We start from the raw sequence: 57671 nt of genomic DNA on the forward strand, positions 1-57671 counted from the left end.
CACCCTCTTTTAATAGATGAAAGGCTTCCCGCATCAAGGCAGTCTGGAGGCGATTGGCAATGAAACCTGCTATTTCTTTTTTCAAGAGAATCGGAGACTTGCCGATTTTGCGCATCAAAGCAAGCGTTGTCTCGACGATTTCCAGCCTTGTTTCGTCATGCTGAACAATTTCAACCAATGGAACCAAGTGCCCGGGATTGAAGAAATGCGTGATGACCATCCTGTCCGCGAACGAAGCCTTCGCCATCAATTGGGATATCGGAAAAGTCGATGTATTGGAAGCTACAATTGCATCCGGTTTGATGATTTTCTCCATTTGCTCATATAGACTCAACTTCAACTCGATGACTTCCGGAATCGCCTCAATGATAAAGTCGGCATCCCTTAAGGCTGCTTCCAAATCTACACTATAGGAAATATTCGCCAAGGCTCCTTGCTTTTCCTGATCTGTCAGTACCTCTTCCTCAATCAGCAATGATAGATTCTCGGAAATTCGTTTTTCGGCAAGTATTAAGAGCTCCTCCTCGATATCGTTGATCGTGACAGCATACCCGCTTGATGCAAATGACTGAGCGATTCCACTCCCCATGACGCCTGACCCGATGATCGCTATTTTGTTAATCATCTCAATTCCCCTTTCCGTTTTATGTCCTCCCCTTTTATACATGCAATATCCGTGCCACCGTTAAAGGTAGAATAAAATTCTTTTGTTATGTTGAAAACCATGATAGACTCTTACTCATTAACCTAACCCATATTTTTATACCTTCCCTTTTTATTCCCACCATCACTTGCACTTTTTACGATATAAAACGACAAAACTGGACCATTACATTTTTATTGGAGGAATGTAAGATGGTTAAAGATAAAGTGGCGATCATTACCGGATCTGCTAGAGGAATTGGCTTTGAGATTGGAAAGATTTTTGCGGAAAATGGCGCGAAGGTCGTGTTGTCCGATCTTGATCGAAACACAGTCGAAAAAGCTGCCTTAGATTTACGGAACAAAGGCTTGGACGTCATCGGCTTGAAGGCGGATGTGACAAGTGAAGGTGATATCATCCAACTGATCAAGCAAGCTAAAGAGAAATATGGACGAATCGATATTTTCATCAATAACGCCGGCCTTCAGCATGTTGCGCCGATCGAAGAGTTTCCAACCGAAAAATTCGAACTGATGATCAAAATCATGCTGACCGCTCCATTCATTGCGATCAAAAACGTTCTGCCCATCATGAAAGAACAAGGCTTCGGCCGAATCATCAACATCTCGTCCATCAATGGCCTGATTGGCTTTGCCAACAAAGCCGCCTACAATAGCGCCAAACATGGGGTCATCGGATTAACGAAGGTCGCTGCCCTGGAAAGCGCCACTTTCGGCATAACCGTCAATGCCCTATGCCCAGGGTATGTCGACACACCGCTCGTACGGGGACAAATGGCAGACCTGGCGAAAACACGCAATGTCCCGCTTGAGGATGTATTGGCAGAAGTCCTTCTTCCGTTAGTGCCTCAAAAACGTCTCTTGGACGTAAGTGAAATTGCCGACTATGCCATCTTCCTCGCAAGCGACAAAGCACGCGGCGTCACAGGCCAGGCAGTTGTATTGGATGGCGGATATACTGCTCAATAAAAAATTCATACGTAAAATGCCCGACTGAACGACACCAAAAAGGTGCTCTTCATTCGGGCTTTTTTGTATTGAAGGGATCGTTAGACAGGCGTTTTTAGCAGAAATGACCTGGAAGAAAATGGTGGAATAAAGAATTCCCTCATGTTACAGTAATATAGGGATACCACCCTTAAAAGGAGGCTTCGTCATGATTATCAAGTGGGTTAGACTGCGATAAATAAAAGGGCATGCTCCGGAAAGAATGTATTGATTTACGCAATAGAATCTTTAATACGGAGGTTAAAATATGAGTGAACAAATTCTGAAAATAAATAGTGTCGATATATGTACGGAAAGTTTCGGAAACGCCAAAGACCCTGCTGTGCTTTTGATCATGGGGGCGATGTCTTCTTTAGATTGGTGGGATGAGGACTTTTGCATTCGCCTCGCCGACCAGGGGAGGTTTGTCATTCGGTACGATCATCGGGATTTGGGACGATCGACCGTTTATGAACCCGGTACTTCCAACTATACGATAACCGACATGGCTGACGATGCCGCAGGTGTCCTTGACGCTTATTCCATCGAGCAAGCTCATATCGTCGGCATGTCCTTAGGCGGACTAATCGGCCAAATCCTTGCTTTAAGATATCCGGAGCGCGTCACTACGCTTACGCTGATTGCATCAAGCGTGTTCGGGACTGTCATGGAAGAACTGCCGCCAATGGACCAACGCATATTGGATCACCACGCGAAAAGCGCTTCCGTAGATTGGGCAAACAAGGAGTCTGTCATCGCCTTTCTTGCGGATGGCTGGAAAACGCTGGCCGGGTCCAAACCTTATGAGCAGGAAAGAATGTATAAACTGGCTAAAAGAGAAGCGGAGCGCGCCAAACAGCTGCCGAGCAGATTCAATCATGCCATGCTTGCTGGCGGAGACGAATATTACGATAGAATGTGTGAGATCTCCGTACCTGTCCTCATCATCCATGGCACGGAAGATCCAGCCTTGCCATACGAGCATGGGCTTGCTCTTAGGAAAGCCATCCCTCAAGCTACATTGGTGACCCTTGATGGATCAGGGCATGAAATTCACCGTGAAGACTGGGATGAAATCATCGATTCCGTTAGAAGGCTTACATCACGATAGAGGTAAAACATAAAAGGAGCCGACCAGTAAAAGGTCGGCTTTTCTTAATACTTTTTAGCAGTAACCGCCATATCCCTGAACGTTGCCATAGCCGCCACCGTTATCTCCACCGCCGCCGAAGCAAGCCGCTCCGACAATGATTAGAAGGATGAACAATACGACTATAAAAGCGAAACCTCCACCAAAACCTCCAACACCGTTATCACAACCGCAATTTGATTCATGACCACAATTAGACAATAGAAACATCTCCTTATTTGTTTTAGAACTGGAATAACTAAATGGGTTAATTCACTTTATGTTCCAATTAGGATAATGACACAATAATAAGTTGAAACTTTTTGGGAACCGCACTACATACGAAAGACTTCGCGTTTGCCATTCCCTTTTTACTGGCGGAAACAGCCAGCTTCAGCTTATGTACCATGACCGAGTATATACTTCGTCATGCCAGCCCAATTTGCAGTGTGTCAAAATGAAAAGGACAAATTTATAAAGTAATTACCCATAACTCTAAATCTTCTAGGACGATATCATAACGGTCCTTAATATCCATCCAGCGAATGGTTCGTTTTTTGGAAATGGCAGAATCCTCTTTTCCACTCAAACAGGTAAAATATTCGATTACACCACTAGCAATAAGAGCTTCATTTAAATAATGATATAGGATTGTTAAGCATTTACCTTCTTCCGCTGTTCCTGTAAATCCAAAACCTAGAGGGATGTGATTTGAGAAGACTGCTACTTGGTAATCGAATGAGAAGTGCGGGCTATATGAAAACTTTCGTTTCAATCTGCTATCATAATTATTTTCAAAATATAAATCCGTGAAATCCAATTCATTTAGAAAGACATTTGGCTGTTCCAAAGACAACGGTTTCGATCCGAATGAACCATTTGGCAATCTCATTGATGAAGCTATATACATGCACTGCGTCATAGTCCTCCTCCTTTTAACTCCGATGCGCCCGTCAGGCGTAATTAGACTTCTTCTAGGATTGGCATATGGTATAAAGTAAACATAAAATGTAATAATTTTCAACTAATTACTGGAACATTCGTTCTATTTGTGTTATTCTAATATCAAACAATAAAAGATCGGATCGCTGCCTAACGATTTGATCGTAACGATACACGATACGTACAGGTCGGTTGTATCCGCGGGCCTAAAACAAGGTTGTACCGCTGAGCCGAGCCACTTGCCAACAACAAGGGTGCTGGTTAAAAAACAGCTTCGATCTTCAGCTAACGCACCTGTTTGTTCTTTAGGAAGTACTTCCATTATCATTTTGAAGAGTATCATTGCATTGCAAAGATGCTCTATAAGCATTCTTGAGATTCCTACGTTTTCGCTTTACCGAAACGGGTAATGTATGATAGAAGCATGAGTTTGATAAACGTCTCTCTATAGGAGGAATGTTCATGAATCCGGTGATTTTGTTTGATGGGGAATGCAACTTTTGTGATTCGAGCGTGCAGTTCATCATAAAGCGGGATCCGAAGGGCCTTTTTCATTATGCTTCGCTCCAAAGCGAGGCAGGGCAGGAGCTCTTGAAAAAATACGATGTTCCTGCAGACTTGGATAGCATGGTGCTGATCGAGAAGGACCAAGCCCATTATAAATCGTCTGCAGCCTTGAGGATTGCCCGCAGGTTACAAGGGGCATGGAAACTGTGTTACGGCTTCATCATCGTCCCAAGCTTCATCAGGAATTCGGTTTATGACTTCATTGCCAAGAACCGGTACAAATGGTTCGGGAAGAAGGAAGAAAGCTGTATGCTGCCATCGCCTAGTGTTCGGAAGCGCTTTTTATAAAAAAAGGACGATGAGCCATCAGCCGCTCGTCGTCCTTTTCATTGTGTAAAAGTGGAGAATCTCCATAAATGATTGGCCGTTGGGCGGGCCATCATTTCAAGGCCTTTGCTTTTCGCTTGATGCAGGGGCTGCCACTCTGTGTCATCTGCCTCCTTTAAATAAACTTCGTGATGGGGTGCCTGGTCATGATAGCCGGCAATATTGATTTCGCCATTTCGGTAAAAGGTCCCGATCACTTTATAATCCACGGCAGGAGAAAGGATGATTGGATTGCCGACAGAGTGTGTCAGTTGAATCGTCGTTTTCTCTTTATTGGATAATATATGTTTCACCACAATGTCTTCGTCGGATGCCACACCTTCTTCAAGAAAAACGCCAGCCTTGTCGTAGGCCTCACTTTTTCCGACCGCTTTAGAAAAATCTATTTCTGCATCCTTCTCCGTTTCCCGAATCATCATATCGACCCTGGTCCTATAGCGGGAAGATTCAGGATCGAACCCTCGGCCGTCGCCTTTAAAATAAGGAACCTTGGAAGCAAGATTGGGATTCTTCAGCCACTCCTCCGGTAAAAAGGTGGTATAGCGGAGTTGCCAATTTCTTTGGTTCATGCGATCGACCAGGCTTTCATCAATGGACTGCAATAGCTGTTGCACGTGTCCTATCCTTTTGGTGTTCGTTATTTCCTCTATCGCTGCTTGTTCTTGGGACGAGCCTTTTTTAAAAGCCCCGACTATACTCGCCAAAAACGATTTTACGGCATATGTTTCTTGCTCGGAACGCGGGAGGGGGCGCCTCGCTTTGATCGTATATGTGTATTCTTGGTTCTCGCTTATACTCCGGTCACTGAAGGAACATCCATTCACCAGCCCCACCTTCATGCCGTTCCTGTAAATGATATATCTCTCTATCCCTTTAATGGGTTCCCATTCCAAGCTAATTTGACCCTTTGCGACAATCGTGGTGAAGACAAGATCCAAAAGGATATTATCCTCTTTCTTATTTTCGGCTGTCGTAGATGTCTGTATTTTCATCCTGTTCAAGACGTGCCTCGCCTCATCCATACTCTCGATCGTATACGTATAGATGGTTCCTGCTGTCAGACCTTCTTCCGCCACATAAGGCTCCGGTCCGCTATAAATTGTCTGCACACCTCTAAAAACCCGGTAGAATTGCGCTTCATTTGGCCAGACAAGCTTTATGGCATCCTCTTTCCGCTCGATTTTACACATTAAGGACGTCGTCTTGATTACGGCCCTATGCAGCCTCTTATGCGAAACGAGATAAGCGAGGCCAGCAATCCCGAAAGCGAGCAAGGAATGCCGGGTGGTGATTTTAACTCCAATTTGTTTTAAGCGTGGAAATGAAAAATGAGTCATCAGCATCTTCAACACCTCTTCCTTTGATAGGTGTATCTTTCCTTATTTCTTTACCCAGTTTAAACTCCGTGCACACTTTGCGATGTGCTGAGAGGAGAGGGCCTTTCTAAAAAAACAATGCAATCACCACTTCCCTCGGTCATCTGTGAGTTTCTCTGATTTTTCCTGTCATATTAAACGGCGGCTTTTTTATTTCCCATGGACTAGCTACAGGTTTATGTGATTATTTTTCTTTTCATTAGAAAGAAGAGCATCATGAATTCATGATGCTCCCCGCTTATCCTTAACCTGACTTGGGAATCCCTTCTCTCAGGCGATTTGGCAGCTCTACAAGCGTTTCGTTCAAGGTATCCAGTTTCGTTTCAATTCGATGAAGCAAATAAAGGGTAACGATGATCGGAAACCCAATATCACTGACAAATGGCAGGATTTGATCCACTTTCTTCACCTCACCTTCCACGGTGAACGGTCAAGGATGCCTTGCTATCAGCTAGCTAAGCTCCAATTCCTCGACATTCCGCTCAACAAGTCTTGCCCCCTTCACGCTGACGAATCCCCCTGAGCCCGAAACGAAGACACTCTCTGCAATCACTTGTTCCATTGCCAGTTTAACTGTATTTACATTGACTGGATTCTTCGGATTTTCAACGGCAATTGTAGCTGACTTCCCTTCCTCGGTCTCGAATATCATTTCCAACACCTTAGCCATTCGAACATCACCTCCCTCCATTCCGTTTCTGTCACCAATCAGCCAATCAACGAATACGTATCGACCCTCGTCACTTCGCTCATTGGATAATTCTGCACGCTTGATATGGCAACAGCTGTAGAAAACAACTGTTCAGCCGTCGCCTCTGTCTTGATGTTCGTGAACGATCTGCGTTTGAATGCGATGTCTCCTTTTTCGGTTAGCCCCGTTTCAAAATCGATCCGGAGCGTACTGGATACTGGAATCTGGTCGGCCATGACTCTCACCCCCTTTCGCCCTGTATATAAACAATGACGAGCGGAAAGTAGCATGTGAAAAATATATATATGACAACCATGTTCATTATTGGCATTTGGCTTTAACTGGAACGATATCTTCCCCTTTTAATGGGAAATAATAATGGGGAAAGGAAGTGGATCAGTCATGTCATTAGAATGGTTCGACAGAATAGGCGGAGAATTGCAAGATCATCTTATTTCGATTTGCGATGAATACGACCGCAAAGGCAGCATGGTCGTGGAGCGCGGATCCAAGCATCCACGAATCGAATTTTATACAGAGGCGGATGAACATGAGCGAGATTATTTTGCTTCGGTGTTTTTCGATCCGCATAATGAAGAATTTTACCTCGAAACCTTCGATCCGGAATTAGGGCAGGTCAACAAGGTGGTTTTAGCTGATATTGAAGATATCGTAGATGCTGTCCATGAAAGCTTGCATGACTACATGAAAGAAAACGACACCGAATATGAATATGATCTTGATGACGATGTCTTGGAAGAAAATGATGGTGCCGAGATTTACGAAATCGATGTCGATTGGGAAACACCCGAAGTAACCGCCTATATGAAGGAAAATGAAGTGGAGGTTACCTATCAATTCGGAATCGTCCAGGAAACCGGTGATGGCGTCCTAAAGCGGATCAATCGGATCCGAACAGCGAATGATGATCTGTTGAAGGACGAAACCAACTTTATATTCAGCAAAGAAGAAGCAAGCACCATCATCGCCATGATCGCAAGCCACATGGATAAACTGAGCGAAATGGAATAATGAAAAAACCCTTGTCCATGCTGCATGGACAAGGGTTTTTCACATCAAAATCAGTTCATATACCTCCGATAATTGAGTGACCCGTTCCGTATCGCTAGCCTCCTTTGCATGCTTGATTTCCTGAGGTAGGATATGGTTAAGGAAACTGGCCTCTTTACCAGTAAGCTCATTGATCAGCTCTTCTTCTGAACGAAGCTGCCCATCCTTGATTTTTAGATATATTTTCTGTGCTGCAGGATATTGATCCGTATAGTTTGACAAAATCTCACGTAAATAACCGAGTGTACGATCCATTCTACATCCCTCTCCACTATTAGGCATAAGGCTCATCTATACCTTCCCCCATTTTGCCCGGATGCATTCCTTGCTTTCTTCCAAGAAGCTTTTTATAAAAAAAGGGCTTTTCTTGGGCGTTCGGGTGCTGTTCTCGTGAGTTTGGGCGCTTTTCTTGGGAGTTCGGTGCTGTTCTCGTGAGTTTGGGCGCTTTTCTCGCCAATTCGGGTGCTGTTCTCGTGAGTTTGGGCGCTTTACTCGCCAATTTGAGCACTTTACTCGCCAATTTGGGCACTTTACTCGCCAGTTCGTGCTGGTCCATCCTTACACAAGGCCAAACCAGGTGTAGAGGGCGATGATGACGAAGACAGCGAGTGATTTGATGACGGTGATCATGAAGATGCTGCCGTATGATTGTCGATGCGTTAGTCCGGTGACGGCAAGCAGGGTGATGACGGCTCCGTTATGCGGAAGGGTATCCATACCGCCTGATGCCATGGCGACGACACGGTGCATCACTTCGGGTGAGATGTTTGCCGCGGCGATTGCCTGATTGTATTTGTCGGCCATGGCGCTTAGTGCTATTCCCATTCCTCCTGAGGCGGAGCCCGTGATGCCTGCGAGTGCACTGGTGGAGACTGCACCATTGACAAGCGGGTTGGAGAATACGCCGGATATGCTGTCGCTGATTTTTGCGAATCCTGGGAGGGCGGCAATGACTCCGCCGAAGCCGTATTCAGAGCCTGTGTTCATGACGGCGAGCAGAGAGCCGCCAATACTGGTGTTCAGGCCTTCTTTCATGTTTTTCGTCACTCGTTTCCAATCATAGGCAAGGGCCGTGATGATGCCGACGACCAAGGCGATTTCCACCGCCCAGATGGCAGCGGTGGCGGCTACATCGACAGAATAGGTATCAAGCCCGATCGCCGAGAAATCAAATCCATCCGGGTACCATTTCGGTATCGCTTTGGACAGATAATTATTCATGAGTGCCACTAATCCGAGAGGTACGAAGGCTAAAATTTGCCGAAATGCCGTTTGATTGGTTTGTAAATCCGGAGCCGGCTCGCCTGTTTCCGATTCAGCGGCCGCCTTCTTTTCCTCCGGAGTGCCATAGTAGCCTTCTCCCGCTTTCTTGGCGCGTCTCTTGCTGCTTTCCAAGTAAGTCAGTCCAACTGATAGAACAAAAATGGCTCCTATGATGCCAAGGATGGGAGCGGCATAAATGTCCGTACCAAAGAAGGCCGTCGGGATGACGTTCTGGATTTGCGGTGTGCCGGGTAAAGCATCCATCGTGAACGTGAAGGCACCAAGTGCGATGGTGGCCGGCATCAGCCTTTTTGGAATATCGGCTTGCTTGAACAATTGAACGGCAAAAGGATAAATCGCGAACACTGCAACAAACAAGCTCACTCCGCTATAGGTTAAGATCGCGCCTAAAAGGACAATCGTCAGCATCGCTTGTTTGGCCCCGATCAACTTCACGATCGTCTTCGCAATCGATTCGGCGATCCCCGACATTTCAATGATTTTCCCGAAAATGGCTCCTAATAAGAAGACCGGAAAATAATTTTTAATGAAAATGACCATCTTTTCCATGAATACACCCGAATAGAACGGCAAGATATTACTCGGATCGATGAAAAAAACCGGTAAAAGTGCAAAGATGGGTGCAAATAAAATAACGGAATAACCGCGATAGGCTGCAAACATGAGCAGTCCCAGCGACAGTAGAATAATCAGTAAGTCCACGTAAATCCCCCTTTAATCCAACTTTGAAAAATTCCCCCAAATGAGTCAAATATACGCCAAAAGTGAACCCCTCTGTCAATTTCATTTTTGACAGAAAGGTTCACCTTCAATTTTGTTATAAATTATTTGATATTATTGAGCTGTGTAGCCACCATCGATGATAACAGCTTGTCCTGTCACACTTTTCGCTTTATCGCTAGCTAAGAACAATGCATAATCAGCAATTTCACTAACATCCAGTAAGCGTTTTTGAGGCACTAATGGAAGAAGGACTTCTGCCAATACATCCTCAAGCGGAACATTGCGTGTTTTTGCCAAGTCTGCCATTTGTCCGCGAACAAGTGGTGTATCCACATATCCTGGGCATAATGCATTGACAGTGATTCCGTGCTCTGCACCTTCTAATGCAGCCACCTTCGTTAAACCGATCACTCCGTGTTTCGCACTGTTGTAAGCCGCTTTACCTGCAAAGCCGATGACTCCGTTAATGGAAGAAACGTTGATGATACGGCCGAAGCCTTGTTCCTTCATGATCGGGAATACGGCTTTCGTTAACATGAACGGTGCTGTCAGCATGATTTTGATCATCAATTCGTATTTAGCAGTCGGGAATTCCTCGATTGGTGATACATGCTGTAACCCGGCATTGTTGATGACGATGTCTACCGAACCGAATGTTTCTTTCGCTTCCTTCACCATATTGACGATATCTTCTTCTTTCGTTACATCAGCTTTGATACCGATCGATTCGAAGCCTTCCGCTTTAAGCGACGCTGCCGCTTCCTTTACCATTTCTTCATTGATGTCGGAAAGAACCACTTTCGCTCCGCTTTGAGCGAAATGTTTCCCGATTTCAAATCCAATACCGCGAGCAGAACCTGTAATGATGACGACTTTATTTTCAACCATAATGAATTCCTCCTATTAGTACATTTTATTAGACGATGCCAATCGCACCCATGATAATACCAACGATCATGGCAATTGTCGGAATGATGAAGGCTACCATGAAAACATCTTTATATGTTTCTTTATGTGTCAAACCTGTAACCGCTAAAAGGGTTAATAGAGCGCCATTGTTCGGGAATATGGATGCACCTGAGGCAACTGCGGCCATTCGGTGGAATACATCCGGGCTGATTCCCGTCGATTGGGACAAGCTGTAGAACGTGTCGCCAAGGGCATTAAGCGCAATGCCCATACCGCCTGAAGCAGAACCCGTAATGATTGCCATGATCTGGACGGCAAGGGATTCGGCAACGAGCGGATTGCTGGAAATATTAAGCAGCCAGGAAGTGATGTTGTCGAATGCAGGTATAACCGCAATGACAGCGCCAAATCCAACGGCAGCACTTGTATTCAGAATCGCCATAACCGATCCTTTTGCTCCCTCGTTCACAGAGAATATGAACTTCTTATAATCCCTGATATTAATGAGCATGATGCTTAGAACCCCTAATAATAAAGCATAAATGGGTTCTAATTTTACAACGTTAAGTAAGACGACAACGATGAGAAGCGGAACCAATGACAAGATCCAGTTCGGGATTTTTTCGTCCTCGGCTGAAGCCGTTACTGAATCGTCCGTTGCGATGAAGCCTTCTCCTTTTGCGGAAAGTGATTTTTCCCTGTATGATAACCAGAAGTACCCGCCAACTGCCATGATTAAAGATGTGACGATCCCGATGATCATCCCCGAAGTAGGGGTCGTGTGAAAATACTCCATCGGTATCAAGTTTTGAATTTGCGGTGTACCCGGTATCGCTGTCATCGTGAACGTGAATGCTCCAAGTGCAAAAGTCGGAACAAGCAGCCTCCTCGTAACATTGGCTTCTTTAAATAGTGCCAACGCAATTGGATAAACCGCAAACACGACTACAAATAAGCTAACGCCGCCATATGTCAATAAAGCCGAAGCGATCAATACTCCAAGAATCGCCCTCTTTTTACCGATGATTTGCGTAACCTTCTTGGCAACGGATTTCGCTGCGCCCGTTTCTTCCATCAACTTCCCGAATATCGCTCCGAGTAGGAAGATCGGGAACCATTTCTGTACGAAACCGACCAATCCGGTCATATACGTGCCCGTATACGTATCAAATACATTCAATCCACTCATTAATGCGACTACTCCAGCAACCAATGGAGCTACCCAAATGATGGACCATCCCAAATAGGCTAAAGCCATCAGCAATACTAAGCCAACAATGATACTTAACACTCGGAACCACCTCCATTCATGGTGATATCATTCGTTTTGCTTTCCATCCCAGTTCCCCCTTGATGTGTAGATCTCTCTCGGCCGGATCAGCCTCTACCCCTGAACAAAAAAATGTGAAAATGCTAAAATCAGAACATTCTCCTTTATTATGCCAAGATAATTTACCTTCATCCCATGACCATACTCCATAAATGAATAAGCCAAGCGATAAGTAAGGAATATATTTATTAACAAAGGATGCGACCTTCTATTTCATCCTTGTAGCAAAGAGAATGTTTTTTTTGATATAGGGTAATATATACTTGCTTTTTTTATCTTCATATAGTTTACATCCACTTAATTTATAAGTAAAATGAATAAAAAGAATAGATTCCATGCAAATATCGAATAAATAGGAGCGAGAATTATATGGAGTTCCGAGACTTAAAATCCTTCATGGAGGTAGCCCTTCATAAAAGCTTTACAACTGCCGCGGCGAATTCCTACTTAACACAGCCATCCTTGAGTAAAGCCGTCAAAAAACTAGAGGAAGAGCTGCGTGTGGAGCTGTTCGACCGCTCTACGAGACACTTGCGCCTAACCGATGCGGGGCGAATCGTCTATCAGCAAAGCCAAAAAGCCTTCGCCGCCTTATCGGAATTGAACGTGCTCCTCGATGATCTGAGGGACATTACGACAGGCGAGGTGAAAATTGGCATTCCGCCGCTGATTGGCACCTTATTCTTCCCGGAAATTGCTCGCAGCTTCCAGGAACGTTATCCGAAGGTTTCGCTTCAATTGGTGGAGCTTGGGGCCAAGCTGATCGGCAAGCTAGTCGAAGAGGGTGAAATCGATCTCGGCATCGTCGTATTGCCAGCAAGTGATGCAACCTTCAATATCTCCCCGTTCATTGAAGACGAATTCGTGTTATTCCTTCATGAAGAACACAAACTTGCCCAGCAAGCCGCTGTCTCCTTAGCCGAATTGAAGGATGAGAAATTCATCCTTTTTTCAGAGGATTTCACCTTGCATGACTACATCATTCAGGCATGTGAAAAGGACGGGTTCACGCCGGACATCTCCTACCAAAGCTCTCAATGGGACTTAATCATCGAGCTCGTCTCATCCAAGCTGGGCATCACCCTTTTGCCCAGATCGATTTATCGTAAGCAAAACAATGAAAATGTGAAGATCAAACCGCTAAAACACTCGCAGCTATACTGGAAGCTCGGAATCATCACCAAAAAAGACGCCTACCAATCCTACGCCTTGAAAGAATTATTGAAGATGCTGGAGGAAGGGATTCATTTCGTGCAGTGCGACAATCATCAAAACGAAAAGGAAAAGCAGTAAAAGTCACTGCTTTTTTGCATGTATGGTGGCTTCCATCATAAGATGAACAGATTGATTCGATTCCTAAGGCGACTGGCTTATGAAGGCAATGGTATGCACCAAATACGGTTCACCCGATGTACTGGAGCTCAAGGAGGTGGCAAAACCCACTCCGAAGGACAATGAAATCCTCGTAAAGATCCATGGGACATAAGAGTCCGCCGTTTCCATAGTCCTTTCTTGCTTTGGCTTCCGATGCGGATCTTCCTCGGACTTACAAGGCCGCGCAAAGCCATCCTGGGCATGGAGCTGGCCGGGGAAGTGGTTGAAACGGGAGCGAAGGTGAAAAAATTCAAAAACGGGTACGCGATTTTTACGATGACAGGCATGAATTTTGGCGCTTATGCCGAATACACATGCTTGCCTGAGGATAGGGCCGTGGCCATGAAACCAGCCAATCTTTCCTATCAGGAGGCGGCCGCCCTCTCATTTGGAGGAACGACAGCGCTGCATTTTTTTCGAAAAGGAAATATCGAGGCTGGGCAAAAGGTGATCATCTACGGGGCTTCCGGAGCTGTAGGGACTTCGGCGGTACAGTTTGCGAAATGCTTTGGGACAGAGGTTACCGGCGTATGCAGTGCCGCTAATTTTGAATTGGTTACTGAATTCCATTATAATGAACGACTGCCAAGCACTCTTTTACCTTCACCTCAAGGCCCAATTCTTCAAAGGCTTCCCTTTTTGCAGCGGTTTCAGGTGTTTCACCTTTTTCGATGCCTCCGCCCGGGAAGACATAGTATTCAGTCCCTTCTCTATTTCTTCTGATCAAGGCCACTTTATCTTTTTCCATGAAGATCATGGCCCCTCTATTCCTCACCATTATAAATACCCACTTTCTCTCGAAAATTTAGCTGGTTTTCGAAAAAATACGACACTAGATACGAACATTATATAATAATTATTATTGAATGTTCACTTTTTTGTTGATTTCCTATCCATCCTTTGTTATATTAGCCAAGTAATAATCGTACATATCATTACTCGTATAAGCTTGGAAATATGGTCCGAGCGTTTCTACCTGGTTCCCATCCGAAAGAACTGGACTACGAGTTAAAGTATCCTCCTGCTCGTCTAATTTGAGCAGGTGATGATTTAGCATTTGCTTTATTATCGATGCTTTGACTTTCACAGCTCCAGGAGGCAGGATGATTCTGCCATTCTGGGGCTTTTTTTCAGGCCACACCTGCTCTTGCATCAAATATAAAGGAGAGATTACTATGAAAAAGTACTCGATATTAGGAATCATGGCCTTACTTTTCGTCATGATGGTTACAGCTTGCAGCTCGCCCTCCAACAATGAAGTGACAGAAAAAAAGACGCAAAGGCCCATCTTGGTTCAAGGTCCGATGCCGATCGAAGCTGAACATTTCGCCGAAAGATTGGAAAATGTGAAAGAAGAAAAATCAGGGGATTTTGTTTTTTACATCGGGACGTTAGCCGATTACCCGGTCATCGTGGCGAAAACAGGTAAAGGGATGGAAAATACCGCTGCCGCTACAGCCGTGGCGATTGAAAGATATAACCCCATCGCCATCATCAATCAAGGGACATCTGGCGGTCATGATCCAAGCTTAAACGTTTTTGATATCGTTTTAGGAAAAAGGACGGTAAACCTGGGTTCATTAAAAACCGCAGATAAAGCCGAAAACGAAGGCATTGATCCAACTATATGGAAGCCGATGGACCTAATGGCTTCTGAAGGAAGTGCCGGGGAGGACCCGAATGCTGAAAAGCCACGCTTCTATGAAGGAGATCAGGCTTTGCTTGCAGCCGCACATGCCGTTAAGGATACGTACACAAAAGGAAAGGTTGTCGATGGCACGATCGGTTCCGCGGATGTCTGGAATAATGAAGTCGATCGGATTAAATGGTTCCATACGAAATATGATACTTCTGTAGAAGAGATGGAAGGCGCCGCCGCTGCCCAAATCGCCAAAGCATACGAAGTTCCCTTCTTGGGAATACGGGTACTATCGAACAATAAAGTGAATGGCGGTAAATATAACCCGAATACAGCTTCCGCCAATCAAGAATACGTGTATGAAGTGGTCAAACAATATATCTCTACGGCTACAAGCAAATAAGCTCGACCTTGTAAAAGAGGCGCAGACTACTATCTGCGCCTTTTTTCGTCATTCCTGATCGCAAAAAATCAGGCTGAGGCTGTTCAACGTATGTAATCTGGCGGTGAAAATGAATAAATCATCGTAATGATTTCCTACGTATTCTTCAATGATGATATAGCCTTTTCTGAATCTATCAACCAATAAATGCGTGTAGTTTTCGTCCCAGGTGAATCGATTGATCCTTTTAAGCTCATCTGCCCATACTTGAAACTTGAACTCTTCGACAAGCAGCTTCAGTTGATACAATTTATCTATATGTAAACAAAAGATATTGTTCTTATCTTGATGGTGTTTGTGGACGAATTCAATAAAACCCTTGATTTGATCAGCCAGCATATTCGCTATTTGCATCTCGAAGTTCATCTCCATCTCATCTCCCCAATGACTAAAATCCGATACATCGCATTAATTGAGTATATGTTTTGATAGGCTATTTTAACACTAGGATTTATTCTTTGCAGATAGATTCGACGATGATAGATTCATCACATCAAGGCATGCATGGTGATGAACTTCCGGCACACAAAAAGCCCCCTTTCCTTTGCAAGGGGACTTCGAACCATTCGTATCACATCGAATCAAGAATCAAGGAAATTAGCAAACCGGCCGCGGTGAATATCCCGGTGATCGGTCCTCCCTCTTCGAATGCTTCCGGCATCATCGTTGACGCAATCATGGCAATGATCCCTCCGCCTGCAAAAGCTGCCATCGCTGCCATCGCATAATCCGGGGCATGGTCGAGGAATAAATAGCCGCCCATCGAGGATAGAGACGATATGACCAGTACGGAAAACCATAACAGCATGATTCTCTTTTTGGAATAGTTACTATTGAGCAAGCCTGTCGTACTCGATAGCCCCTCGGGAATATTACTGATGAAGATGGCAATGACCAACAGCCAGCTTACCGAGCCGCCGCTTAACAGGCTGGCGCCAATCATGATCGACTCGGGGATGGCATCCATCACCGTCCCGATGAAAATCGCCAGGCCCGCTTCCTTCGTAGAGCTATTATTCGATCGTTTCCGTTGATCGGCACCTTTTTTGGAAACAAGGAAATCCAAGCCCGTAAACACGATCGCCCCAGCGATAAACCCAATCGCCGTTGCCCAAATGCCTCCATCCTCCACCGAATCGGCAAGCAGCTCATACGCAGCCGCCCCGATCAATACCCCGGTTCCGAATGCCATGATGTAGCCAATGACGTTTTTCTTGATTGGAATGAAAATGGCCGCAAGTGCACCAAGCAGGACAGCAGAACCTGAAACGCCTCCCCAAAAGACCGCATTCCACATCATATACCCTCTTTTCCTTTTTTATTGCATGATACCCATGTTGGTGCCGTATGTAAACAAGGACAGGGGGAAATGCGGGCAGGGGATATTCATGCAGCGTTCTCAGCTGCCGGATGCCTGCGGTTTTCCTTCCTCTATACCACTAACCTTCGCGATTTTATCCACGAACATGTGGAAAACCTTCCTCTTTTCGTTCAGCTTCTGTTCAAACGGTTTATGGTACATCTCACGGATATTGCGGATAATTTCATCATTGATCGTCGATTGGACAACCTGCTTGGTGATATTGAATTTGTAGGAATAAACCTGAAGCTCACGTTTCACGTCCTCATATTCCTTTTCAATCCCCTTCAGCACGTCACTGATTTCTTCATTCCATTCCACCAAGGCCTTTTTCACATGCTCCTCCACCCTTAATCCCCCTCATTCACTGTCGAATCCGACTCGATAAAGTACACATTGTATCAAACATTCATGTCTGTTTCTTTTCTGCTTATTTACTGAACATATACGTTTCATTAAAAACAGATAACAAACCTCACGAAACACTTTTTATCCTTCACATACTATATACGGTGACGAAGATAACCGATGGAGGTGATAAGATGATTCATACAGTCAAGTCAGGGGAAACGCTGGGGCAAATATCCAGAGACTACCGTACGCCAATGGAATCGATCATCCTGGCTAACCCGTCCATAAACCCTAACGTCATTTATCCGGGGCAAGCCATCATCATACCCGGCTTTCCTCCTCCTGATTCCCTTCCGTACCAGATTGATGTATCGATAAACAACCGAACGCTAAGGCTTCTGAAGGATGGCGTCCTGCAAAAACAATACCCGATCGCCGTTGGCAGGATATTGTTCACAACCCCGGTAGGTCAGTTCATCATCGTCAATAAAGAACCCAACCCTGGCGGCCCATTCGGTACGATGTGGATGAGTTTATCCAAGGAGCATTACGGGATTCATGGAACGAATGACCCCAGCTCGATCGGGAAAGCCGTATCCAAGGGCTGCATTCGCATGCACAACCGGGATGTCGAGGAATTATCTAAAATCGTTCCAATCGGGACATCGGTGACGATTCATCCGTAAACGAAAATGAGCCGACGAGATTATCCCATCGGCTTTTTTTAGCTATTCACTTAAGAAATTACACGTGAAGGAATGTCCCCCTGAAGCTCGGCTTTATAGCCGAACCTTAACCTCGGTACCGTCCTTGGCCTTGACATCCACTAAGACGAGCCCTTTGTAATTTTTCAATTCCTCGATGAACGGCTTTAGCGTTTTTTTGTCTAATAGAGGAAAGGTAAAGTCCACTTTTTTTCTTTCGAAGTGCTCTTTTGTCCACTTGTTTACAAGTTGATGAACCAATTTGGAAAACAAAATGGAAATCACCATGTTTAAAAGAGCATACGGAACCGGGATGGAAAATCGAACGTCTTTTGCTTTCACTTTTACATGCATCATCCGTACATCCTAATCGATGAAGACGGAAACGGTATCCCCGTTTGCCGATTTAATATCAACGATTTGGCCGTCCAATTCGTTTTCGATTGCCTCAATAACAAGGTTTATGTCGATATCCTTCATGTATTTTTCCGATTGGGGGATACTCGCTGCGATGCTATGTCCAGCCATTAACACTACTTTGACCAGTTTTATCGGCAAATTGACCGTGACGTTATCCTCTTCGGCTGATACCACACGAATTTTCAATGTTTTATCTAAGTATTTATTCGATTTTTCAACAGGCTTCTTACTTGTTTCTTCTTTCTCCTTTAATACTTGAATCAGCTCTGCTCCCTTATCCGCGTCAATCTTCCCTTCTTGAACCATGGTCAACACTCTTGTAATTTCCTCTTTCATCTGATCATTTCCTCCCTATTCATCTTTTAAGAGCTTAATGGCTTCTTCTGGTGTGATCTCGCCATTTTCCAGCATGGTGACAACTTTTTTCTCGTCCACTTCATTTTTCTTCTTCTGCACATATCCAAGGGATGAAATGATGTCCGTTAGCTTGCCCCGAACCGTTGGATACGAAATCCCCAGTTCCTTTTCCACTTCCTTGATGTTCCCTCTGCATGTTAGAAATACTTCCACAAAATGAAGCTGATCCTTCGATAAGGATGCCAGCTTAGACAACTCAAACTCATTTTCAATCGTAGTCTGACAATGAGAGCACGACAGCTTTGTAATGTTCAATGTATTACTGCAAACAGGACAATTAGTGATTAATTTATACGCCATAATAAAATCCCTTCCTCTTCGTTAATGCGATTATAAACCAACTAATTAAAAAAATAAATGATAAAATTAAATTTTTAAATAAATAAAATCAATAATATTAATAAAAATTGTTAAAAATATTGATTTTAACCTTAATGATTAAATCAACTTCAGTACACAGACTGCTTTGTATACGAAAAAAATGGCAGGGATCCCCACTGCCATTCATGCGCTCATATAAAAACCTTACTTTTTACTATTGATCATTTTCCAAAAGAATAAGAACCAGAGGATTATACAAAAAACCAGCACGTATAAATGAAAGAAATCGAAGTTTAGAACAATGTAAGTTACACTAAAAATGACAGGCAATAGCAGCCCTGCAAGTATAGTGGATTTTTTAACGAGCTTATATTGCAAATAGCAAAGACCTGCCATGATTATAATAAGAAAAAAAAACATGATATCATTCCTTCATTATTTTTTTCCTAACTGAACACCTTGACTCTATATAGATTAATATAATATAAGCTCGTCAAAATATAAACAGCTGTAGGGAATCCCGATGTAACGGTTGCTAAATCTTGATAACTACCAGGCGTGTGTGTCACAATCAAAAAGAGAACCGGAGATTCACACGTGACGTGAAGACAGGACTGGTGACGGACTTACAGACTCTGTACTTCATGACAAATAAGGGGGATATCATTCAATGAGGACAATGAAATTTGGAAGCAGCACATTAGAAGTGCCAGTCGTTTCAGTCGGCTGCATGCGAATCAATTCGCTGGACAAGACCGAGGCTGAGCACTTTGTGCAAACGGCGCTGGAATTGGGCGCGAACTTCTTCGACCATGCTGATATTTATGGCAGCGGCGAATGTGAGGAAATTTTTGCTGACGCCATCGGGATGAACCCGAGCATTCGGGAAAAGATCATCGTGCAATCCAAGTGCGGCATACGCAAGGGGATGTTCGACTTTTCCAAGGAGCATATCCTCGAATCGGTGGACGCAAGCCTGAAGCGCCTGAAAACGGATTATCTGGATACGTTTCTTCTTCACCGCCCGGATACGTTAATGGAGCCGGAAGAAGTGGCGGAGGCCTTCGATATTCTTGAAAACTCGGGAAAAGTGCGTCATTTCGGCGTTTCCAACCAAAACCCGATGCAAATCCAGCTGCTGAAAAAATCGGTCAAGCAGCCGATCGTGGCCAACCAGCTGCAATTAAGCATCACGAACGCCAACATGATTTCCAATGGCTTTAATGTGAATATGGAAAATGAACAAGCCGTGAACCGCGACGGCAGTGTGCTCGATTTTTGCAGACTGAACGATATTACGATTCAGCCTTGGTCACCCTTCCAATACGGATTCTTTGAAGGCGTTTTCCTTGGAAACGACAAGTTCCCTGAATTGAACAAACAAATCGATGAAATCGCTAGCAAATATGACGTCAGCAACACGACGATTGTCATCGCCTGGATCCTGCGCCACCCCGCGCACATGCAGCCGGTCATCGGGACGATGAATGTAGGCCGCTTAAAGGATTGCTGCCAGGCAACCGAAATCAAGCTAACACGCGAAGAATGGTATAGCATCTATCGCGCGGCAGGCAATGTGCTGCCGTAAAACCCAAAAGGGGCATGAATCCGGAAACCAACCGGTCTCATGCCTTTTAATTTCACTTTAATTCGTTGATGATTGTAATGATTCTTCATACGTACCAGACACGTTAAGCCCAGCTTAAAACTTCCCCTCCAATTGTTAGCTGTGACTAACAATTGGAGGGGCAGCTCCGTTTCTATTTTTCGTTACGCCTTGAAGCGAGAAATCATCTCCTGCAATTCCTCCGCCAATTTGTTCAACGAAATGGTCGCATTAGAGACCTCCTCAATTGAGGCCAACTGCTGTTCACTGGCAGCTGCTGCTGTTTCAGTACCGGATAGCGTTTCCTGTGACCCTTCAGCAATGATTTCTATGGTGAGTTGCAGGTCATCAAAGCCAGTCTTTATAAACTGGGTAGAGGCTGCCACTTCTTGAATTTGAGATGTTACCTGCTCAATTAAAATTAATATTTCTTCAAAGTTTGTTACCGTTTCTTCAGAATGCTTGATTCCAGAGTCTACGTTATCTCTTACAATTTGAATATTAGTAACGGTCTCGTTTGATTCATTTTGAATGATCGAAACGAGCTCATGGATATCATTCGCAGATTGGTTCGTTTGATCGGCTAATTTTCTAACCTCCTCTGCAACAACGGCAAATCCTTTTCCATGCTCCCCGGCTCTAGCAGCCTCAATTGCAGCATTTAATGCAAGTAAATTCGTCTGACCTGAAATATCAGTAATCAGAGTGGAGATTTCTTTAATTTTTGTCGCGCTGAATACTAATGAGGTGACTCCCTTATCCGCCATGTCAACTGACAGATTGATAGATTTCATCTGCTCAAGCATTTCTTTTACTGAGCTTGAACCGCTTTCAGCCTGCTCTCTCATAGTTGATGATACTTCCGCTACCTTTGATGTATTCGAAGCAACCGAAACGATGCTGTTAAGTGAATCATTCACCGACTTTAAACTTTTACCTGTCAATTGGCTTTGTTCACGATTTTTCTCCGTTATCTCTTGCATCGTTTCCGTGATGTGATCCGATGTTACGATGGACTGCTCGGTACTAGCCGAGAGCTCTTCAGAAGCAGCGGCCACTTGTTCAGATGATATGCCAATTTGAGAAATCATTTGTCTAAGCGAATCCACGAAACTATTAAACGACTTAGCTAGTTGACCAAATTCATTATTGCCCCTAATCTCCATATGCTTAGTTAAATCAGCATCACCTGTAGCTATTTCTTCTAATTGACGATTTAACGTTCCAAGTGGTTGAAGGATGGACCTTAACAGCAAAATACATAACGTAATTCCAACTATCGATGAAGCAATGGCCAGGAAGAGAAAGGCGTCTCTACTCAACTGAGAATAACGGTCATTTAAAGCTTGGATATTGGAAACATCCGTGTTAAGAGTTTCCACTAATTCATTTACTGAAGGATCCAGCTCTTCTTTCCTAAGCGTTCTTTCTTCTCCAAAGTGCAGGTTTTTGGCTCCTTCATGATCTTCTTTATACAGGCTAATCACTTGCTGGTTCATTTCCCAAAAATCATTAAAGTCCTCTTCCAGCTTATTTATATTCTCCCCGTGTTTCTTTTCCTTATTAAGCCCCTTAATTGTTTCGATTTTCTTATATACATCATTTGCTTTTTCTTCCATCCCTTCGGTAAATTGTTTATCCCCCGTTATGATAAATGCCCTTTCATCATTTGATAAACCGGCAAGGCGATATTGAATTCCAATCACACTCTTTTGAATTTCCAACTTATCTTGAAGGATGGAATCCCTTTCTGATGATGCCTTTATTACATAAACAGCAAAACTACCCAATATTAGAATGGTCCCAATAAGAATAGATACTGTAGTGATCAATCTCGTTTTAATTTTCAACTCGTTACATCTCCTAAAATGCAATATATGTTCAACATTCAATCATCATATATATCGGAACCCCAGCTCCTTTATTAAGATAAATACATTTAGCAGCAAAAAAAATTAAAGCCGCCTCCATGGCAGCTCACTAATCGGAGCTACAACAAAAAAGCCCTACCAATGTGTACTGTCCCCCAATCGTTAGACACATCTAACAATGGGAGGCGCAGTTCACATTTTAGCGGGCTCCATTTTTATCTGTACTTACCCTAAATCGGCAAAAAGTTGGTTGGCTTTCCATGAATTTTCCTGCTGTCAAGGACGGAAATGCAGTCAGCCAGCAGCTTGATCCCAGGTACAATTTGACTCTCGTTCACTTGGGAGATGCTCAATCGAATCAGATTTTCCTTTTTATATGGAGGCAAAAACATCCTGGAGGCATCATCCACATAGACATGCTGCTCGTGCAGCAGCTGGACGACCTGCTTCGCCTTCACATTTCCGGGCAAGCTTATGGAAAGATAAAATCCTGAAGCCGGTTTTGAAAAGGAAGTGTTAGCCGGCAGCCATGCTTCACAGGCTTCTTGAACGAGAAGCATTTTCTTTTGGTACACCTCTTTCACTTTTTTAAGATGGCTATGTAACATCCCGCTTTTTAAATAAATTTCCAGCGCACCTTGGGAAAGTGCCGAGCTCGTAAAATCCACACAGAATTTAGCCTGCAAAAAATCCCTCATCATGATAGCTGGCAGAACGACCGTACCAATCCGCAAGCCCGGAAGAAAAATTTTCGAAAGGCTTTTAATATAAATCACCCGCCCCGAAGGATCAAATGAAAATAACGGATCAGCTTTCGAATCCGGATCAAGGTCTCCTAAAATATCATCCTCGACGATATAGACATCGTATTTTTCCGCCAGCTCAACGATTTTTTTCTTCTCACGATTCGTATAACCATGTCCAAGCGGATTGTGAAATCTCGGGACGATATAGAAAAATTTTATATCATTATTGCGAAACATGTATTCCAGCCGATCAAGATCGATCCCTTCCATCGTTAATTCTATCCCAAAAACGGTAGCCTGCTGCAGATGGAGGGACTCGATGAAGCCGAAATACGTAGGCTGTTCGATCAAAATATTGTTTTTCCCATTTGGAAAAGCCAGAGAAACCAATAAATGAAGGGCTTGCTGCGAGCCAGATACAACGACCAAGCTTTCCGGCTCGGTGAACACCTGCAGATTTTGCAGATAGTTCACCAATTGCACGCGCAGCGAATACAGCCCTTGTGGATCGGAATAGGTAAAAAGCTCTTCTTTGTATGTGTCAATGGCCTGATTCAAACAATGCTGAAACTCCACATAAGGCATGATATTTTTATCCGGACCGGCAGACAAAAAATCAATCACCTCCTGCTCCTCCCTCGCTTGCTGAAAGTCATTGACCACATAATATCCGCTTTTCGGAACGGAATAAATGACATGCTCTTTTTCAAGCTCATCATAAGCTTTCATGACCGTGCTCTTGCTGCAGCCATAATCCTCGGACACCTTCCGGACAGAAGGAAGCTTACTCCCTGCCGTAAGGGTACCCTCCTCCAGCCGGCTCTTCATGTCTTCCATGATTCTATTGTATTTCAAGCTCATCCTGTCGCCCTCCCTCCATCTGTACCAGGACAGATTCACAAAAAACTGGTTTATTTTTCATCCCTGTACTCATATTATGTTAATTATAACAAAACTATTTTTATAAATGGTACAGATTTGAAACAACTAATAGAATGGGAGCTGGATAGGATGCAGGGAGAAAAAAGAGAAAAACTCGGATTATTATTAGGATTGGTCGGTGTCATTTGTTTTAGCTTAACGCTCCCTGCTACAAGGATTGCCGTCGAGCATTTCGGAACGACAATCGTCGGCTTAGGCAGAACGGTCGTTGCGGCCATGTTAGTCGCGGTCGTATTGCTCATTCGTAAGGAAAAATTACCCTCACCCCGACAATTCAAAAGTCTCCTGATCGTTGCGATCGGCGCCGTTTTAGGATTTCCGCTCCTCACCTCGTGGGCCATGGAAGACCTGCCCGTGTCACATGGCGCAGTGGAGGTGGCGCTTTTGCCATTAGCGACAGCCGGATTTGCCATGCTTCGGGCCGGCGAAATACCCTCGCTCAAATTCTGGATCTCAAGCGCAATCGGCTCCTTGGCCGTCATCATCTATGCCCTCCATCTTGGATTCGGCTCACTGCAATATGCCGACCTAGCCCTGCTGACAGCCGTCATCATCCTCGGCCTCAGCTACGCGGAAGGAGGAAAATTAGCGAAGGAACTAGGCAGCTGGCAGGTGATTGCCTGGGCAATCATCATCGGTGCCCCCTTCTTCATCATTCCGGTCGCCCTAAGCATGACAACGGAAATGCTCCATGCACCCATCCAAGCCTGGATCAGCTTCATCTATCTCGCCGTCGTCAGCCAATTCCTCGCCTACGTCGCCTGGTACAGCGGAATGGCACTAGGCGGAATAGCCAGGGTCAGCCAAATCCAATACCTGCAGCCATTTTTGATGATATTATTTGCCACCCTATTTCTACATGAATCGATCACCTATTTTACGATTGTAATCGCTGTGATTGTCGTGTTTTCCGTTATTTTTGGGAAGGGTGCCAGTGTACGGAAGAAGGTGGAGGTGGCTGGGGAGGGGTGATTGTCGCCTTGAAATAAGAGCCTTGCTATCTGTAAGGCCCTTAATCTTGTTCAATGAAATTACATGCTCCTTAATCAGATCATCAGAGCCATCAAATCCTCATCATAATAGTGCCCCTTATATTTTAAAGCATGTCGTTCTGTAACATAAACCTCAAACCCCAAAGACTTATATAGCTTCTTTGCAGAGACATTCGTGGAAACAACCGTTAGATTAAGCTGTTCCAATCCATCACACTCCTGCGCCCTGCGAATAAGCTCCTTCATTAATGATTTCCCTAACCCCTGACCACGATTGCCCGGAGCAATGTACATCCCGAAAACATTCCCTTTATGCCTGGTCTTGAGATTGCTTTCACGTACAAAAGTAACCATTCCCACTAAAGATTCTCCATCATCAAAAGCACCAACCATGTACTTATCCCCTGTCGGCTTCACTCTCTCCTTAACCGTCTCTAATGAAAATCCCGCCTCTCTCTCATAAGTTGAACCAAATGCTTCAGGATTCAACTTCAAGGCTTGCAATCGCACCTTCTGGTATAACTGGGCATCGCACTCTTGTAAAATACGAATATTCATCAGCTACTCCCTCCGTTTACTTTGCATGAGATACAGTTTGTATATTGGATTCTGTTTAAGGGGATTGATGTCCTGCTTAGGCTGACTTGCTTTTAAATGTCTATGATCCATTCAACCGTTAAATGAGTTGGGATATTACAAGAATTAATGACCAACTCTAAAAGAAAAAAAGTGGATCTATGTATTAACCATAGCATCCACTATTCATTCTCCCCTGCTTCTCGGCCAATTTTTATTGATCGGCCATTATTAAAACATCAGTGTAACCATAATATAATGATCATGGCGCCATCCATGGTACCAGTCTGTGCATCGGTGTCATGCCAAAACCAATGGATTTGGAGGATATTTAAGGGAAATTCTATTTACATTTAAATACGAGTTTTAAAAAACCACTTTTAGTTTATAAGCCCTTTCATATGAAATTTAGAGTTGTAAGACTGACCTACTATCAGCTTTAACCTCATCTATGTTTTTTAAGATAGATGCATAGAAGGGCTTCTTGGAAAAACGTTGATAATCACCAATTACATAAAACTCCTTTTTTGCTCGTGTAACAGCTACATTTAGTAAATTAGGCTTTGAGCATGACCAATTAGCTGCTCCATCACTATTTTCATCTGTACCAGTTACCAAATAAACAATGTCTGCTTCTTTCCCTTGGAATGTGTGAACAGTACCTACAGATTTTCCTAACCAATCTTTAATTTCTTCTTTAGTAATTTGCATATTTTTCAACCTCTGTGTTAGGACCTGTTTGATACCATCTTTCACTGCAGTAAAGGGAGAAATTATATATACATCAGGAGGAGCGGAGGCCTTTTCCCATAACTCAACTATATGATCTGCGACTAAATCTCCTTGCTCTGCTACGAATTGTCTATTTACAGCCAATCCTTTACAATCAAACCAGGCACTCCTCCCTCGACTCTTTTGAGCTAATACCATTTTATTATCATAGGCTATTTCATTCGCAATGGTAAACATAGGGTCTAAGCATCTTCTGTGAACCCATAATGGTGTTCCAATCCATTGTTTATAATTGTTAAGCATTCCGTACGGATTAGCTAGATCCGCTAATGTTTGAACAGAGGCACCCATACCAATATACTTAGCATCTACATTAGAGTGCTTTCTAATATCCCCTAAAATAGTTTCATCGATTGTTACAACTGGTTCAATTTGAATTGGGTCACCTACTACTATTACTCTCTTTGACCTCCAGATAGCACCTGCTGACTGCTGGGGACTTGCTTGTCCCGCCTCATCTATAAACAAGTAATCTATACATTCTCCTTCTACACCTTTAAACATGGAACTAAAACTTGCAAAAGTTGTACTGATCAACGGTGTAATTAAGTGAACTATCTTCCAAGTATTTTTTAAATATAATCTGTGATCCTTATCATTAAGATTCAGTTGTGTACGATTATTTAATAAACGCAAAGTAGATTTGATCGCTTGAAAATTAAAAGCTAGCATTAATTTATGAAGTTTCATAGCTTTTAAAAATAATAATCCCCTTGTGAAATTTAGTTCGTCCGTAAGCCAAATTGTATTTAACTGGCGATGTTCGTATGCCTGCTTTGAATTTGACCAGTAGCCTTCCTCAGGTAAAGTTAGTCCCTGATCCTTATAAAAATTTAACTGTTCTGCGAAAGTAGCAAGTTTTTCTTTTACTCCTCCTACTTTCTTTTTATTCTCTTCTAGTTTTTTTCGCTTTAGATAAAGCTTATTTTCTTCTTCTTTTAAGAATGAAATAATATCGTTTAATTCCTTTTCTAATTCTATTTTTTTAATATCTTTTTTTAAAAGGATTCTTTGCAAAAAAGATTGCTTAGGCAAGGTTTCAATTTCTTGTTCTGTCAATTGCCTTTGCCTTTCTAGATGTCTCTTTTTATCCTCAATATTCATTTGTTCCAGCTCAAGTATAGATAGCTCTTTCTCTAACTCTTTTAATAGGTTATCTGAAGCTTGTTTGCTCTTGTAATCATCAGAAAACTTTTGAAGTTTTTCTTTTTTTTGTCTTACCACTTCGAAAATATTCTGAAAATCCTTTACAGCATCTTCCCAGTCTTTTAACTTTGCTTGCTTACTATCCTGTTCTAATTGTTGAAGAAAAGCATCTCCATTGTTACTACTTCCAAATAGCTTCCAACCAAATTTAGATATATTATCAGATTTTCCAAGAGCTCCAGAAAAAAGACCCCATGTATCACTATTGTCACCTAAAAGATCTTTTGCTGCTGATGGGTACATAGATAAATCTTTCGCCTCTTTAGCGTACAAATCATCATAATCATTGAACTTACTTTTTTCACCAAAATTCCCATCATCATGTCGAATAACTTCATTCTTCTTAGGAAGGTCCTTTGAGATATTTTCTACTGCACCATTATTACTAGAAGCAACAACCATAGAATAGTTATTTAATTTTGAATCTAATAAATAAATAGGATAGGGATAGCCATTTAGATTAATTGTCTTCACTTTCTTAAAACATTCAGTAGGATTTTTAAATTGAACCATTTCTTTTCCTCTTTCGACTACAATATTAGCGAATATATCTTTTAATAACGTAGTCTTCCCAGTTCCTGGCGGTCCATTTACTGAACTTATTTTCTGGTCATTTTTTAAGATTTGATTTACAGCTACTTGCTGCATTAAAGACAATCTATGATTTACTGGTGACGGCCAACGACCATCTGGCAAGTTAATAGGCTGTAAGATTTCTTCAATATATTTTTGATTTTCATTTATATTTATACGTTCTTCAGTACCTTTTCCTTCAATAAATTGATTAAGTGTCTCGTTCTCGCCTTTTATTAGTATTTGCTCTAAGTCTTCTTGATAGAAGCTATTAAAATTTTTAGATGTAGGTTCATGGTCTGCTTTAATAACTTCCATCCCCAAGTAGTTTAGTTGATCATTATCTAATCGGTGAAAATACTGCTGGTAAACTTGCTGAATTTCTATCAAAGATTCTTTTGTTATTCCATTTATAAAAACGGTCTGTGCCTGTTCCTCAAATAGTTCCATTTGTCTTTGAAATGGTGTGCTGAGATTTTGGTAATTCACTCTTGAATGTTCTTTCATCATTTTCATTAAATACATAAGTAAAGGAACAAACATAGATTTTTTTACATATTGCCCCTTGTTGTCAACCGAAAAGGAAAAACTAAATAAAGTTTTGCGCTCCTTATTAATAATCTCTTCCTTATTCTTAAAATTATCGCGTAAAAAATGGACAAGTTTATGATAATCAAAACAAGCTAGATAATACTGGTATTGAATTTGATATTTATCTTTATGTATTAATTGATCCTTTTCCCAAGGCCGCTCATAAAGCCTTATCAAACGTGTTTTAGCCCTATTTTGATTATCTTGAAAATAACTTTTTTTTATTACATCACCCTTACCAGAGACTTCACTAGGGGCTAATGATTCTACTAAGAGCCATGACTCAAGAACTGACTTTATTCTGTTTATTTCCATCTTTTCACTCCTATTGTTACTTACCTTAATCCTGATTGCGAAAGATTAGTTGAGGCAACAAACAAGCAATCTGGTTTTGCTTTTTGAAACCCTTAGTACGAAAGTACCTCATGTTGTTTCCGGACATTACTTCTTGTAACATTCTCCATAAACATCTGCAATTCGATCTTGCTGAGTAAAATACAAATATTCGCCAATACACGTCTTAATTTCCGCTACGTGTTCAATAGTTTACTTTTAACGCATCCCTTCAAAGTTTATCTTACAATTATATCACTTACCCAGATTTTGTATTTATTACAAACATCACTTAATCATGATATGATTTATTCATAGCAAACCTATAGGAGGATAACATGAAAAAGCAAGTTAAAGTAGTTGCAGCCATTATTGAAAATGAAAAAGAAGAAATACTATGTGCGTTACGTTCTCCAGATATGAGCATCCCGAACATGTGGGAATTTCCAGGTGGAAAAGTAGAAAAAGGCGAAGATCTTTTTACTGCTTTAAAAAGAGAGATTGATGAAGAATTACAATGCAAGGTTGATACGGAGACTTCAGTCTTTAATGATACTACGCATGAATATGAAAGCTTTATCATTAACCTACTGTCAATAAAATGTAGAATTATTGGAGGTACCCCAACAGCCAATGAGCATTCTAAACTTATATGGTTAAAGCGCGAGAATCTAAGCTCACTACAATGGGCTCCTGCTGATATTCCAGCTGTGGAGCAATTAATAAATGAAAAAAATAGTCTTCTCAAATGAGAAGACTATACTCTTTTCGTGAACTCTGTATATAAACTAGCTGGTACTTCACTCTCTAATTTCATTGTAACGGTAATTGGCTTTTCTCCTTCATATTCCACCGTGTTGCCCTTACCAATATAAATATACGGTTCTGTCTTTCCATCTATTTCTTTATACTTTCTAATAAATAAATGTAAATGGATCCCTCTATCCTGGTTGAATACAATATTCTTTCCTCTATCAGAGGTTGGGGCGGTACTATTTGGTGTCTGCCATTGAAACATTTGCTCGTTTATAAATTCATCGTGGTAATTAATGCTTTCTTTTATATCCTCTTCCTTGTGTAAATCAATAAACAAGAAATAGTCATTTCCATTTGAAAGTAAACCAGAGCCCCTAAAAGCACTATGACTTTTGCGATAATTTGATAATAATGCAGCATCAGCCATTTGGTATTGTTCATACAGCTTTAAATGTGGCACACCATAGTAATCTTCTTTGAATTCCTTTTCATATCTAAAGATTCCATAAAAAATCAGATCCTCGATATATGCTCTGTATTCATCATTCTCTAGAACCTTCTCATAAGTTGCTGTTTTAGATAAATGACCATTTTCAAAAGCAAATAACTTTAAGTTCCTCTTTTTCTGACCAGGATCATAAAAATCCTGATTTAGACACTGTAAGGCATGGAATACGCTATCTTCATCTACCTCTTTAACCAACTTCAATATCTCATATTTTGCGGTTTCTAAAGAAATCTCAGCATGGTCCAATAGGTATTTAGCAATCGCAAACTCATAAACTCGCTTTAAAGGTAGCTTACTTGATAACTCCCTTAATACACCTTCAAATGATTCGTCTAGTAATAGCCTTTTCAAGGAATCGTTTTTTTCTACCTTAGCTACAAATTGCAAATAGGTTTTTTCGCGATTAATAAACTTAATCGGATCTGGAGCTCCATCAAATTTCATATAATCCATTAATAATAAAGGAGTTTTACCTTGGTTCATTTTCTTAAATTCAAAATACTCCTCCTTCAAATACTTGAGTGAATTAAAGTTTTCCTTATCAATCTGCGCTAATATCCGCTCTTCCGAGATTTTATCCATTTGAATATGTGTACAACCTGGAATATTGGCAAAGCCAGTCGCAATCGCAACTTTCAAGCTCTCTTTATCATAATAACGGCTTCCATTTAATGCGATGGCAATTAAGAACGTTTTACTATGATTCCCGATAAAATCAAGGACAGTTAGAAAACTCTTGTCTTTATGCTTACGAAGGCCTCTTCCCAGCTGTTGTATAAAAACAATCGGAGAATTAGTAGGTCTAAGCATTAATACGGTATTTACAGAAGGTATATCAACACCCTCATTAAAAATATCAACGGTGAAAATGAATTGTAAATCATCATGATCATCTTCTAATCTACTTATATAATGTGCTCTCAGCTCAACTGAGTCATTTCCCGATAAACAAATACTATGAATACCTCTACTATTAAATTCCTGTGCCATATATTGTGCATGCTCAACGGTTACGCAAAACCCTAGACCTTTTCTTTTGTCCCCGTCATGGCCATAGAAATTCATATTCTTAATAATAAAGTCGACTCTCTCATTAACCTTTAATCGCTTCGTTATCTCCGCTACATCGTCAATATCTACATCACTTAAATCAATCCCCTCAATGTCAGTAATACCGAAATAATGAAAGGGAATAACCAATTCATCCTCTAAAGCCTCATGTAAGCGAACCTCCAAGGCAACATTATTATCAAATAGGTCAAAAACATTTTGTTGATCGCTTCTCTCTGGAGTAGCTGTCATCCCTAATGTGAATTGTGGGCTGAAATATTCTAGCACTGCTTGATAGCTGGGGCTTGTCGCATGGTGGGCCTCGTCAAAAATAATATATTCAAATTCGTCTCGTTTAAATTCCTCGTAGCATTTAGACACGGTTTGAATGGTGGAGAAAATATAATCAGCATTTTTTTGCTTTTGATTTCCAGTCAGTAATCCAAACGTCAGTTTTTCATTTGGTAGGAGCTTTTCAAAGGTCTCTTTTGCTTTTTTTAATATCTCTTCTCTATGTACAATGAACAATAATCTTTTAGGCTTGAATCCCTTTACGTCAAAAGCAGACATATATGTTTTACCAGTCCCTGTTGCCGCTATAACTAGGGCCTTCTTTTCCCCAAACGATCTAATTCTTTCAAGGTTTTCAACCGCACGTTTTTGCATGTTATTAGGAACAATATATTCAGAGCTTTCATAAATAAATTGCTGCGTATTCGTATAGCCCTTTAATTTACTCAAAAACTCTTCATACTTACTTATGAAATTGTCATCTGCTACAACACTACTATTCCATAAGCCATCATATTCCTTTAGAACATCTTTCAAAAATTGAGCATCCTCTTTAGCAATAATCTCCACATTCCACTCAATATTACTCTTAAGAGCACTTTGCGTAATATTAGAAGAACCAATTATTACCTTATAGCTGTCCTTACATTCAAAAATATACGCTTTCGTATGAAAACCGATCGCCTTATCCGTTTCAAAAATCTTCAAATGAATATTACTAAACTCATTTACTTTCTTTAAAGCCTTCGCTTCAGTAAAATTCAGATAAGTAGAAGTAATAATCTTCCCCTTTACTCCCCTTTTTTCAGCGTTCTTAAAAGTATCCAACAACAGCTGAAGACCACTATAATTAATAAAAGCTACGCTAAAATAGAACTTTTCACACTCATTTATAGAAGAAATTAATTCATTTAATAAATTACCCTTGTCTGAATTGACAATTAGCTTTTTCTCGATGATCATGGGTTGGCTCCTGACTGTGGTTGTATAAGGAAATGTTTCAGATACCTAAAGATACATTGTTTAACTTGTTGAAGAATAATGTTTAGATAATGGTAACATAGAATTCCATAGAAATAGCTAACAAGGTAAGTTGTAATTAATAATAAATCATGTTTAATATAGATGTTTAATTTTTTCAGGGATATTTCTTTTGTTTACCATCATTTATGAAACGGTTCTGCGTGCTTTATTAGTTGGTAAAACACTATCAGAAGAAAACCAGAAGGTAATCTTCTTAATGTCCTTCCGGTTCTCCTCCATTTGTATTTCTTTAATTAATGACCTAATCCTAACAAGTCACTTTCTTTCTTCATCATTTACTATCGCAAAAAACTTATTGAAATTCTTTAGGGTATAAATTATTTCATCCTTGTTTATCGTAGATTCATTTCTAATAATCTCGTTTCCACTTGTAACCTATTGGAGCATTATCAGAAGCCTTAACACCACTGCGAGCCTTTTGACGTCTACCATTTGCTAACTTTTTGTTTATGCTTAGGCGGTCATATTGGTCAAGTAATTCCATCATGCCTTTTAATCAAGCGTGATATACAGAAGATTAACGCAAACATAGTTAGCATCGAGCAAAAGGACTATAACATTTATAGCAAAGAGCCATCATGACTTTTTAGTTCTTCAAATTAAAAAGTTGATAGAACCACTTACCTCGGTTTTATCAACTTCTATTGTCTATATACGATTATCTTTTTAACCTTAGTTTAGAAACCAATACTTCAATACTTTCTGAGATAACCTCAAATGAATTCCTTTCGAAATCCTCTAACTTTACTTTACCGTTCAAATTATCAATTACCACTAACAAACCATTCCCTTCTATACCTATAGGGATATTTTCTAGTCTATTGTTATGATTGCTCTTATATCCCTCTAAGGTTTTACGGAATGAATCAAATTCGAAGTTTGGCAATACCCCCTCTAATTTGATATAGAAATCATTTATGAACCCATCTAAATCAGCGAACCAATATGAATTAAAATATTCAATAATTGATTTATGGAATACCACTTCTAAGTTCTCTTCTAACTGCTTTATGTCATGTGAAGTAGTTTTTTCTACAGGTCTCCATGTAATATAATCTTCTTCGTCTACTTCACCTTCATAAATTATTGAATTAACATCTTCAGTCACAGGAGTCTTAAATAGGAAGTCCATTCCTTCTTCCGCAAGCTCTTGTCTCATTCTGAAGTATTGGCCCATTGATTTCTTAATAGACAAAGATATCACCCTTTTCGTTTTACTTATTTAAAAATTTCTCAAGTAATTCAGCATAACTAGAATCGTTTCCCCAAACCTCAGCTGCTTTTTCAGCATTATGGATTCCACCCGAACCTGGATGTAATTTTGCTGGTACTGCTACAGCTTGACCTCCTCCACCAATATGATGGTGAATAAGTGTATCATTGTACAATTCTTTTATATCATATTGTGGGAAGTGTTCTCTGAATTTTTTATCATTAACTGGAGAAAATCCCAATTCAATTTTTTGTATATTCATTTTGCTTAAATATTCAGGGCTTTTAATCATTACTTCTTTCCAATAGTAATCTTTATCTCGTAGCCACCCTTCCGAATTCGTACTTCTTAGCCCCTTTCCAACATAAGGCATTTCAATTGTAAGTCTAGGGTCGGCAGTATACTTTTCCTCTAATCTTTTTAAATCTGCATTACGATAAGTTCTAATTTTATGGTCAGAATTGCTTCTAAAATTATTATTAACTTCCGACTCCACCCTAGCCATCGAAACCAACCGATCCTTCAATCCAACCCCATCAACCACATTATAAGGCACCCCACCTGCCATCGACAGTTGGTTTTTCGGGTTGTAGGGCAAGAGGTTAGGGATAGAGAGTTCTTTTGCCTTCGTAACGCCGTTTATTGCAGCTGCCTTTGTTGTAGCAACACCAGTCTTTGCTACAGCTCCGGCGCCTTTTGTCCCCACCACTGTCGTGACGACGGTTCCGAGGGCGTAGGTTACCCAGTGGGAGCGGGAGTAGGCGTCGCCGTTCACCATGTCTCGTTCGTATGAATCCGAGATGGCTTGGGAGATGTATGTATAGGTTTGAATCGGGTGCAGGATCGAGTTTGCTACGCCTTCGACGGCTTCCCCTGGGTCTGTGACGAGGTCCCATATGCCTGTGACAAAGTCTTTTCCGACGTCGAAGAGGCCAACGCCGATTCCTTTGGCAATGTCCGCGGTTTCTTTGGCGTTTTCTAGCTGCATGACCAGCTGTTGCTGGGTGGGTGCTAGGTTTTCGTAGCCGATTTGCTTGGCGATTTGGAGGTATTCGTCTGGATCTGTGACATGTTCGAGTTGGGCCTTTAGGTCTTTGATCCGGCGATTCTCCGCTTCCGCTTGCTTCACTTGCAGATATTCCGCGGTTTCTTTCTTCCTTACTTCCAGGTTTTTATAGGCTTCGCTGTTTTTGTAGGCTGTTGCGTTAAAGTAGAGTGGGGATACTTGCCCACCCCTTGTGCTGGATGCTTTCAGTTGCTCCATGAGTGCCGTTAATGCGGCTTGGTCTTGTTCGGATGTGGCGTATTCAGCTGTCCACTTATGGTCGATTTCGTTTACTTTGTGGATCGTTTCGGTCCTTGTCGTTTCGGCTTTTTCGATGTTGTCAAAGAATGTGTCATCGGAGAAGGGATGCAGCTGAATGATATCATCAATTTCTGAAAAGATTTTTTTCAAGTCATTTTTTTGTGCCGTGACCATTTCCTTGGCATGCCGATTGGCGTTTTCCAGTTCTCCTTCTAAAAAAGGGAGCGTGACCACGGTTTCGTTCAAGTTCGCTTCGATTGCATCGGCTTGAATGCCATTGAAAAAGGCTATGTGCCGCTGAATCAGATGGAGCCAGGCATCGACGACATCGATCTGCGCTGTGTAAAAGCCTTTGATAGCCTCGGCGCCCTGGCCCTGTAGCTCATCATCCAAATGGACGATACCCGCAAATCCTTTTTTCAATTCCGTGAGCTGTTCTTCTAAGTGCTTGTATTGTTCGACACGCGTTTGCATGGCAGATAAAAGTGTTTGAGATTCGTACATCAGCGACATAATGGAAAGTCCTTTCAACTGCTTTTCAGCCAACTAGATTTCATTCGTATGTATTTCATCTACTGTTAAATTGTGGATTATCTTTAGTTTAGAAGAGTTTCTTCATTTATTCAAGAATGGAAGGGATATCCACGAAAAAAAGGGCAGATGAACAGTAAGGAATACCTGTTTATATCCACCTTTTTACGACATCTTGTATAAGTGAAGCCGTGACGTTATTTTGATGACACCACCAAAAACCGGACAATTTGATCGGAGAAGTTAAACCAGTAATGAGCTTTTCTCGCATCGAACATAAACGACTGCTGTTCATCCAGTTCCATTCTTTCTCCTTCTATTTCCACTGTCAGCTTTCCTTCAATAATGAATAAAAATTCATGTCCGCTATGAGAAAACGCGCTCCCTTTATTTTCTCCTGGCTTTAAGGTGACAAGAATAGGCGAAAAAACAGCATCGCGAATGCCGCTGGATAAATTCTGATAATGAAATTGTTCATGATTAGAGTCTGAATTTTCTTGGGAGCGATCCTTAGAAAAAAAGAAACTTGGACTCACATCCAATGTGTCGGCAATTTTTTTTAATGACTCTAAAGTGACGCTTGATTTTCCCCGTTCTACTTGTGATAAAAAGCTGATGGAGACGCCCGTTTGTTCAGCGAGACTCTTTAATGTTAGTTTACGCTCTTTCCTCAATTCTTTCAGTTTTTTCCCGATTGAATCAAAAGGCATGTAGCTACCCCCTTTTTTACATCATATTTAGCTTCATTATACATGACAAAATTTGATGAATGCTCCTTCATGATTAACTTCTTACAAAACATATTGACAGAAAATTTTTAATTATTTAAAATGGAGAAAATAACAAATTGAAGTGTCACTTCAATTTTTTGGAGGAATGACTCAAGATGGAAAAGAAGCAAATGCGGCGAATATTAATCGCGAGTTTAGTCGGAAGTTCGATTGAGTGGTTTGATTATTTTTTATATGGAACCGTTGCTGCCCTCGTGTTTAACCAGCTATTTTTCGTGAATGAAGACCCGACGATAGGACTGTTGCTTTCCTACGCATCCTTTGCGTTAGCATTCTTCATCCGTCCTTTTGGCGGAGTGATCTTTAGTCATATTGGCGATCGTATCGGGAGAAAGAAAACACTTGTTTTAACACTTAGTATAATGGGGATCGCTACATTTGGGATGGGTCTTCTTCCTACTTATCAAGCTGTGGGGATTTGGGCGCCGATTTTATTGATTACGTTGCGCTTAGTTCAAGGTCTAGGTATTGGCGGTGAATGGGAAGGGGCACTTTTATTGGCGGTTGAATATGCTCCCGCGGAAAAACGGGGCTTGTTCGGAGCCATTCCCCAAATGGGTGTAACAATAGGAATGCTGCTTGGAACCATCGCCTTATCTTTTATGACGTTGCTTCCTGAAAACGCATTCATGACTTGGGGATGGCGTTTACCATTCATTTTTAGTGCTCTCCTTGTATTCTTTGGCCTATGGATCCGTAAAGGGATCGATGAAACGCCATCTTTCAAAAAAGTAAAGGAATCCGGAGAAGTTCCAAAGCTGCCGATTGTAGAAACGCTTAAGAACTATTGGCGTGAAGTGATTATCGCGGTGGGCGCGAAAGTGGTAGAAACTGCCCCATTTTATATTTTCAGCACATTTGTCGTATCATATGCCACTACAAATCTCGGTTTCTCACGGACAGCCACACTGACTGCCGTCATGATTGCAACCATTATTACGACGATCTTAATACCAATCATGGGGATGTTATCTGATAAAATCGGCCGCAAAAAGCTGTTTATAGCGGGAACGATCGGGATGGCACTGTTTGCATTTCCATACTTCTGGTTGCTACAGCAAAAATCGGTACCGCTATTAATCATTGCAACAGTGATAGGCTTAGGAATCATTTGGGCTCCCATCACAGCTGTACTTGGAACGATGTTCTCGGAAATTTTCGATGCAAGGATTCGGTATACCGGCATCACGCTTGGCTATCAAATCGGGGCAGCTCTAGCAGGAGGCACAGCCCCGCTCGTTGCAACGGCTTTACTTAATAGGTTTAATAACTCTTATGTTCCTGTCGCCATTTACATTATTTTTGCATCGTTCCTTTCCCTAGCAGCGATTTGGGCAGTCAAGGAACGCAGCAATCAGAAATTGGACGAAATGCATAATACCAGCGCCATGTAATTCATGGTGTTTTAACTTCAAGGAGGGCAATTGAATGTTAGTAATAAATGAAAAGGAAATTCAAAACACTTATGGAATGAAGGAAGCAATGACAGATATAAAGGCGGTATTGTGTGCACATGGTGCTAGAAAAATAGACAACCCCCATCGCACAGTTCTCGCTTTCCCGGAACACGAGGCATCGGCACTTTACATGCCAAGCGCTGATCTATCGGAAGAAGTTGCAGCTGTCAAAGTCGTGACCATCTTTCCAAAAAATCCTTCAAGGGGAATGGCAACGACACAGGGGGTCATTCTGCTGTCAGATGCAGAAAATGGCGAACATTTAGCATTGTTGAATGCCTCCTATTTAACACGTCTTAGAACGGGGGCATTGAGCGGCATTGCCACAGACTTCCTTGCACGCAAAGACGCCCGGGTTCTCACGATAATCGGAACGGGAGCAATGGCATTTGAACAAGCACTCGGTGTGTTAGCCGTAAGGGATATTGAGCGTATTTTATTAGTAAATCGCACACGCGAGAAAGCGGAAAAATTCGGGGAAAAGCTGCAGACCTTCGGCGTAACCGTTCCATTTGAAGTTTTCGAAGATGTTTCAGCAGCTGTTCGTCAAGCAGATATCATTTGCTGTGCAACCCGCTCGAACGAGCCTGTCTTCAATGGGATGGATGTAAGGCCGGGTACACACATCAACGGGGTTGGGTCTTACTTGCCCGATATGAAAGAAGTGGATCATACCACAATTTCACGCGCTGCTAAAATCATCGTCGACGATTTGGCGGGCGTGCAGGATGAAGCAGGAGAACTTATCTCTGCAGCACATCAGGGCAATTGGTCGTTTCATGATATCCACGGGGAGCTTTATGAACTTGTAACGCTAAGCAAAACAGGCAGGGAAAATGAAGAGGAAATCACCTTCTTTAAATCGGTCGGTGCTGCATACTTTGACCTCGCCGTGGCAAAAGGGGTTTACAGCCAAGCAAAAGAACGCAATATCGGGATCGAGATCGAGGTATAAAAAGAGGCCCGTACCGGTAACGATCTATGATTTTAGCTAAATCCAGAACGAGCTCATTTTTTTCAATCAATTCGCCTGCTATTAGGGCAGGGAAAATGGAAATGAAATGATGGATTTTTAGTGATTGAATAGCCGCCAAGAATGGTGATGTGCACCAAGTCTTGGCGGCTATTAAAGTATTTATAGCTAAAACATGATCTAGGCCAAACCATTTTTAGCATCTCAACTCCGAAAACCATCTTTATCTGTACACTTATGCTATGTTTACATGTTTAATCGTGTTCAAGCTTTCATAAGAGTTGTTTAGCAATTTGTTCAGCTTTATGCAATTCTCCTAATAGCGGATTTTTACAGTCATTATAACTATCCATATACGCACGTACACCGCCCAAAATATGTATCTCCTTGATATCTTCATTATTCTCTAATATGTCTAATGCCTTCTTATATCTTTTATATATAAGATGTAAAACACCACTATTCATATTTTTAGGATAGTCGTCCTCCATTTTATTTATAACCACTTTTATTTGTTCAATTAACTCATATTTACCAAAGTGCGTAATAAACTCCTGTAAAGCTGAGTATTTCACCAATATCACCTACTATTCTTGATTTAAAAACTCCTTTTACGTGTTCTAAATACATTTATTTTTCTTCTTTATATGCTAAGGAAATCTTTACTACTTCCTTTGGTGATAAATCCTCATCATTCCAAAATATCAAGTAACTAGGGGCAGGATGAGGAACATTGTCTTCTAAAATATCTATGTATTCACTTACTTCTTCATCAGACAGCTTAGGATTGCATATTTTATTTACTAGTTCAATTAATTCTTCTTTAGATAACTTTTTACTCATTTTTCCCACCTCCCCTTAATAACTGCCCTTTCTTTCCAAAATGATAAGCAGGGTCTAAAGGCTACAGAAGCATGATTTTCTTCAATCCCTACGTACAGCTCCTAATTCCTTTTTTTACACTTCATTTATAAGGCAAAAAGCACCTGTTTCTTTAAAGGCAACCATGTGCTTTCATCCGGTTCTTGATAGAATAACTTATAAAGTCTGTAACCATTTTATTGCACTAACTAAAAAGTCACTTTTCTATTCTTTTTCATCTATCTTCTGCTTTAAATATTCAGCAATTTCTGTTTGCCCTCTTTCAATAGCAAATTCATAAGCTCCCATATCTTTCATAGTATCCCCTGTATACTTAACAGTAATATCAATACCATTCTGAACAAGATACTTTACAATATCAAGATGCCCACCATATATTGCAGCAAACAGAGGATTCCTATCTGATTCACTAGTATCAATCTCAACATTCTGGTTAATGAGATATTCGACAATATCTAAATGGCCTTTTGTAGCTGCTCTTTCAAGGGCATTTGTAGAAAAAGTTCCGCCCTGTGCATTAGTGTCTATGCCGGCATTAATAAGATATTTTATTATTTCTAAATGCCCGTGAGCTGCTGCTATATGTAACCATGTACCAAAGGGCGTTACCCATGTTAACATTTCTGGTTCTTTCTCAAGTGAATTCTTCAACGTTTCCAATTGGCCACTTTTTATGGCACCTCTAATGTCTTTCGCAATTTGAGCTTTATCCATTTAGTTTCTCCTTTATTTCCAACGTCTTCTAGAATATCAATAGTATCATCTAAGTCTGAACCCGCTGTAAAAACTGCTTTCAATTGATTTTTAACATTGTCTAAAGATTTAATATTATGTTTTCCTATAATTAAATTTCAAATAAAAAACAAAAAGCACCTGTTGCCTCAAAGACAATCAAATGCTTTATCGTTAGCCATATAAAGTAACTCATCACAAATCTTATCTTTAAACCAACGAGCTTGCTTAAATTGTAGGTTCAAAGTTTGTTCCTTGTAATGATACTTCGTAAACTGAAAACGTCATCTCGCCCAGCTATCTTTCGTAATTATCATAATTTATATTGTTACAAAAACTATTCTTTTTCATCCAACTTCTGCTTTAAATATTCAGCAATTTCTATTTGCCCTCTTTCAATAGCAAATTCATAGGCTCCCATATCTTTCATAGTATCCCCTGTATACTTAACAGTAACATCAATACCATTCTGAACAAGATACTTTACAATATCAAGGTGACCACCATAAATCGCTGAGAATAAAGGATTTCTATTTGGGTCACTAACATCTAATATTGCACCATTATCAAATAAGTACTCTACAATACTAATTTCACCTTCACTAGCTGCATGTGCAATAGTCGCTGACTTTGGTACCCCTTCGTTTATGTTAATATCCATACCTGATTCAACTAGAAATTTTATCATATCTAGTTCTCCAGCTCTAGCCGCAACATGTAACCAAGTTCCAAAAGGTGTTACAAAATCGAGCAAACTTTTATCAGTAACAATGATCTCTTTCGCTTGTTCTATATCACCATTCTTAATTAAATCATAGATTTTTATTGCTTTTTCCTTATTATCCATAAAATCCTCCAAAATATATTTATTTCATTGATGCTGCTTCTTCGCCTAGTAGCTTAAGCATTTCAACCATTTTTTCACGAGTTCCACCAAAACTATCTACTTCTTTCAACTTGTCAACAATATGTTGAAGACGTTCTATACCATGTTGCCCTGCAATTCTATTGGGTGCCCAAACAAGATTTTCTTCACCGATTATCGATTCTATTCGATACTTTTTTAATATTTCTTGACCTTCTGCAACAAGTTCTTTTTGCTTCTGGCCCAGACCCTTTTTAAATAAAATATGATGTGCATGTGGATCTAACATAGCATCAGGTGGGGCACCAATTAATCCTCTCAGATACTTTCCAAAATCAATTTTAATTAATGCCTCATTATATTCTTTAATAATACCTAATTCAGACATCTTTTTACTTATCTCTGAGAGTTCATCTACACTAAAAGTGTTATTCTGAATAGCATTTTTAAGCTTATTCATCTTAGTGGCATTGACGTTACCCGCTTCGCCTATATCATCAAGATAATCACTTACAGCCCTACCACTCGACTCCACCCTAGCCATCCTAACCAACCGTTCCTTCAGCCCAACCCCATCAACCACATTATAAGGCACCCCACCTGCCATCGACAGTTGGTTTTTCGGGTTGTATGGCAGTAGGTTAGGGATAGAGAGTTCTTTTACTTTCGCTGCACCTTTAACTGCAGCCGCTTTTGTAGTCGCTACCCCTGTTTTCGTTATGGCTCCTGCTCCTTTTGTTCCGACCACTGTCGTGACGACGGTTCCGAGGGCGTAGGTGACCCAGTGGGAGCGGGAGTAGGCGTCGCCGTTTACCATGTCTCGTTCATATGAATCCGAGATGGCTTTGGAGATATATGTATAGGTTTGGATTGGGTGCATGATCGAGTTTGCTACGCCTTCGACGGCTTGCCCTGGGTCTGTGACGAGGTCATATATTCCTGTGACGAAGTCTTTTCCGACGTCGAACAGGCCAACGCCGATTCCTTTGGCAATGTCCGCGGTTTGTTTGGCGCTTTCTAGCTGCATGACAAGTTGCTGCTGGGTGGGTGCTAGGTTTTCGTATCCGATTTGCTTGGCGATTTGGAGGAATTCGTCGGGATCGGTTACATGTTGGAGTTGGGCCTTCAAGTCTTTGATCCGGCGATTCTCCGCTTCCGCTTGCTTCACTTGCAGATATTCCGCGGTTTCTTTCTTCCTTACTTCCAGGTTTTTATAGGCTTCGCTGTTTTTGTAGGCTGTTGCGTTAAAGTAGAGTGGGGATACTTGCCCACCCCTTGTGCTGGATGCTTTCAGTTGCTCCATGAGTGCCGTTAATGCGGCTTGGTCTTGTTCGGATGTGGCGTATTCAGCTGTCCACTTATGGTCGATTTCGTTTACTTTGTGGATCGTTTCGGTCCTTGTCGTTTCGGCTTTTTCGATGTTGTCAAAGAATGTGTCATCGGAGAAGGGATGCAGCTGAATGATATCATCAATTTCTGAAAAGATTTTTTTCAAGTCATTTTTTTGTGCCGTGACCATTTCCTTGGCATGCCGATTGGCGTTTTCCAGTTCTCCTTCTAAAAAAGGGAGCGTGACCACGGTTTCGTTCAAGTTCGCTTCGATTGCATCGGCTTGAATGCCATTGAAAAAGGCTATGTGCCGCTGAATCAGATGGAGCCAGGCATCGACGACATCGATCTGCGCTGTGTAAAAGCCTTTGATAGCCTCGGCGCCCTGGCCCTGTAGCTCATCATCCAAATGGACGATACCCGCAAATCCTTTTTTCAATTCCGTGAGCTGTTCTTCTAAGTGCTTGTATTGTTCGACACGCGTTTGCATGGCAGATAAAAGTGTTTGAGATTCGTACATCAGCGACATAATGGAAAGTCCTTTCAACTGCTTTTCAGCCAACTAGATTTCATTCGTATGTATTTCATCTACTGTTAAATTGTGGATTATCTTTAGTTTAGAAGAGTTTCTTCATTTATTCAAGAATGGAAGGGATATCCACGAAAAAAAGGGCAGATGAACAGTAAGGAATACCTGTTTATATCCACCTTTTTACGACATCTTGTATAAGTGAAGCCGTGACGTTATTTTGATGACACCACCAAAAACCGGACAATTTGATCGGAGAAGTTAAACCAGTAATGAGCTTTTCTCGCATCGAACATAAACGACTGCTGTTCATCCAGTTCCATTCTTTCTCCTTCTATTTCCACTGTCAGCTTTCCTTCAATAATGAATAAAAATTCATGTCCGCTATGAGAAAACGCGCTCCCTTTATTTTCTCCTGGCTTTAAGGTGACAAGAATAGGCGAAAAAACAGCATCGCGAATGCCGCTGGATAAATTCTGATAATGAAATTGTTCATGATTAGAGTCTGAATTTTCTTGGGAGCGATCCTTAGAAAAAAAGAAACTTGGACTCACATCCAATGTGTCGGCAATTTTTTTTAATGACTCTAAAGTGACGCTTGATTTTCCCCGTTCTACTTGTGATAAAAAGCTGATGGAGACGCCCGTTTGTTCAGCGAGACTCTTTAATGTTAGTTTACGCTCTTTCCTCAATTCTTTCAGTTTTTTCCCGATTGAATCAAAAGGCATGTAGCTACCCCCTTTTTTACATCATATTTAGCTTCATTATACATGACAAAATTTGATGAATGCTCCTTCATGATTAACTTCTTACAAAACATATTGACAGAAAATTTTTAATTATTTAAAATGGAGAAAATAACAAATTGAAGTGTCACTTCAATTTTTTGGAGGAATGACTCAAGATGGAAAAGAAGCAAATGCGGCGAATATTAATCGCGAGTTTAGTCGGAAGTTCGATTGAGTGGTTTGATTATTTTTTATATGGAACCGTTGCGGCCCTCGTGTTTAACCAGCTATTTTTCGTGAATGAAGACCCGACGATAGGACTGTTGCTTTCCTACGCATCCTTTGCGTTAGCATTCTTCATCCGTCCTTTTGGCGGAGTGATCTTTAGTCATATTGGCGATCGTATCGGGAGAAAGAAAACACTTGTTTTAACACTTAGTATAATGGGGATCGCTACATTTGGGATGGGTCTTCTTCCTACTTATCAAGCTGTGGGGATTTGGGCGCCGATTTTATTGATTACGTTGCGCTTAGTTCAAGGTCTAGGTATTGGCGGTGAATGGGAAGGGGCACTTTTATTGGCGGTTGAATATGCTCCCGCGGAAAAACGGGGCTTGTTCGGAGCCATTCCCCAAATGGGTGTAACAATAGGAATGCTGCTTGGAACCATCGCCTTATCTTTTATGACGTTGCTTCCTGAAAACGCATTCATGACTTGGGGATGGCGTTTACCATTCATTTTTAGTGCTCTCCTTGTATTCTTTGGCCTATGGATCCGTAAAGGGATCGATGAAACGCCATCTTTCAAAAAAGTAAAGGAATCCGGAGAAGTTCCAAAGCTGCCGATTGTAGAAACGCTTAAGAACTATTGGCGTGAAGTGATTATCGCGGTGGGCGCGAAAGTGGTAGAAACTGCCCCATTTTATATTTTCAGCACATTTGTCGTATCATATGCCACTACAAATCTCGGTTTCTCACGGACAGCCACACTGACTGCCGTCATGATTGCAACCATTATTACGACGATCTTAATACCAATCATGGGGATGTTATCTGATAAAATCGGCCGCAAAAAGCTGTTTATAGCGGGAACGATCGGGATGGCACTGTTTGCATTTCCATACTTCTGGTTGCTACAGCAAAAATCGGTACCGCTATTAATCATTGCAACAGTGATAGGCTTAGGAATCATTTGGGCTCCCATCACAGCTGTACTTGGAACGATGTTCTCGGAAATTTTCGATGCAAGGATTCGGTATACCGGCATCACGCTTGGCTATCAAATCGGGGCAGCTCTAGCAGGAGGCACAGCCCCGCTCGTTGCAACGGCTTTACTTAATAGGTTTAATAACTCTTATGTTCCTGTCGCCATTTACATTATTTTTGCATCGTTCCTTTCCCTAGCAGCGATTTGGGCAGTCAAGGAACGCAGCAATCAGAAATTGGACGAAATGCATAATACCAGCGCCATGTAATTCATGGTGTTTTAACTTCAAGGAGGGCAATTGAATGTTAGTAATAAATGAAAAGGAAATTCAAAACACTTATGGAATGAAGGAAGCAATGACAGATATAAAGGCGGTATTGTGTGCACATGGTGCTAGAAAAATAGACAACCCCCATCGCACAGTTCTCGCTTTCCCGGAACACGAGGCATCGGCACTTTACATGCCAAGCGCTGATCTATCGGAAGAAGTTGCAGCTGTCAAAGTCGTGACCATCTTTCCAAAAAATCCTTCAAGGGGAATGGCAACGACACAGGGGGTCATTCTGCTGTCAGATGCAGAAAATGGCGAACATTTAGCATTGTTGAATGCCTCCTATTTAACACGTCTTAGAACGGGGGCATTGAGCGGCATTGCCACAGACTTCCTTGCACGCAAAGACGCCCGGGTTCTCACGATAATCGGAACGGGAGCAATGGCATTTGAACAAGCACTCGGTGTGTTAGCCGTAAGGGATATTGAGCGTATTTTATTAGTAAATCGCACACGCGAGAAAGCGGAAAAATTCGGGGAAAAGCTGCAGACCTTCGGCGTAACCGTTCCATTTGAAGTTTTCGAAGATGTTTCAGCAGCTGTTCGTCAAGCAGATATCATTTGCTGTGCAACCCGCTCGAACGAGCCTGTCTTCAATGGGATGGATGTAAGGCCGGGTACACACATCAACGGGGTTGGGTCTTACTTGCCCGATATGAAAGAAGTGGATCATACCACAATTTCACGCGCTGCTAAAATCATCGTCGACGATTTGGCGGGCGTGCAGGATGAAGCAGGAGAACTTATCTCTGCAGCACATCAGGGCAATTGGTCGTTTCATGATATCCACGGGGAGCTTTATGAACTTGTAACGCTAAGCAAAACAGGCAGGGAAAATGAAGAGGAAATCACCTTCTTTAAATCGGTCGGTGCTGCATACTTTGACCTCGCCGTGGCAAAAGGGGTTTACAGCCAAGCAAAAGAACGCAATATCGGGATCGAGATCGAGGTATAAAAAGAGGCCCGTACCGGTAACGATCTATGATTTTAGCTAAATCCAGAACGAGCTCATTTTTTTCAATCAATTCGCCTGCTATTAGGGCAGGGAAAATGGAAATGAAATGATGGATTTTTAGTGATTGAATAGCCGCCAAGAATGGTGATGTGCACCAAGTCTTGGCGGCTATTAAAGTATTTATAGCTAAAACATGATCTAGGCCAAACCATTTTTAGCATCTCAACTCCGAAAACCATCTTTATCTGTACACTTATGCTATGTTTACATGTTTAATCGTGTTCAAGCTTTCATAAGAGTTGTTTAGCAATTTGTTCAGCTTTATGCAATTCTCCTAATAGCGGATTTTTACAGTCATTATAACTATCCATATACGCACGTACACCGCCCAAAATATGTATCTCCTTGATATCTTCATTATTCTCTAATATGTCTAATGCCTTCTTATATCTTTTATATATAAGATGTAAAACACCACTATTCATATTTTTAGGATAGTCGTCCTCCATTTTATTTATAACCACTTTTATTTGTTCAATTAACTCATATTTACCAAAGTGCGTAATAAACTCCTGTAAAGCTGAGTATTTCACCAATATCACCTACTATTCTTGATTTAAAAACTCCTTTTACGTGTTCTAAATACATTTATTTTTCTTCTTTATATGCTAAGGAAATCTTTACTACTTCCTTTGGTGATAAATCCTCATCATTCCAAAATATCAAGTAACTAGGGGCAGGATGAGGAACATTGTCTTCTAAAATATCTATGTATTCACTTACTTCTTCATCAGACAGCTTAGGATTGCATATTTTATTTACTAGTTCAATTAATTCTTCTTTAGATAACTTTTTACTCATTTTTCCCACCTCCCCTTAATAACTGCCCTTTCTTTCCAAAATGATAAGCAGGGTCTAAAGGCTACAGAAGCATGATTTTCTTCAATCCCTACGTACAGCTCCTAATTCCTTTTTTTACACTTCATTTATAAGGCAAAAAGCACCTGTTTCTTTAAAGGCAACCATGTGCTTTCATCCGGTTCTTGATAGAATAACTTATAAAGTCTGTAACCATTTTATTGCACTAACTAAAAAGTCACTTTTCTATTCTTTTTCATCTATCTTCTGCTTTAAATATTCAGCAATTTCTGTTTGCCCTCTTTCAATAGCAAATTCATAAGCTCCCATATCTTTCATAGTATCCCCTGTATACTTAACAGTAATATCAATACCATTCTGAACAAGATACTTTACAATATCAAGATGCCCACCATATATTGCAGCAAACAGAGGATTCCTATCTGATTCACTAGTATCAATCTCAACATTCTGGTTAATGAGATATTCGACAATATCTAAATGGCCTTTTGTAGCTGCTCTTTCAAGGGCATTTGTAGAAAAAGTTCCGCCCTGTGCATTAGTGTCTATGCCGGCATTAATAAGATATTTTATTATTTCTAAATGCCCGTGAGCTGCTGCTATATGTAACCATGTACCAAAGGGCGTTACCCATGTTAACATTTCTGGTTCTTTCTCAAGTGAATTCTTCAACGTTTCCAATTGGCCACTTTTTATGGCACCTCTAATGTCTTTCGCAATTTGAGCTTTATCCATTTAGTTTCTCCTTTATTTCCAACGTCTTCTAGAATATCAATAGTATCATCTAAGTCTGAACCCGCTGTAAAAACTGCTTTCAATTGATTTTTAACATTGTCTAAAGATTTAATATTATGTTTTCCTATAATTAAATTTCAAATAAAAAACAAAAAGCACCTGTTGCCTCAAAGACAATCAAATGCTTTATCGTTAGCCATATAAAGTAACTCATCACAAATCTTATCTTTAAACCAACGAGCTTGCTTAAATTGTAGGTTCAAAGTTTGTTCCTTGTAATGATACTTCGTAAACTGAAAACGTCATCTCGCCCAGCTATCTTTCGTAATTATCATAATTTATATTGTTACAAAAACTATTCTTTTTCATCCAACTTCTGCTTTAAATATTCAGCAATTTCTATTTGCCCTCTTTCAATAGCAAATTCATAGGCTCCCATATCTTTCATAGTATCCCCTGTATACTTAACAGTAACATCAATACCATTCTGAACAAGATACTTTACAATATCAAGGTGACCACCATAAATCGCTGAGAATAAAGGATTTCTATTTGGGTCACTAACATCTAATATTGCACCATTATCAAATAAGTACTCTACAATACTAATTTCACCTTCACTAGCTGCATGTGCAATAGTCGCTGACTTTGGTACCCCTTCGTTTATGTTAATATCCATACCTGATTCAACTAGAAATTTTATCATATCTAGTTCTCCAGCTCTAGCCGCAACATGTAACCAAGTTCCAAAAGGTGTTACAAAATCGAGCAAACTTTTATCAGTAACAATGATCTCTTTCGCTTGTTCTATATCACCATTCTTAATTAAATCATAGATTTTTATTGCTTTTTCCTTATTATCCATAAAATCCTCCAAAATATATTTATTTCATTGATGCTGCTTCTTCGCCTAGTAGCTTAAGCATTTCAACCATTTTTTCACGAGTTCCACCAAAACTATCTACTTCTTTCAACTTGTCAACAATATGTTGAAGACGTTCTATACCATGTTGCCCTGCAATTCTATTGGGTGCCCAAACAAGATTTTCTTCACCGATTATCGATTCTATTCGATACTTTTTTAATATTTCTTGACCTTCTGCAACAAGTTCTTTTTGCTTCTGGCCCAGACCCTTTTTAAATAAAATATGATGTGCATGTGGATCTAACATAGCATCAGGTGGGGCACCAATTAATCCTCTCAGATACTTTCCAAAATCAATTTTAATTAATGCCTCATTATATTCTTTAATAATACCTAATTCAGACATCTTTTTACTTATCTCTGAGAGTTCATCTACACTAAAAGTGTTATTCTGAATAGCATTTTTAAGCTTATTCATCTTAGTGGCATTGACGTTACCCGCTTCGCCTATATCATCAAGATAATCACTTACAGCCCTACCACTCGACTCCACCCTAGCCATCCTAACCAACCGTTCCTTCAGCCCAACCCCATCAACCACATTATAAGGCACCCCACCTGCCATCGACAGTTGGTTTTTCGGGTTGTATGGCAGTAGGTTAGGGATAGAGAGTTCTTTTACTTTCGCTGCACCTTTAACTGCAGCCGCTTTTGTAGTCGCTACCCCTGTTTTCGTTATGGCTCCTGCTCCTTTTGTTCCGACCACTGTCGTGACGACGGTTCCGAGGGCGTAGGTGACCCAGTGGGAGCGGGAGTAGGCGTCGCCGTTTACCATGTCTCGTTCATATGAATCCGAGATGGCTTTGGAGATATATGTATAGGTTTGGATTGGGTGCATGATCGAGTTTGCTACGCCTTCGACGGCTTGCCCTGGGTCTGTGACGAGGTCATATATTCCTGTGACGAAGTCTTTTCCGACGTCGAACAGGCCAACGCCGATTCCTTTGGCAATGTCCGCGGTTTGTTTGGCGCTTTCTAGCTGCATGACAAGTTGCTGCTGGGTGGGTGCTAGGTTTTCGTATCCGATTTGCTTGGCGATTTGGAGGAATTCGTCGGGATCGGTTACATGTTGGAGTTGGGCCTTCAAGTCTTTGATCCGGCGATTCTCCGCTTCCGCTTGCTTCACTTGCAGATATTCCGCGGTTTCTTTCTTCCTTACTTCCAGGTTTTTATAGGCTTCGCTGTTTTTGTAGGCTGTTGCGTTAAAGTAGAGTGGGGATACTTGCCCACCCCTTGTGCTGGATGCTTTCAGTTGCTCCATGAGTGCCGTTAATGCGGCTTGGTCTTGTTCGGATGTGGCGTATTCAGCTGTCCACTTATGGTCGATTTCGTTTACTTTGTGGATCGTTTCGGTCCTTGTCGTTTCGGCTTTTTCGATGTTGTCAAAGAATGTGTCATCGGAGAAGGGATGCAGCTGAATGATATCATCAATTTCTGAAAAGATTTTTTTCAAGTCATTTTTTTGTGCCGTGACCATTTCCTTGGCATGCCGATTGGCGTTTTCCAGTTCTCCTTCTAAAAAAGGGAGCGTGACCACGGTTTCGTTCAAGTTCGCTTCGATTGCATCGGCTTGAATGCCATTGAAAAAGGCTATGTGCCGCTGAATCAGATGGAGCCAGGCATCGACGACATCGATCTGCGCTGTGTAAAAGCCTTTGATAGCCTCGGCGCCCTGGCCCTGTAGCTCATCATCCAAATGGACGATACCCGCAAATCCTTTTTTCAATTCCGTGAGCTGTTCTTCTAAGTGCTTGTATTGTTCGACACGCGTTTGCATGGCAGATAAAAGTGTTTGAGATTCGTACATCAGCGACATAATGGAAAGTCCTTTCAACTGCTTTTCTACTACATGCTTTCAATTATATGTATGGATTTCATCTATTGTTAAATAGTGGATTATCTATAGTTTAGAAGAGTTTCTTCATTTATTCAAGATATGAAGGAGGTTTGACGACATATTTAGTTACATAACAGGTTACCGTATCACTTTTTACCAATAAATAACCAACGATAACTAAGCAATGGTTTTCCTCGTAAAAATGTTTTTATGGTATGATAGGTAAATTGTTTATCTGCTCTGTACACTTTTACATTCAGCTAAGAAAAGAGGTTTTTATGCACACCACGGAATTAACGAAGCGACATTGGTTGCTCATCTTAACACTCACTTTATTAACCTTCGTTCTCGGGACAAGCGAGTTTATTATTGTCGGGATTTTAACCGATATTTCCTCGAGTCTCCATATCACGAATGCCAAAGCAGGCACACTCGTTTCTGCGTTTGCGCTTACGTTTGCCGTTGCCACCCCGCTCGTGATGTCGGCAACGAGTCATTTACCAAAGCGTAAATGGATGTTGTTTCTAATCGGTTCGTTCATCGTCCTGAATGCGCTGTGCGTGCTTTCGTCGAGCTATATCATGCTCCTGGCACTTCGGATGCTGACGGCGATAGTAACAGGCGTGTTGATTTCACTTGCGATGGTCGTAGCAAGTGAAACCATGCCGATCGCCAAACGCGGTCTTGCGATATCATTCGTTTTCGGCGGCTTTACGCTGGCAAACGTGATTGGCGTACCGATAGGCACGGTCATCGCTGAATGGTATAACTGGAATGCATCCTTCCTGTTAACGACTTTTCTCGGAGCCATTGCGTTTTTGGCCGCTTTCTTCGTTTTGCCTGCTATGCAAAGTACAACTCGCAGTTCGATGCGTGATCAGTTTTCCTTGCTGACGCACCCGCGAATTTTGATGGCTTTTTTCATTCCATCTCTTGGCTTTGGCGCGACGTATGCCGTTTTTACGTATCTTGTTCCGATCCTGAAAGGAATGGAAGCACCAAGCAGTTCAATCAGCTTGATACTGTTCGGCTACGGATTCATATCGATATTCAGCAACATACTCGCAGGGAAAATTGCCAGCCATAATGCAATTGGACGCCTCCGGTTTGTGTTCCTCGTGCAGGCGATCGTTCTGATCAGTTTATATTGGACGACAAACAATTTTATTTTTGGATTGATTAACATTGGCTTGATGTCATTGATGGCCATCCTTTTAACAACCTCCACCCAGCTTTATTTAATAGACCTTGCCGGCATTTATCAGCCAAAGGCTACAGGGCTGGCTGCTTCACTGATGCCGGTCGCAAGCAATGTCGGTATCGCCTTTGGTTCAGCACTCGGCGGAGTCGTTTACCATCAAGGAAACTTGCTGAATGTCACATGGGTCGGCGGGCTCGTTGCCATTTGTGCAAGTCTGCTAACTTTCCTAAGCTATCGCTTAGACCAACAACAAAAACAACAAAAGAAGGCAGCGTAAGAGCAAGCTTACCTACGCCATGAATAAGAAAAAAGAAGTATCAAGAACGTGGATTTGTTCTTTGATACTTCTTTTCATTTGCCAAGGTTTAATCACTCGCCTTTTTTACCGAGAACCACCGCCAAGGTAAGAAACATGTAAGGATAAGTTAATATAGTAAGCTCTAAAAAACCAATACTTCCAAAAACCAATAGATCTGGAGCATGCTTGTCTAAATAGTATCCTTTTCCGGTCATATACAGACCAACAAGAAGATACGTTAGGATCGATATTCCCATTAAACCATAGCCTACGAAAGTAAACGTAACGTTTGTAAAACTATATATTAAAATACCTATATATAATATTCCTAGCAGCAGCAATAAAATCGGTATGTAAAATGGCTCATATAAATAGTCACTCATACTTTCAATTAGCATCTTCACAAACCTCCTGTAATGGCATAATGATAACAAATACAACATGACCGGTTCGTTCCAAAAATGAAATAAGGAATTTCACATTTAGGATTTCCAACTTCTTTTCTGCGATAACCCCAAAATGAAAAACCCCTGACAAAAGTCAGAGGTTTGATTTATTACGCCCATTGAAATTGTGCTTGATGAAGTTTGCTGTACTTTCCGCCGACTTCAATCAGCTCATGATGGGTTCCTTCTTCTGCGATTCCCTCTTCGGTGATGACGAGGATTCGATCGGCATTTTTGATCGTGGCCAGGCGATGGGCGATCACGAGTGTGGTTCTCCCTTTGGATAGTTCGTTTAGCGCTTTTTGGATCGCTGCTTCCGTTTCGGAATCCAGAGCAGATGTGGCTTCATCCAGGATGAGGATGGGCGGATTTTTCAAGAACATGCGGGCGATGGAGACCCTTTGTTTTTGCCCTCCTGATAGTTTGACGCCACGCTCGCCGATGAATGTATCCAAACCATCAGGCATGCTGTTAATAATCTCTTCTAGCTGGGCGCGTCTTACTGTATCCCAAATTTCCTCGTCCGTTGCATCAAGCTTTCCATAGGTAAGGTTTTCTCTGATGGTTCCATCAAAAAGAAATACATCTTGTTGGACGATGCCAATATGCTGACGCAGGGATTCCATGGTCATGCTTTTAATATTCAGTCCATCGATTTCAATCTCCCCTGAATCTATATCATAGAATCGTGGAAGCAAGCTGCAAATCGTCGTTTTTCCAGCTCCGGATGGGCCAACAAGGGCAATGGTTTCACCGCTGTTTACGTTGAAAGTGATATGGCTGAGGACGTTTTCTTTTCCTTCGTAACCGAATGTGACATTTTTGTATGTGATGTCTCCTTTTACATGCTTCACATCGATGGCATCCGGTGCATCGAGCTCATCCGGTGCCGTGTTCAGCAATTCCTGATAACGGCGGAAGCCGGCGATCCCTTTCGGATAGGTTTCGATCACGGAGTTGATTTGGTTGATTGGTGTCAGGAATACATTGGAAAGCAGCACGAATGCGATGAATTCACCAAACGTCATTTGTCCATAAATGACGAACCAGGTTCCGCATCCTAGGACAAACAATGAAATGATCTTCATCAGCATATGACTGATAGAGAAATTCCAGGCCATGACCTTATAGGCAACAAGCTTTGTTTTACGGAAACGGCCATTGTTCACGGCGAATTTTTCCATTTCGTGTGTTTCATTCGTAAATGCCTTGACGACACGAATGCCGCTGACATTGTTTTCGACTCTTGCATTGAAATCTGCAATATCCGCAAACATTTGATTGAAGGCATGTGACATTTTTTTACTAAAGTAAATGGATAGGCTAATTAAGAATGGAATGATGATGAATGTCAATAAAGCGAGTTTCCAATTGATGGAGAGCATTAAACCAAAGGCGCCAAACAGTGTCATCACGGCAATGAACAAGTCCTCAGGTCCATGATGGGCAATTTCCCCTATGTCCATTAAATCATTGGTCATCCGTGAAACGAGGTGGCCTGTCTTCGTATTATCAAAAAAGCGATTGGACAATTTCTGAACATGGTTGAATAGCTTTCTGCGCATATCCGTCTCGATATTGATCCCGAGCATATGCCCCCAGTATGTAACGACATAATGCAGAAAGGCCGTCACTACATAAATGCCCAATAAACCAATGCACGCCCAGATGATAAAGGTCCAGTTACCTGTAGGCAATAAATCATCGATCACCTTATTGAAGGCCAAGGGAAAGGCGAGCTCCAGTAAGGCGGCCAAAATCGCACAAGAAAAATCAATGATGAATAACCATTTATACGGCTTATAATAAGCAAAAAAGTCTTTTAACATAACAACCAGGATTTCCTCCTTTAAAGTAAGAAAGAAGATTTCCGTGAAAGTAACCTATTTTCAACGAAAATCTCCCTCATTCACTTCCTATTAAAATCTTAATCTAACATGATATGATCCGTAACGATCATTTAAACAAATCTGGATGCATTTCCTTCGCTAACATTTCCATTCCTTCTATCGTACTGTAGCTATAGCTGAACATATAGTTGTAATCCACGGCATAAATTTGTTTGTTTTTGATTGCTTTCATGCTCGATAGCTTTTCATTTGCATAAAGTGCTGCTTTGATCTTATCTGCACTTACTCCATCAGCCGTGCTCCAATCAGGAATGATCAATACATCCGGATCAGCTTCAATCAGCCTTTCTACACTAACCTCTCCTTTTTCATCTTTGAAAATATTATTTAGTTTAACCATTGAAAATGAGTCATTAAAGAAGGTTTCGTCATGAGCTGCGTATACATACACTTCTTTCGGATCACTCATATGTAAATAAGCGAACGTTTCTTCTTCTTTAATACTTGATAATTTGGAAGTGATCGAATCTTGTTTAGCCTTTAGTTCTTTAATGAAACCATCTGCCTTGTCTTGTACATTAAACAGATTACCGAGGTTTTCAATATCTTTATAGATGGAATTATACGTTCCTCCAGTGACGGATGAATTCAGCACGTACGTTTTCACGCCCATTTCATTAAGTGAATCAACTGTTCCTACTCCCCAATCAGCGTTATCGAATAAACCGCCGCGACCGTAGACTAGATCTGGATCCGTTCCTAATGTAACTTCTTTCCCTACATACTCGTCACTCAGCATTTTTAGTTTATCGTATTGTTTTTCGACTGCTTTATCGGGCGCTCCGAAGTTTGCGCCGACACCGACAATTTTGTCACCTAATCCTAGGTGCAATAACAGTTCTGCTGCCGGTCTTGTATTAGCCATGACTCGTTCAGGTGCTTTATCAAAGACTTGATCCTTTTTCTCCCACTTTGTCCCGCCTTCAGCTTTCGTGAAGTTTTCAATGGTTAATGGATATTGGCTTTTTGGCTCCTGTTTCTCTTCAGAGCTAGTCTTGGTTGATGTTCCGCAGGCTGTCAGCGTTAACATCGCCGCCAACCCGACTCCTAGTAATAATCTCTTTTTCAACTGTATTCCTCCTATTTTATACGCCATACGCAAAACCTAATCCATTCGTAACTGGATTGATAAACGTTTGGCACTTGATTTTATATAAGGCTTCGACTGTGTCAGGTGTCAGGACCTCTTCAGGCGTACCTTGAGCGTAGACTTCTCCATCTTTTATGGCATAAAGGTAGTCGCAATAATGGGCAGCCATTTCAAGGTCATGTAGGGCTGCGAGCACCCCGATTTGTAAATTCCTTACACATGATAAAATTTCAATCTGATAGCGGATATCCAAGTGATTCGTCGGTTCATCCAATATCATGAATTTCGGCTGCTGGGCAATCGTTCTCGCTAAAATGACCCTTTGCTTCTCCCCACCGGAAAGTGATAGGAAACTGCGGTCCTTGTAATCAAGCAGGTTGGTTCGTGCCAGCGATTCTTCCACGATCATGAAATCTTCTTGTTTATCGGACTCCAGCATTTTCTTATGCGGCGTTCTGCCCAGCATGACCATTTGGTGCACCGTCAGATCGAAATTCACTTCATTGAATTGGCCCACGACACCCAGTTGCTGTGAAACCTTCTTTTCAGAGGTTTTCAAAACGTCCATATCGTCTAATAGAACCGTACCTTTATGAGGGGATAGGCTTTTATAAATACTTTTTAATAGAGTTGATTTGCCACAGCCGTTCGGACCGATCAAGCCAACAAATTGTTGTTTCTTTACTAGAATCGATATGTCCTTCACAATTTCCTTCTTGCCGATTTTTATTCCCATATCTTTCGCGATTAATTGCATGTTTCACCCTCCGAAATTGTAGCCTTTTTTCACAATCATGTAGATGAATAATGGCGAACCAATAACAGATGTAATGATTCCAATGGGCAATTCAACATTGGTGATCAACGTTCTTGACAAGATGTCCGCCCAAATTAAAAACAGTCCGCCTAATAAAATTGTTCCTAACGTTAACCGTTTATGGTCTGCACCAAATATCCCCCGAGTTATATGAGGGATGATCAACCCTACAAAACCAATCATTCCTGCGTATGCCACCATCGTTCCCGTGATAAGGGCTGTAACGATCATATAAAATTTACGATAGGCGCTTAAGTTAATCCCTAGCGTGATAGCGGATTCATCGCCTAGCAGCATCGTATTCAGCACCCGATGCTGGAAGAGGAACAATGCGCAGCCAAGCAATACGATGATTGCCAGGATCGGTGTTTTGCCCCAGCTTGATGATGCCAGGCTTCCCATCGACCAAAAGGTGACGGTTTTAATGCCTTCCGCATTGTTGGCGAAGTAGATGATCAGGCTTGAGAAGGAACTGCATAATGCCCCAATGACAACACCTGATAGGACGAGTTTGACTGATGTCGCTTTACCTCCGATACTCGATAAAACAAGTACCGCTATCGATGTCAGCATGGCCCCTGTAAATGCTCCGAATGCCACTCCAAATTGTGATAGGACCGCGCCGCTCCCAAGTCCGACCAAGATCGCAAAGGTTGCCCCCAGTGAAGCTCCGGATGAAATGCCCAGAATATATGGATCAGCAAGCGGATTTTGTACGACGGCCTGCATCACGGCTCCACACAACGAAAGCCCCATACCAATCAGCAGGGCAAAAATAACGCGAGGCATCCGAACTTGTA

The 57671-nt window shown here is 41.5% G+C and carries 58 protein-coding genes, 2 pseudogenes and 1 riboswitch (2 of these 61 running past the window's edge); of the genes and pseudogenes, 16 read left to right on the top strand and 44 right to left on the bottom strand.

Translation table 11 applies throughout. From position 1 onward, the window contains the following. On the bottom strand, positions 1-625 hold the 5' portion of the coding sequence (locus ABE28_RS18520) for a 3-hydroxyacyl-CoA dehydrogenase family protein (protein ID WP_064465750.1). It extends 323 nt beyond the left edge of the window; only the first 625 of its 948 coding nucleotides appear in the window; the start codon lies at positions 623-625; its stop codon lies beyond the left edge, outside the window. 230 nt (positions 626-855) lie between these two features. Between ABE28_RS18520 and ABE28_RS18525 the strand changes: the two genes are divergently transcribed. Continuing rightward, the gene (locus ABE28_RS18525; protein WP_064465635.1) at positions 856-1632 is read left to right on the top strand and encodes a 3-hydroxybutyrate dehydrogenase; all 777 of its coding nucleotides are present in this window, start codon (positions 856-858) and stop codon (positions 1630-1632) included. 286 nt (positions 1633-1918) lie between these two features. Further along, positions 1919-2761 carry a CBF family alpha/beta fold macrolide esterase gene (locus ABE28_RS18530; RefSeq protein WP_064465634.1) on the top strand — a complete coding sequence of 281 codons (843 nt, stop codon included), beginning with the start codon at positions 1919-1921 and terminating at the stop codon, positions 2759-2761. A gap of 54 nt (positions 2762-2815) precedes the next feature. Here ABE28_RS18530 and ABE28_RS25990 read toward each other — a convergent pair whose 3' ends face one another. The 3 genes from ABE28_RS25990 to ABE28_RS18545 all read right to left on the bottom strand — a co-directional run bounded on the left by ABE28_RS25990 (position 2816) and on the right by ABE28_RS18545 (position 4091). Further along, the gene (locus ABE28_RS25990; RefSeq protein ID WP_306807302.1) at positions 2816-3001 is read right to left on the bottom strand and encodes a YjcZ family sporulation protein; all 186 of its coding nucleotides are present in this window, start codon (positions 2999-3001) and stop codon (positions 2816-2818) included. Positions 3002-3251: 250 nt separating this feature from the next. Beyond that, positions 3252-3701, bottom strand: a complete 450-nt coding sequence (locus ABE28_RS18540; RefSeq protein WP_064465632.1) for a hypothetical protein — start codon at positions 3699-3701, stop codon at positions 3252-3254. A 132-nt stretch (positions 3702-3833) separates the two neighbouring features. Beyond that, complete coding sequence (locus ABE28_RS18545) at positions 3834-4091, bottom strand: hypothetical protein (RefSeq protein WP_064465631.1); 258 nt, start codon at positions 4089-4091, stop codon at positions 3834-3836. Between the two features lie 92 nt (positions 4092-4183). On the opposite strand from ABE28_RS18545, the gene ABE28_RS18550 reads away from it, so the two are divergent. Continuing rightward, positions 4184-4576 carry a thiol-disulfide oxidoreductase DCC family protein gene (locus ABE28_RS18550; protein ID WP_064465630.1) on the top strand — a complete coding sequence of 131 codons (393 nt, stop codon included), beginning with the start codon at positions 4184-4186 and terminating at the stop codon, positions 4574-4576. 38 nt (positions 4577-4614) lie between these two features. Here ABE28_RS18550 and ABE28_RS18555 read toward each other — a convergent pair whose 3' ends face one another. From ABE28_RS18555 to ABE28_RS18570, 4 genes are all read right to left on the bottom strand, one after another. Further along, complete coding sequence (locus ABE28_RS18555) at positions 4615-5958, bottom strand: DUF3238 domain-containing protein (RefSeq protein ID WP_064465629.1); 1344 nt, start codon at positions 5956-5958, stop codon at positions 4615-4617. A 277-nt stretch (positions 5959-6235) separates the two neighbouring features. Then, the gene (locus ABE28_RS18560; protein WP_306807303.1) at positions 6236-6400 is read right to left on the bottom strand and encodes a YvrJ family protein; all 165 of its coding nucleotides are present in this window, start codon (positions 6398-6400) and stop codon (positions 6236-6238) included. A 42-nt stretch (positions 6401-6442) separates the two neighbouring features. Beyond that, the gene (locus tag ABE28_RS18565) at positions 6443-6661 is read right to left on the bottom strand and encodes a DUF2922 domain-containing protein (RefSeq protein WP_064465628.1); all 219 of its coding nucleotides are present in this window, start codon (positions 6659-6661) and stop codon (positions 6443-6445) included. 38 nt (positions 6662-6699) lie between these two features. Then, positions 6700-6918, bottom strand: a complete 219-nt coding sequence (locus tag ABE28_RS18570; protein WP_064465627.1) for a DUF1659 domain-containing protein — start codon at positions 6916-6918, stop codon at positions 6700-6702. Between the two features lie 166 nt (positions 6919-7084). Between ABE28_RS18570 and ABE28_RS18575 the strand changes: the two genes are divergently transcribed. Beyond that, positions 7085-7714, top strand: a complete 630-nt coding sequence (locus ABE28_RS18575) for a hypothetical protein (protein ID WP_064465626.1) — start codon at positions 7085-7087, stop codon at positions 7712-7714. A gap of 39 nt (positions 7715-7753) precedes the next feature. Here ABE28_RS18575 and ABE28_RS18580 read toward each other — a convergent pair whose 3' ends face one another. The 4 genes from ABE28_RS18580 to ABE28_RS18600 form a co-directional block, all read right to left on the bottom strand. Beyond that, entirely contained in the window at positions 7754-8008 is a 255-nt protein-coding gene (locus ABE28_RS18580) for a hypothetical protein (protein ID WP_064465625.1), read from the bottom strand. Positions 8009-8311: 303 nt separating this feature from the next. Then, positions 8312-9739 (bottom strand): GntP family permease, encoded by a 1428-nt coding sequence (locus ABE28_RS18590; protein WP_083232142.1) that lies wholly within the window; start codon positions 9737-9739, stop codon positions 8312-8314. A 132-nt stretch (positions 9740-9871) separates the two neighbouring features. Then, positions 9872-10648 (bottom strand): 3-hydroxybutyrate dehydrogenase, encoded by a 777-nt coding sequence (locus tag ABE28_RS18595; RefSeq protein ID WP_064465623.1) that lies wholly within the window; start codon positions 10646-10648, stop codon positions 9872-9874. A 28-nt stretch (positions 10649-10676) separates the two neighbouring features. Next, positions 10677-11960, bottom strand: a complete 1284-nt coding sequence (locus ABE28_RS18600; RefSeq protein ID WP_064465622.1) for a GntP family permease — start codon at positions 11958-11960, stop codon at positions 10677-10679. Between the two features lie 408 nt (positions 11961-12368). On the opposite strand from ABE28_RS18600, the gene ABE28_RS18605 reads away from it, so the two are divergent. After that, positions 12369-13292: a LysR family transcriptional regulator gene (locus tag ABE28_RS18605; protein WP_064465621.1), complete on the top strand. Its 924-nt coding sequence runs from the start codon at positions 12369-12371 to the stop codon at positions 13290-13292. 79 nt (positions 13293-13371) lie between these two features. Further along, positions 13372-13931, top strand: a pseudogene (locus tag ABE28_RS18610) (NAD(P)-dependent alcohol dehydrogenase); the annotation flags it as partial. A 7-nt stretch (positions 13932-13938) separates the two neighbouring features. Here ABE28_RS18610 and ABE28_RS24650 read toward each other — a convergent pair. Continuing rightward, positions 13939-14151: pseudogene (locus ABE28_RS24650) on the bottom strand (NUDIX domain-containing protein); the annotation flags it as partial. A 141-nt stretch (positions 14152-14292) separates the two neighbouring features. Further along, positions 14293-14397, top strand: a riboswitch (purine riboswitch). A 196-nt stretch (positions 14398-14593) separates the two neighbouring features. On the opposite strand from ABE28_RS24650, the gene ABE28_RS18615 reads away from it, so the two are divergent. After that, on the top strand, positions 14594-15415 hold the full coding sequence (locus ABE28_RS18615; RefSeq protein ID WP_064465747.1) for a 5'-methylthioadenosine/S-adenosylhomocysteine nucleosidase: 822 nt from the start codon (positions 14594-14596) through the stop codon (positions 15413-15415). 48 nt (positions 15416-15463) lie between these two features. Here the strand turns inward: ABE28_RS18615 and ABE28_RS18620 are convergent, their stop codons facing one another. The 3 genes from ABE28_RS18620 to ABE28_RS18630 all read right to left on the bottom strand — a co-directional run bounded on the left by ABE28_RS18620 (position 15464) and on the right by ABE28_RS18630 (position 17162). Continuing rightward, positions 15464-15820 (bottom strand): hypothetical protein, encoded by a 357-nt coding sequence (locus tag ABE28_RS18620; RefSeq protein ID WP_064465746.1) that lies wholly within the window; start codon positions 15818-15820, stop codon positions 15464-15466. 205 nt (positions 15821-16025) lie between these two features. Further along, positions 16026-16751 (bottom strand): ZIP family metal transporter, encoded by a 726-nt coding sequence (locus ABE28_RS18625; protein WP_064465619.1) that lies wholly within the window; start codon positions 16749-16751, stop codon positions 16026-16028. Between the two features lie 102 nt (positions 16752-16853). Beyond that, complete coding sequence (locus ABE28_RS18630; RefSeq protein ID WP_064465618.1) at positions 16854-17162, bottom strand: hypothetical protein; 309 nt, start codon at positions 17160-17162, stop codon at positions 16854-16856. 194 nt (positions 17163-17356) lie between these two features. Between ABE28_RS18630 and ABE28_RS18635 the strand changes: the two genes are divergently transcribed. After that, positions 17357-17851, top strand: coding sequence for a L,D-transpeptidase family protein (locus ABE28_RS18635; RefSeq protein WP_064465617.1), 495 nt, complete (start codon positions 17357-17359; stop codon positions 17849-17851). Positions 17852-17944: 93 nt separating this feature from the next. On the opposite strand, the gene ABE28_RS18640 is transcribed toward ABE28_RS18635, so the two are convergent. Genes ABE28_RS18640 through ABE28_RS18650 form a run of 3 tightly spaced genes read right to left on the bottom strand, consistent with a single transcriptional unit; the run spans position 17945 to position 19006 of the window. Further along, the gene (locus ABE28_RS18640; RefSeq protein ID WP_064465616.1) at positions 17945-18226 is read right to left on the bottom strand and encodes a hypothetical protein; all 282 of its coding nucleotides are present in this window, start codon (positions 18224-18226) and stop codon (positions 17945-17947) included. 9 nt (positions 18227-18235) lie between these two features. Further along, positions 18236-18625, bottom strand: a complete 390-nt coding sequence (locus ABE28_RS18645; protein ID WP_064465615.1) for an SHOCT-like domain-containing protein — start codon at positions 18623-18625, stop codon at positions 18236-18238. 15 nt (positions 18626-18640) lie between these two features. After that, on the bottom strand, positions 18641-19006 hold the full coding sequence (locus ABE28_RS18650; protein ID WP_064465614.1) for a DUF2089 domain-containing protein: 366 nt from the start codon (positions 19004-19006) through the stop codon (positions 18641-18643). Between the two features lie 691 nt (positions 19007-19697). Between ABE28_RS18650 and ABE28_RS18660 the strand changes: the two genes are divergently transcribed. Then, complete coding sequence (locus tag ABE28_RS18660) at positions 19698-20615, top strand: aldo/keto reductase (protein WP_064465612.1); 918 nt, start codon at positions 19698-19700, stop codon at positions 20613-20615. Here ABE28_RS18660 and ABE28_RS26130 read toward each other — a convergent pair. From ABE28_RS26130 to ABE28_RS18670, 3 genes are all read right to left on the bottom strand, one after another. After that, positions 20585-20704, bottom strand: a complete 120-nt coding sequence (locus ABE28_RS26130) for an IS3 family transposase (protein ID WP_373921295.1) — start codon at positions 20702-20704, stop codon at positions 20585-20587. The genes ABE28_RS18660 and ABE28_RS26130 overlap by 31 nt on opposite strands. Before the next feature lie 93 nt (positions 20705-20797). After that, positions 20798-22483, bottom strand: a complete 1686-nt coding sequence (locus ABE28_RS18665) for a methyl-accepting chemotaxis protein (RefSeq protein ID WP_064465611.1) — start codon at positions 22481-22483, stop codon at positions 20798-20800. Between the two features lie 251 nt (positions 22484-22734). Continuing rightward, entirely contained in the window at positions 22735-24111 is a 1377-nt protein-coding gene (locus ABE28_RS18670; protein WP_064465610.1) for an aminotransferase-like domain-containing protein, read from the bottom strand. 150 nt (positions 24112-24261) lie between these two features. Here ABE28_RS18670 and ABE28_RS18675 point away from each other — a divergent pair, with 150 nt between their 5' ends. Further along, positions 24262-25164, top strand: a complete 903-nt coding sequence (locus ABE28_RS18675; RefSeq protein WP_064465609.1) for a DMT family transporter — start codon at positions 24262-24264, stop codon at positions 25162-25164. Between the two features lie 74 nt (positions 25165-25238). On the opposite strand, the gene ABE28_RS18680 is transcribed toward ABE28_RS18675, so the two are convergent. Together ABE28_RS18680 and ABE28_RS18685 are read right to left on the bottom strand one after the other, a co-directional pair. Further along, complete coding sequence (locus ABE28_RS18680; protein ID WP_064465608.1) at positions 25239-25742, bottom strand: GNAT family N-acetyltransferase; 504 nt, start codon at positions 25740-25742, stop codon at positions 25239-25241. A 426-nt stretch (positions 25743-26168) separates the two neighbouring features. Next, on the bottom strand, positions 26169-29237 hold the full coding sequence (locus ABE28_RS18685; protein WP_064465607.1) for a DEAD/DEAH box helicase: 3069 nt from the start codon (positions 29235-29237) through the stop codon (positions 26169-26171). A gap of 356 nt (positions 29238-29593) precedes the next feature. On the opposite strand from ABE28_RS18685, the gene ABE28_RS18690 reads away from it, so the two are divergent. Next, entirely contained in the window at positions 29594-30007 is a 414-nt protein-coding gene (locus ABE28_RS18690; RefSeq protein WP_064465606.1) for a (deoxy)nucleoside triphosphate pyrophosphohydrolase, read from the top strand. A gap of 5 nt (positions 30008-30012) precedes the next feature. Here the strand turns inward: ABE28_RS18690 and ABE28_RS18695 are convergent, their stop codons facing one another. From ABE28_RS18695 to ABE28_RS18710, 4 genes are all read right to left on the bottom strand, one after another. After that, a complete protein-coding gene (locus tag ABE28_RS18695) occupies positions 30013-32823 on the bottom strand; it encodes a DEAD/DEAH box helicase (RefSeq protein WP_064465605.1) in 2811 nt (936 codons plus the stop codon). Positions 32824-33562: 739 nt separating this feature from the next. Next, positions 33563-34081: a SecY-interacting protein Syd gene (locus ABE28_RS18700; protein ID WP_180320017.1), complete on the bottom strand. Its 519-nt coding sequence runs from the start codon at positions 34079-34081 to the stop codon at positions 33563-33565. 37 nt (positions 34082-34118) lie between these two features. Then, positions 34119-35936 (bottom strand): T7SS effector LXG polymorphic toxin, encoded by a 1818-nt coding sequence (locus tag ABE28_RS18705; protein ID WP_156775829.1) that lies wholly within the window; start codon positions 35934-35936, stop codon positions 34119-34121. 215 nt (positions 35937-36151) lie between these two features. Next, on the bottom strand, positions 36152-36664 hold the full coding sequence (locus tag ABE28_RS18710) for a helix-turn-helix domain-containing protein (protein ID WP_064465772.1): 513 nt from the start codon (positions 36662-36664) through the stop codon (positions 36152-36154). A 176-nt stretch (positions 36665-36840) separates the two neighbouring features. Here ABE28_RS18710 and ABE28_RS18715 point away from each other — a divergent pair, with 176 nt between their 5' ends. Both ABE28_RS18715 and ABE28_RS18720 read left to right on the top strand, forming a co-directional pair. Continuing rightward, on the top strand, positions 36841-38139 hold the full coding sequence (locus tag ABE28_RS18715) for an MFS transporter (RefSeq protein ID WP_064465771.1): 1299 nt from the start codon (positions 36841-36843) through the stop codon (positions 38137-38139). A 34-nt stretch (positions 38140-38173) separates the two neighbouring features. After that, positions 38174-39157 (top strand): ornithine cyclodeaminase family protein, encoded by a 984-nt coding sequence (locus tag ABE28_RS18720; protein ID WP_064465770.1) that lies wholly within the window; start codon positions 38174-38176, stop codon positions 39155-39157. 290 nt (positions 39158-39447) lie between these two features. Here ABE28_RS18720 and ABE28_RS18725 read toward each other — a convergent pair whose 3' ends face one another. The 6 genes from ABE28_RS18725 to ABE28_RS18750 form a co-directional block, all read right to left on the bottom strand. Next, a complete protein-coding gene (locus ABE28_RS18725; RefSeq protein WP_064465773.1) occupies positions 39448-39666 on the bottom strand; it encodes a hypothetical protein in 219 nt (72 codons plus the stop codon). A 139-nt stretch (positions 39667-39805) separates the two neighbouring features. After that, on the bottom strand, positions 39806-40018 hold the full coding sequence (locus ABE28_RS18730; RefSeq protein ID WP_064465769.1) for a bacteriocin immunity protein: 213 nt from the start codon (positions 40016-40018) through the stop codon (positions 39806-39808). Between the two features lie 243 nt (positions 40019-40261). Continuing rightward, positions 40262-40771, bottom strand: a complete 510-nt coding sequence (locus ABE28_RS18735; protein WP_064465768.1) for an ankyrin repeat domain-containing protein — start codon at positions 40769-40771, stop codon at positions 40262-40264. A 355-nt stretch (positions 40772-41126) separates the two neighbouring features. Further along, positions 41127-41636 (bottom strand): ankyrin repeat domain-containing protein, encoded by a 510-nt coding sequence (locus tag ABE28_RS18740; RefSeq protein ID WP_064465767.1) that lies wholly within the window; start codon positions 41634-41636, stop codon positions 41127-41129. 19 nt (positions 41637-41655) lie between these two features. Further along, entirely contained in the window at positions 41656-43512 is a 1857-nt protein-coding gene (locus ABE28_RS18745) for a T7SS effector LXG polymorphic toxin (RefSeq protein ID WP_069191717.1), read from the bottom strand. Positions 43513-43727: 215 nt separating this feature from the next. Further along, positions 43728-44240, bottom strand: coding sequence for a helix-turn-helix domain-containing protein (locus ABE28_RS18750; RefSeq protein ID WP_064465772.1), 513 nt, complete (start codon positions 44238-44240; stop codon positions 43728-43730). 176 nt (positions 44241-44416) lie between these two features. Here ABE28_RS18750 and ABE28_RS18755 point away from each other — a divergent pair, with 176 nt between their 5' ends. Both ABE28_RS18755 and ABE28_RS18760 read left to right on the top strand, forming a co-directional pair. After that, complete coding sequence (locus tag ABE28_RS18755; protein WP_064465771.1) at positions 44417-45715, top strand: MFS transporter; 1299 nt, start codon at positions 44417-44419, stop codon at positions 45713-45715. 34 nt (positions 45716-45749) lie between these two features. Continuing rightward, positions 45750-46733 (top strand): ornithine cyclodeaminase family protein, encoded by a 984-nt coding sequence (locus ABE28_RS18760; RefSeq protein ID WP_064465770.1) that lies wholly within the window; start codon positions 45750-45752, stop codon positions 46731-46733. 290 nt (positions 46734-47023) lie between these two features. Here the strand turns inward: ABE28_RS18760 and ABE28_RS18765 are convergent, their stop codons facing one another. The 5 genes from ABE28_RS18765 to ABE28_RS18785 form a co-directional block, all read right to left on the bottom strand. Beyond that, positions 47024-47242, bottom strand: a complete 219-nt coding sequence (locus tag ABE28_RS18765) for a hypothetical protein (protein ID WP_064465773.1) — start codon at positions 47240-47242, stop codon at positions 47024-47026. 139 nt (positions 47243-47381) lie between these two features. Beyond that, the gene (locus tag ABE28_RS18770; protein ID WP_064465769.1) at positions 47382-47594 is read right to left on the bottom strand and encodes a bacteriocin immunity protein; all 213 of its coding nucleotides are present in this window, start codon (positions 47592-47594) and stop codon (positions 47382-47384) included. Positions 47595-47837: 243 nt separating this feature from the next. Next, positions 47838-48347 (bottom strand): ankyrin repeat domain-containing protein, encoded by a 510-nt coding sequence (locus tag ABE28_RS18775; RefSeq protein ID WP_064465768.1) that lies wholly within the window; start codon positions 48345-48347, stop codon positions 47838-47840. A gap of 355 nt (positions 48348-48702) precedes the next feature. Next, positions 48703-49212, bottom strand: coding sequence for an ankyrin repeat domain-containing protein (locus ABE28_RS18780; RefSeq protein ID WP_064465767.1), 510 nt, complete (start codon positions 49210-49212; stop codon positions 48703-48705). Positions 49213-49231: 19 nt separating this feature from the next. After that, a complete protein-coding gene (locus ABE28_RS18785) occupies positions 49232-51088 on the bottom strand; it encodes a T7SS effector LXG polymorphic toxin (protein WP_069191717.1) in 1857 nt (618 codons plus the stop codon). Positions 51089-51387: 299 nt separating this feature from the next. Between ABE28_RS18785 and ABE28_RS18790 the strand changes: the two genes are divergently transcribed. Next, complete coding sequence (locus ABE28_RS18790; RefSeq protein ID WP_064465410.1) at positions 51388-52587, top strand: MFS transporter; 1200 nt, start codon at positions 51388-51390, stop codon at positions 52585-52587. Between the two features lie 92 nt (positions 52588-52679). On the opposite strand, the gene ABE28_RS18795 is transcribed toward ABE28_RS18790, so the two are convergent. From ABE28_RS18795 to ABE28_RS18815, 5 genes are all read right to left on the bottom strand, one after another. Then, positions 52680-53006 (bottom strand): hypothetical protein, encoded by a 327-nt coding sequence (locus ABE28_RS18795; RefSeq protein ID WP_064465411.1) that lies wholly within the window; start codon positions 53004-53006, stop codon positions 52680-52682. A gap of 158 nt (positions 53007-53164) precedes the next feature. Next, positions 53165-54883 carry an ABC transporter ATP-binding protein gene (locus tag ABE28_RS18800; RefSeq protein WP_064465412.1) on the bottom strand — a complete coding sequence of 573 codons (1719 nt, stop codon included), beginning with the start codon at positions 54881-54883 and terminating at the stop codon, positions 53165-53167. 127 nt (positions 54884-55010) lie between these two features. Beyond that, positions 55011-56033: an ABC transporter substrate-binding protein gene (locus ABE28_RS18805; RefSeq protein WP_064465413.1), complete on the bottom strand. Its 1023-nt coding sequence runs from the start codon at positions 56031-56033 to the stop codon at positions 55011-55013. Positions 56034-56049: 16 nt separating this feature from the next. Next, positions 56050-56811, bottom strand: a complete 762-nt coding sequence (locus tag ABE28_RS18810) for an ABC transporter ATP-binding protein (RefSeq protein ID WP_064465414.1) — start codon at positions 56809-56811, stop codon at positions 56050-56052. Positions 56812-56814: 3 nt separating this feature from the next. Further along, positions 56815-57671 carry the 3' portion of a FecCD family ABC transporter permease gene (locus tag ABE28_RS18815; protein ID WP_064465415.1) on the bottom strand. Its footprint extends 211 nt past the window's final position, so the window shows 857 of its 1068 coding nt (coding positions 212-1068); its start codon lies beyond the right edge, outside the window; it ends in the stop codon at positions 56815-56817.

The sequence above is a fragment of the Peribacillus muralis genome (genome assembly GCF_001645685.2).
GTDB lineage: Bacteria > Bacillota > Bacilli > Bacillales > DSM-1321 > Peribacillus > Peribacillus muralis_A.

Excerpts from the sequence above, each read along its gene's own strand:
- ABE28_RS18700 (WP_180320017.1), bottom strand. The coding sequence starts at position 34,081 with ATGGGCCAATACTTCAGAATGAGACAAGAGCTTGCGGAAGAAGGAATG.
- ABE28_RS18720 (WP_064465770.1), top strand. The coding sequence starts at position 38,174 with ATGTTAGTAATAAATGAAAAGGAAATTCAAAACACTTATGGAATGAAG.
- ABE28_RS26130 (WP_373921295.1), bottom strand. The coding sequence starts at position 20,704 with ATGAAGAATCATTACAATCATCAACGAATTAAAGTGAAATTAAAAGGC.
- ABE28_RS18790 (WP_064465410.1), top strand. The coding sequence starts at position 51,388 with ATGCACACCACGGAATTAACGAAGCGACATTGGTTGCTCATCTTAACA.
- ABE28_RS18640 (WP_064465616.1), bottom strand. The coding sequence starts at position 18,226 with ATGATGCATGTAAAAGTGAAAGCAAAAGACGTTCGATTTTCCATCCCG.
- ABE28_RS18595 (WP_064465623.1), bottom strand. The coding sequence starts at position 10,648 with ATGGTTGAAAATAAAGTCGTCATCATTACAGGTTCTGCTCGCGGTATT.
- ABE28_RS18580 (WP_064465625.1), bottom strand. The coding sequence starts at position 8,008 with ATGGATCGTACACTCGGTTATTTACGTGAGATTTTGTCAAACTATACG.
- ABE28_RS18575 (WP_064465626.1), top strand. The coding sequence starts at position 7,085 with ATGTCATTAGAATGGTTCGACAGAATAGGCGGAGAATTGCAAGATCAT.
- ABE28_RS18675 (WP_064465609.1), top strand. The coding sequence starts at position 24,262 with ATGCAGGGAGAAAAAAGAGAAAAACTCGGATTATTATTAGGATTGGTC.
- ABE28_RS18545 (WP_064465631.1), bottom strand. The coding sequence starts at position 4,091 with ATGCTTATAGAGCATCTTTGCAATGCAATGATACTCTTCAAAATGATA.
- ABE28_RS18660 (WP_064465612.1), top strand. The coding sequence starts at position 19,698 with ATGAGGACAATGAAATTTGGAAGCAGCACATTAGAAGTGCCAGTCGTT.
- ABE28_RS18725 (WP_064465773.1), bottom strand. The coding sequence starts at position 39,666 with ATGGAGGACGACTATCCTAAAAATATGAATAGTGGTGTTTTACATCTT.
- ABE28_RS18740 (WP_064465767.1), bottom strand. The coding sequence starts at position 41,636 with ATGGATAATAAGGAAAAAGCAATAAAAATCTATGATTTAATTAAGAAT.
- ABE28_RS18650 (WP_064465614.1), bottom strand. The coding sequence starts at position 19,006 with ATGGCGTATAAATTAATCACTAATTGTCCTGTTTGCAGTAATACATTG.
- ABE28_RS18745 (WP_069191717.1), bottom strand. The coding sequence starts at position 43,512 with ATGTCGCTGATGTACGAATCTCAAACACTTTTATCTGCCATGCAAACG.
- ABE28_RS18530 (WP_064465634.1), top strand. The coding sequence starts at position 1,919 with ATGAGTGAACAAATTCTGAAAATAAATAGTGTCGATATATGTACGGAA.
- ABE28_RS18625 (WP_064465619.1), bottom strand. The coding sequence starts at position 16,751 with ATGTGGAATGCGGTCTTTTGGGGAGGCGTTTCAGGTTCTGCTGTCCTG.
- ABE28_RS18550 (WP_064465630.1), top strand. The coding sequence starts at position 4,184 with ATGAATCCGGTGATTTTGTTTGATGGGGAATGCAACTTTTGTGATTCG.
- ABE28_RS18810 (WP_064465414.1), bottom strand. The coding sequence starts at position 56,811 with ATGCAATTAATCGCGAAAGATATGGGAATAAAAATCGGCAAGAAGGAA.
- ABE28_RS18680 (WP_064465608.1), bottom strand. The coding sequence starts at position 25,742 with ATGAATATTCGTATTTTACAAGAGTGCGATGCCCAGTTATACCAGAAG.
- ABE28_RS18785 (WP_069191717.1), bottom strand. The coding sequence starts at position 51,088 with ATGTCGCTGATGTACGAATCTCAAACACTTTTATCTGCCATGCAAACG.
- ABE28_RS18540 (WP_064465632.1), bottom strand. The coding sequence starts at position 3,701 with ATGACGCAGTGCATGTATATAGCTTCATCAATGAGATTGCCAAATGGT.
- ABE28_RS18635 (WP_064465617.1), top strand. The coding sequence starts at position 17,357 with ATGATTCATACAGTCAAGTCAGGGGAAACGCTGGGGCAAATATCCAGA.
- ABE28_RS18705 (WP_156775829.1), bottom strand. The coding sequence starts at position 35,936 with ATGTCGCTGATGTACGAATCTCAAACACTTTTATCTGCCATGCAAACG.
- ABE28_RS18670 (WP_064465610.1), bottom strand. The coding sequence starts at position 24,111 with ATGAGCTTGAAATACAATAGAATCATGGAAGACATGAAGAGCCGGCTG.
- ABE28_RS18695 (WP_064465605.1), bottom strand. The coding sequence starts at position 32,823 with ATGATCATCGAGAAAAAGCTAATTGTCAATTCAGACAAGGGTAATTTA.
- ABE28_RS18525 (WP_064465635.1), top strand. The coding sequence starts at position 856 with ATGGTTAAAGATAAAGTGGCGATCATTACCGGATCTGCTAGAGGAATT.
- ABE28_RS18710 (WP_064465772.1), bottom strand. The coding sequence starts at position 36,664 with ATGCCTTTTGATTCAATCGGGAAAAAACTGAAAGAATTGAGGAAAGAG.
- ABE28_RS18620 (WP_064465746.1), bottom strand. The coding sequence starts at position 15,820 with ATGAACTTCGAGATGCAAATAGCGAATATGCTGGCTGATCAAATCAAG.
- ABE28_RS18800 (WP_064465412.1), bottom strand. The coding sequence starts at position 54,883 with ATGTTAAAAGACTTTTTTGCTTATTATAAGCCGTATAAATGGTTATTC.
- ABE28_RS18615 (WP_064465747.1), top strand. The coding sequence starts at position 14,594 with ATGATGGTTACAGCTTGCAGCTCGCCCTCCAACAATGAAGTGACAGAA.
- ABE28_RS18565 (WP_064465628.1), bottom strand. The coding sequence starts at position 6,661 with ATGGCTAAGGTGTTGGAAATGATATTCGAGACCGAGGAAGGGAAGTCA.
- ABE28_RS18765 (WP_064465773.1), bottom strand. The coding sequence starts at position 47,242 with ATGGAGGACGACTATCCTAAAAATATGAATAGTGGTGTTTTACATCTT.
- ABE28_RS18715 (WP_064465771.1), top strand. The coding sequence starts at position 36,841 with ATGGAAAAGAAGCAAATGCGGCGAATATTAATCGCGAGTTTAGTCGGA.
- ABE28_RS18735 (WP_064465768.1), bottom strand. The coding sequence starts at position 40,771 with ATGGATAAAGCTCAAATTGCGAAAGACATTAGAGGTGCCATAAAAAGT.
- ABE28_RS18750 (WP_064465772.1), bottom strand. The coding sequence starts at position 44,240 with ATGCCTTTTGATTCAATCGGGAAAAAACTGAAAGAATTGAGGAAAGAG.
- ABE28_RS18570 (WP_064465627.1), bottom strand. The coding sequence starts at position 6,918 with ATGGCCGACCAGATTCCAGTATCCAGTACGCTCCGGATCGATTTTGAA.
- ABE28_RS18730 (WP_064465769.1), bottom strand. The coding sequence starts at position 40,018 with ATGAGTAAAAAGTTATCTAAAGAAGAATTAATTGAACTAGTAAATAAA.
- ABE28_RS18605 (WP_064465621.1), top strand. The coding sequence starts at position 12,369 with ATGGAGTTCCGAGACTTAAAATCCTTCATGGAGGTAGCCCTTCATAAA.
- ABE28_RS18775 (WP_064465768.1), bottom strand. The coding sequence starts at position 48,347 with ATGGATAAAGCTCAAATTGCGAAAGACATTAGAGGTGCCATAAAAAGT.
- ABE28_RS18780 (WP_064465767.1), bottom strand. The coding sequence starts at position 49,212 with ATGGATAATAAGGAAAAAGCAATAAAAATCTATGATTTAATTAAGAAT.
- ABE28_RS18685 (WP_064465607.1), bottom strand. The coding sequence starts at position 29,237 with ATGGAAATAAACAGAATAAAGTCAGTTCTTGAGTCATGGCTCTTAGTA.
- ABE28_RS18755 (WP_064465771.1), top strand. The coding sequence starts at position 44,417 with ATGGAAAAGAAGCAAATGCGGCGAATATTAATCGCGAGTTTAGTCGGA.
- ABE28_RS18770 (WP_064465769.1), bottom strand. The coding sequence starts at position 47,594 with ATGAGTAAAAAGTTATCTAAAGAAGAATTAATTGAACTAGTAAATAAA.
- ABE28_RS18795 (WP_064465411.1), bottom strand. The coding sequence starts at position 53,006 with ATGCTAATTGAAAGTATGAGTGACTATTTATATGAGCCATTTTACATA.
- ABE28_RS18760 (WP_064465770.1), top strand. The coding sequence starts at position 45,750 with ATGTTAGTAATAAATGAAAAGGAAATTCAAAACACTTATGGAATGAAG.
- ABE28_RS18555 (WP_064465629.1), bottom strand. The coding sequence starts at position 5,958 with ATGCTGATGACTCATTTTTCATTTCCACGCTTAAAACAAATTGGAGTT.
- ABE28_RS18645 (WP_064465615.1), bottom strand. The coding sequence starts at position 18,625 with ATGAAAGAGGAAATTACAAGAGTGTTGACCATGGTTCAAGAAGGGAAG.
- ABE28_RS18690 (WP_064465606.1), top strand. The coding sequence starts at position 29,594 with ATGAAAAAGCAAGTTAAAGTAGTTGCAGCCATTATTGAAAATGAAAAA.